General features: G+C 59.2%; 44 protein-coding genes and 1 pseudogene (1 of these 45 only partly in view). 24 read left to right on the forward strand and 21 right to left on the reverse strand.

Features of this window, described 5'->3' with window-relative positions; translation table 11 throughout:
• Positions 1–483, reverse strand: partial view of a TetR/AcrR family transcriptional regulator gene (locus ACNAZS_RS13785; RefSeq protein WP_415790167.1) — the 5' portion only. The gene continues 114 nt to the left of window position 1, outside the view; the window shows 483 of its 597 coding nt (coding positions 1–483); the start codon lies at positions 481–483; its stop codon lies beyond the left edge, outside the window.
• 264 nt (positions 484–747) lie between these two features.
• Here ACNAZS_RS13785 and ACNAZS_RS13790 point away from each other — a divergent pair, with 264 nt between their 5' ends.
• The 6 genes from ACNAZS_RS13790 to ACNAZS_RS13815 all read left to right on the forward strand — a co-directional run bounded on the left by ACNAZS_RS13790 (position 748) and on the right by ACNAZS_RS13815 (position 4,641).
• Positions 748–1,293, forward strand: a complete 546-nt coding sequence (locus tag ACNAZS_RS13790; RefSeq protein WP_415790170.1) for a sigma-70 family RNA polymerase sigma factor — start codon at positions 748–750, stop codon at positions 1,291–1,293.
• Positions 1,290–1,931, forward strand: a complete 642-nt coding sequence (locus ACNAZS_RS13795; RefSeq protein ID WP_415790172.1) for a DUF1109 domain-containing protein — start codon at positions 1,290–1,292, stop codon at positions 1,929–1,931. The genes ACNAZS_RS13790 and ACNAZS_RS13795 overlap by 4 nt, the downstream gene beginning before the upstream one ends.
• 158 nt (positions 1,932–2,089) lie before the next feature.
• On the forward strand, positions 2,090–2,401 hold the full coding sequence (locus ACNAZS_RS13800) for a BufA1 family periplasmic bufferin-type metallophore (protein ID WP_415790174.1): 312 nt from the start codon (positions 2,090–2,092) through the stop codon (positions 2,399–2,401).
• 26 nt (positions 2,402–2,427) lie between these two features.
• Positions 2,428–3,348: an MNIO family bufferin maturase gene (bufB, locus tag ACNAZS_RS13805; protein ID WP_415790176.1), complete on the forward strand. Its 921-nt coding sequence runs from the start codon at positions 2,428–2,430 to the stop codon at positions 3,346–3,348.
• On the forward strand, positions 3,338–4,123 hold the full coding sequence (locus ACNAZS_RS13810) for an HvfC/BufC family peptide modification chaperone (protein WP_415790178.1): 786 nt from the start codon (positions 3,338–3,340) through the stop codon (positions 4,121–4,123). Before bufB ends, ACNAZS_RS13810 begins: the two co-directional genes overlap by 11 nt.
• A gap of 11 nt (positions 4,124–4,134) precedes the next feature.
• Positions 4,135–4,641, forward strand: coding sequence for a DoxX family protein (locus tag ACNAZS_RS13815; protein ID WP_415790180.1), 507 nt, complete (start codon positions 4,135–4,137; stop codon positions 4,639–4,641).
• Here ACNAZS_RS13815 and ACNAZS_RS13820 read toward each other — a convergent pair.
• Complete coding sequence (locus ACNAZS_RS13820) at positions 4,638–4,973, reverse strand: DUF4148 domain-containing protein (protein ID WP_415790182.1); 336 nt, start codon at positions 4,971–4,973, stop codon at positions 4,638–4,640. The genes ACNAZS_RS13815 and ACNAZS_RS13820 overlap by 4 nt on opposite strands.
• 300 nt (positions 4,974–5,273) lie before the next feature.
• On the opposite strand from ACNAZS_RS13820, the gene ACNAZS_RS13825 reads away from it, so the two are divergent.
• The 3 genes from ACNAZS_RS13825 to ACNAZS_RS13835 all read left to right on the forward strand — a co-directional run bounded on the left by ACNAZS_RS13825 (position 5,274) and on the right by ACNAZS_RS13835 (position 9,968).
• Positions 5,274–7,625, forward strand: coding sequence for a penicillin acylase family protein (locus tag ACNAZS_RS13825; protein WP_415790184.1), 2,352 nt, complete (start codon positions 5,274–5,276; stop codon positions 7,623–7,625).
• A 73-nt stretch (positions 7,626–7,698) separates the two neighbouring features.
• Positions 7,699–8,337 (forward strand): UbiX family flavin prenyltransferase, encoded by a 639-nt coding sequence (locus ACNAZS_RS13830; protein WP_415790186.1) that lies wholly within the window; start codon positions 7,699–7,701, stop codon positions 8,335–8,337.
• A 56-nt stretch (positions 8,338–8,393) separates the two neighbouring features.
• Complete coding sequence (locus ACNAZS_RS13835; RefSeq protein ID WP_415790188.1) at positions 8,394–9,968, forward strand: argininosuccinate lyase; 1,575 nt, start codon at positions 8,394–8,396, stop codon at positions 9,966–9,968.
• A 93-nt stretch (positions 9,969–10,061) separates the two neighbouring features.
• Here the strand turns inward: ACNAZS_RS13835 and ACNAZS_RS13840 are convergent, their stop codons facing one another.
• The 3 genes from ACNAZS_RS13840 to ACNAZS_RS13850 all read right to left on the reverse strand — a co-directional run bounded on the left by ACNAZS_RS13840 (position 10,062) and on the right by ACNAZS_RS13850 (position 14,929).
• Positions 10,062–13,133: an efflux RND transporter permease subunit gene (locus ACNAZS_RS13840; RefSeq protein ID WP_415790190.1), complete on the reverse strand. Its 3,072-nt coding sequence runs from the start codon at positions 13,131–13,133 to the stop codon at positions 10,062–10,064.
• Positions 13,130–14,236 carry an efflux RND transporter periplasmic adaptor subunit gene (locus ACNAZS_RS13845; RefSeq protein WP_415790192.1) on the reverse strand — a complete coding sequence of 369 codons (1,107 nt, stop codon included), beginning with the start codon at positions 14,234–14,236 and terminating at the stop codon, positions 13,130–13,132. Before ACNAZS_RS13845 ends, ACNAZS_RS13840 begins: the two co-directional genes overlap by 4 nt.
• Before the next feature lie 75 nt (positions 14,237–14,311).
• Complete coding sequence (locus ACNAZS_RS13850; RefSeq protein ID WP_415790194.1) at positions 14,312–14,929, reverse strand: TetR/AcrR family transcriptional regulator; 618 nt, start codon at positions 14,927–14,929, stop codon at positions 14,312–14,314.
• Positions 14,930–15,017: 88 nt separating this feature from the next.
• Between ACNAZS_RS13850 and ACNAZS_RS13855 the strand changes: the two genes are divergently transcribed.
• Entirely contained in the window at positions 15,018–16,478 is a 1,461-nt protein-coding gene (locus tag ACNAZS_RS13855; protein WP_415790196.1) for an efflux transporter outer membrane subunit, read from the forward strand.
• 281 nt (positions 16,479–16,759) lie between these two features.
• Here the strand turns inward: ACNAZS_RS13855 and ACNAZS_RS13860 are convergent.
• The 7 genes and pseudogenes from ACNAZS_RS13860 to ACNAZS_RS13890 all read right to left on the reverse strand — a co-directional run.
• Positions 16,760–17,805: pseudogene (locus ACNAZS_RS13860) on the reverse strand (YXWGXW repeat-containing protein); the annotation flags it as partial.
• 24 nt (positions 17,806–17,829) lie between these two features.
• Positions 17,830–18,003 carry a hypothetical protein gene (locus ACNAZS_RS13865; RefSeq protein ID WP_415790198.1) on the reverse strand — a complete coding sequence of 58 codons (174 nt, stop codon included), beginning with the start codon at positions 18,001–18,003 and terminating at the stop codon, positions 17,830–17,832.
• A 217-nt stretch (positions 18,004–18,220) separates the two neighbouring features.
• On the reverse strand, positions 18,221–18,904 hold the full coding sequence (locus tag ACNAZS_RS13870; RefSeq protein ID WP_415790200.1) for a DUF2894 domain-containing protein: 684 nt from the start codon (positions 18,902–18,904) through the stop codon (positions 18,221–18,223).
• Positions 18,897–19,586, reverse strand: a complete 690-nt coding sequence (locus tag ACNAZS_RS13875; protein WP_415790202.1) for an OmpA family protein — start codon at positions 19,584–19,586, stop codon at positions 18,897–18,899. Before ACNAZS_RS13875 ends, ACNAZS_RS13870 begins: the two co-directional genes overlap by 8 nt.
• Complete coding sequence (locus ACNAZS_RS13880; RefSeq protein ID WP_415790204.1) at positions 19,583–22,600, reverse strand: DUF802 domain-containing protein; 3,018 nt, start codon at positions 22,598–22,600, stop codon at positions 19,583–19,585. The genes ACNAZS_RS13875 and ACNAZS_RS13880 overlap by 4 nt, the downstream gene beginning before the upstream one ends.
• A gap of 18 nt (positions 22,601–22,618) precedes the next feature.
• Positions 22,619–23,527, reverse strand: coding sequence for a DUF3348 domain-containing protein (locus ACNAZS_RS13885; protein ID WP_415790206.1), 909 nt, complete (start codon positions 23,525–23,527; stop codon positions 22,619–22,621).
• A gap of 139 nt (positions 23,528–23,666) precedes the next feature.
• Entirely contained in the window at positions 23,667–24,560 is an 894-nt protein-coding gene (locus ACNAZS_RS13890; RefSeq protein WP_415790208.1) for a LysR family transcriptional regulator, read from the reverse strand.
• Positions 24,561–24,697: 137 nt separating this feature from the next.
• Here ACNAZS_RS13890 and ACNAZS_RS13895 point away from each other — a divergent pair, with 137 nt between their 5' ends.
• Positions 24,698–25,795, forward strand: coding sequence for a mandelate racemase/muconate lactonizing enzyme family protein (locus ACNAZS_RS13895; RefSeq protein ID WP_415790210.1), 1,098 nt, complete (start codon positions 24,698–24,700; stop codon positions 25,793–25,795).
• 55 nt (positions 25,796–25,850) lie between these two features.
• On the forward strand, positions 25,851–26,843 hold the full coding sequence (locus tag ACNAZS_RS13900; protein ID WP_415790212.1) for a Bug family tripartite tricarboxylate transporter substrate binding protein: 993 nt from the start codon (positions 25,851–25,853) through the stop codon (positions 26,841–26,843).
• 65 nt (positions 26,844–26,908) lie between these two features.
• On the opposite strand, the gene ACNAZS_RS13905 is transcribed toward ACNAZS_RS13900, so the two are convergent.
• From ACNAZS_RS13905 to ACNAZS_RS13915, 3 genes are all read right to left on the reverse strand, one after another.
• Positions 26,909–27,919, reverse strand: coding sequence for a D-2-hydroxyacid dehydrogenase (locus ACNAZS_RS13905; protein WP_415790214.1), 1,011 nt, complete (start codon positions 27,917–27,919; stop codon positions 26,909–26,911).
• Positions 27,877–28,833, reverse strand: a complete 957-nt coding sequence (locus tag ACNAZS_RS13910) for a Bug family tripartite tricarboxylate transporter substrate binding protein (RefSeq protein WP_415790216.1) — start codon at positions 28,831–28,833, stop codon at positions 27,877–27,879. The genes ACNAZS_RS13905 and ACNAZS_RS13910 overlap by 43 nt, the downstream gene beginning before the upstream one ends.
• Before the next feature lie 166 nt (positions 28,834–28,999).
• Positions 29,000–29,788: a class II aldolase/adducin family protein gene (locus tag ACNAZS_RS13915; RefSeq protein ID WP_415790218.1), complete on the reverse strand. Its 789-nt coding sequence runs from the start codon at positions 29,786–29,788 to the stop codon at positions 29,000–29,002.
• A 278-nt stretch (positions 29,789–30,066) separates the two neighbouring features.
• Between ACNAZS_RS13915 and ACNAZS_RS13920 the strand changes: the two genes are divergently transcribed.
• The 3 genes from ACNAZS_RS13920 to lon form a co-directional block, all read left to right on the forward strand.
• Positions 30,067–31,080: an aldo/keto reductase gene (locus ACNAZS_RS13920; protein ID WP_415790220.1), complete on the forward strand. Its 1,014-nt coding sequence runs from the start codon at positions 30,067–30,069 to the stop codon at positions 31,078–31,080.
• Positions 31,081–31,255: 175 nt separating this feature from the next.
• Positions 31,256–31,663 carry an Hsp20/alpha crystallin family protein gene (locus ACNAZS_RS13925; RefSeq protein WP_415790222.1) on the forward strand — a complete coding sequence of 136 codons (408 nt, stop codon included), beginning with the start codon at positions 31,256–31,258 and terminating at the stop codon, positions 31,661–31,663.
• On the forward strand, positions 31,660–33,982 hold a 2,323-nt coding region (lon, locus tag ACNAZS_RS13930), incomplete at its 3' end, for an endopeptidase La (RefSeq protein ID WP_415790224.1). The genes ACNAZS_RS13925 and lon, both read left to right, overlap by 4 nt.
• 83 nt (positions 33,983–34,065) lie before the next feature.
• Here the strand turns inward: lon and sodC are convergent.
• The gene (gene sodC / locus ACNAZS_RS13935; RefSeq protein ID WP_415790226.1) at positions 34,066–34,596 is read right to left on the reverse strand and encodes a superoxide dismutase [Cu-Zn] SodC; all 531 of its coding nucleotides are present in this window, start codon (positions 34,594–34,596) and stop codon (positions 34,066–34,068) included.
• Positions 34,597–34,744: 148 nt separating this feature from the next.
• Positions 34,745–35,203: a GNAT family acetyltransferase gene (locus ACNAZS_RS13940; protein ID WP_415790228.1), complete on the reverse strand. Its 459-nt coding sequence runs from the start codon at positions 35,201–35,203 to the stop codon at positions 34,745–34,747.
• Positions 35,204–35,269: 66 nt separating this feature from the next.
• Between ACNAZS_RS13940 and ACNAZS_RS13945 the strand changes: the two genes are divergently transcribed.
• The 9 genes from ACNAZS_RS13945 (at position 35,270) to ACNAZS_RS13985 (ending at position 46,114) form a co-directional block, all read left to right on the forward strand.
• Positions 35,270–35,932 (forward strand): thiopurine S-methyltransferase, encoded by a 663-nt coding sequence (locus ACNAZS_RS13945; protein WP_415790230.1) that lies wholly within the window; start codon positions 35,270–35,272, stop codon positions 35,930–35,932.
• A gap of 20 nt (positions 35,933–35,952) precedes the next feature.
• Entirely contained in the window at positions 35,953–36,339 is a 387-nt protein-coding gene (locus ACNAZS_RS13950) for a DUF488 domain-containing protein (RefSeq protein WP_415790232.1), read from the forward strand.
• Positions 36,340–36,668: 329 nt separating this feature from the next.
• Positions 36,669–40,427 carry a nitrate reductase subunit alpha gene (locus ACNAZS_RS13955; RefSeq protein ID WP_415790234.1) on the forward strand — a complete coding sequence of 1,253 codons (3,759 nt, stop codon included), beginning with the start codon at positions 36,669–36,671 and terminating at the stop codon, positions 40,425–40,427.
• A gap of 15 nt (positions 40,428–40,442) precedes the next feature.
• Complete coding sequence (narH, locus tag ACNAZS_RS13960) at positions 40,443–41,993, forward strand: nitrate reductase subunit beta (protein WP_415790334.1); 1,551 nt, start codon at positions 40,443–40,445, stop codon at positions 41,991–41,993.
• Positions 41,994–42,029: 36 nt separating this feature from the next.
• Positions 42,030–42,716: a nitrate reductase molybdenum cofactor assembly chaperone gene (gene narJ / locus ACNAZS_RS13965; protein WP_415790236.1), complete on the forward strand. Its 687-nt coding sequence runs from the start codon at positions 42,030–42,032 to the stop codon at positions 42,714–42,716.
• Between the two features lie 10 nt (positions 42,717–42,726).
• The gene (gene narI / locus ACNAZS_RS13970; protein WP_415790238.1) at positions 42,727–43,413 is read left to right on the forward strand and encodes a respiratory nitrate reductase subunit gamma; all 687 of its coding nucleotides are present in this window, start codon (positions 42,727–42,729) and stop codon (positions 43,411–43,413) included.
• 12 nt (positions 43,414–43,425) lie between these two features.
• A complete protein-coding gene (locus tag ACNAZS_RS13975) occupies positions 43,426–44,172 on the forward strand; it encodes a peptidylprolyl isomerase (protein ID WP_415790240.1) in 747 nt (248 codons plus the stop codon).
• Positions 44,173–44,229: 57 nt separating this feature from the next.
• Positions 44,230–45,474, forward strand: coding sequence for an MFS transporter (locus ACNAZS_RS13980; RefSeq protein ID WP_415790242.1), 1,245 nt, complete (start codon positions 44,230–44,232; stop codon positions 45,472–45,474).
• A 70-nt stretch (positions 45,475–45,544) separates the two neighbouring features.
• Positions 45,545–46,114: a TetR/AcrR family transcriptional regulator gene (locus ACNAZS_RS13985; RefSeq protein WP_415790336.1), complete on the forward strand. Its 570-nt coding sequence runs from the start codon at positions 45,545–45,547 to the stop codon at positions 46,112–46,114.
• 6 nt (positions 46,115–46,120) lie between these two features.
• On the opposite strand, the gene ACNAZS_RS13990 is transcribed toward ACNAZS_RS13985, so the two are convergent.
• The 4 genes from ACNAZS_RS13990 to ACNAZS_RS14005 form a co-directional block, all read right to left on the reverse strand.
• Complete coding sequence (locus tag ACNAZS_RS13990) at positions 46,121–46,678, reverse strand: TetR/AcrR family transcriptional regulator (RefSeq protein WP_415790244.1); 558 nt, start codon at positions 46,676–46,678, stop codon at positions 46,121–46,123.
• Positions 46,679–46,801: 123 nt separating this feature from the next.
• Positions 46,802–47,137, reverse strand: a complete 336-nt coding sequence (locus ACNAZS_RS13995) for a DUF4148 domain-containing protein (RefSeq protein WP_415790246.1) — start codon at positions 47,135–47,137, stop codon at positions 46,802–46,804.
• 89 nt (positions 47,138–47,226) lie between these two features.
• Positions 47,227–47,550, reverse strand: coding sequence for a DUF4148 domain-containing protein (locus ACNAZS_RS14000; protein ID WP_415790248.1), 324 nt, complete (start codon positions 47,548–47,550; stop codon positions 47,227–47,229).
• Between the two features lie 95 nt (positions 47,551–47,645).
• A complete protein-coding gene (locus ACNAZS_RS14005) occupies positions 47,646–47,930 on the reverse strand; it encodes a DUF4148 domain-containing protein (RefSeq protein WP_415790338.1) in 285 nt (94 codons plus the stop codon).
• Positions 47,931–47,940 lie beyond the last annotated feature (10 nt).

A 47,940-nucleotide genomic window follows, 5' to 3' on the forward strand; every position in this document is an offset into this window, starting at 1 on the left:
CAACATGCGGGCGAGGTCGGCCGCGGGAACGGCCGTGTTGATCGTGCCGTTGGCCTGGCCGGCCTCGACACAGCGAAGAAAAAAATGCTCCATGTCGCTCAGGACTTGTCTGAGGGCATCCTGAAACTCCGGATCGTGAGGAGCCAGCTCCAGGGCGGAATTCACGATGAAGCAACCCTTGTGCTCCGAATCCGCCAGGGAGAGTTCAACGATTTCGTCGAGAAAGGCGAAAATCGCATCGCGCGGCGCTAATTGTGTTTCATATCGTTTGATGCGATCACAGAAACCGCGTTCGATATAGCGGTCGAGCGCCAGGCGATAAAGCGTGCGTTTGTCGCCAAACGTGTTGTAAAGACTGGCGCCGCTGATGCCCATTGACTCGGCCAGGTCGCGGGTAGAGGTGGCTTCGTAGCCGCGAGACCAAAAGAGCAGAGTGGCTGCGTCAATGGCGGATGCGTCGTCAAACTGTTTTGGGCGGGCCATGGTGTAACCAATCGTCCTGTTTGAACGAATTACCGAGTATAGGTAATCGTCAGTAGATATTGAACAAGCAGCCGGTTTACGGTTGTCCTAGCGTGATTTGAGGGTAAGTCCGTGCTCGGCACAATGGTAATCTATTTTGGATCAAATGATCTAGAATAATGAAGGATTGAATGCTGCTGCGCCAGTATGGAGCGTGTCTGGTCACGCGAACCACGAGCGGCTACATTCAGGCCCATGCCATCCTCTGACGAGATAGGACAATATTTGTACGAAGTAGAAAGCCGTCTGAGCGCTTTGCTGGTCAGCAGCCTTGATGGCGATGCGAAAGCGTACGCTCGCTTTCTGGACGAACTCGCGCGTCATTTGCGTGGCTATCTGCGCAGACGTATTCCTCAGCGGCATGACGACGTGGAGGATATTGTTCAGGAAGTTTTGCTCGCGGTGCATAACGCTCGGCATACCTATCGGCCTGATGAGCCCCTGACCGCCTGGGTGCATGCGATTGCCCGATACAAGCTCATGGATTTCTTTCGCGTGCACGCGCGACGCGACGCATTGAACGATCCTTTGGATGATCATGAAGATCTATTTGCCGTCGCCGTCGACGAGCCGGCGCAAGCCCGCCGCGATATACGTAAACTGCTCGATACGCTCCCAGATAAACAGCGGCTACCCATTGTGCACGTTAAGCTAGAAGGCCTTTCTGTAAAGGAGACGGCCCAGATCACAGGGCTTTCGGAGTCTGCGGTGAAGGTGGGTGTACACCGCGGGCTGAGGGCGCTGGCAGCGAGAATCCGGGGCGAAAAATGAAAACGAACGATTTGATTGGATTGTTGGCGACTGGTGTGGCGCCGGTGGATAGCCGTACGGTGACGCGCCGCTTTGGCGCGGCGTTGCCGCTCGGGATCGTGGGCGCATTGCTGATCATGAGCCTCTTTTTCGGCATCCGACCCGATATTCGCGCGCTGATGGTATCCCCCGTTTTCTGGGCGAAAATTGCTTTTCCATTTTGTATTGCGTTGGCGGCTCTGGCGAGCATCGTTCGCCTGGGTCGGCCCGGCCAGCGCGTGGGCTATGGCTGGCTCGCGATAGGACTGCCGTTTGTGGTGGTAATGGTCGTGGCCGCCGGTGTGCTATGGGAGGTACAGCCTGACGAGCGTGTATCCCTATTGCTGGGCAAGACCTGGAAAATCTGTGCGTTCAATATTCTGCTGTTGTCCGTACCTACCGCCGTGGCCAGTTTCTGGGCTCTGAAAAGTCTTGCGCCGACGCGTCTGCGTCTGGCGGGTGCTGTATGTGGCTTGTTGGGCAGCGCCATGGCGGCGGTGGTGTATTCCCTGCATTGTCCCGAGATGAGCCCGGCATTCTGGAGCGTTTGGTACACCCTCGGCATGTTGCTGCCTGCCGCGATTGGCGCCTGGCTCGGCCCTCGGATTTTGCGTTGGTAATGGTCTGGCGCGATCGCGCGGCAGGTGGATGTTGAGCAGGCGGACGTCGATCAAAAAATAAATAAAAACCCTCACCCCTGTAACCGCAGCGCGCTGGCTAGCGAACTTGTTCTCGTGTGTCGTTCAAACACACCTTACTAACGTAAAGGAGAGATGCAATGTCTGCGAAGTCAACGATCAATTCAGCGGTTTTGATGGGTGCAGTCGCCACGCTGCTGGCGTCTGTGGCAACGGCGAGTCCGTTGAGCAAGGCGGAGGTCGATGCCGCCGTGGCGGCCAAGAAAGAGAAATGTTATGGCGTGGCTTTGAAGGGGCAGAACGACTGCGCAGCCGGCCCTGGAACGACCTGCCAGGGAACGTCCACCATGGACTACCAGGGCAATGCATGGAAATTCGTGAAGGGTGGAACGTGCACCAGCATCGAGGTGCCGGGCGGCGGTCACGGCTCGTTGACGCCGATCAAAGCCTAAGCGTGGCCAGCGACTAGGGAGTTGCCATGAGCACATTACCGAGTCTTGGCGGCAAGCGTGCTCATTGGCCTTCCCGCACGTGCAGGGATTCAACGCGGGCGCTGGTCGGTACGAGTTTCAAGCACGAGCATCTGCCGGCCATCGCAGAGCAGGGCCTGACGCATGGGTTTTTCGAGGTGCATGCCGAGAACTACATGGGCGACGGCGGTCCCGCGCACCGGGCGCTAGAAGGTATTCGGCGCGATTATCCGCTGTCGGTCCATGGCGTCGGGATGTCCATCGGCGCGAGCCAACCGCTGAACGCCCAGCACCTCGAACGCTTTCGTCGTGTGGTGGATCAATATCAACCGATGCTGGTTTCCGAGCATCTGGCGTGGTCGACGCATGAGGGACTTTTTTTTAATGACCTATTGCCGCTGCCCTACACTCGCGAGACATTGACGCATGTCTGTGAGCATATTGATCAGGTACAGGCGGCGATCCACCGTCCGTTGTTGCTGGAAAATCCCGCGACCTATGTCACGTTCGCCTCATCGACGATGAGCGAACCCGATTTCATGAACGAGGTACTGCGGCGGTCCGGATGTGGCTTGCTATTGGATGTCAATAATGTATTCGTGTCAGCCACGAATCATGCGTATTCGGCATCGGCATATCTGGCGCAGCTCGCATGCGAGCATGTCGCAGAGATTCACCTGGCCGGCCATACACGACAGCTTGACGATCGCGAGGAGTTGCTGTTGATCGACAGCCACGATTGCCCTGTTTCTGATGAAGTCTGGCGTTTGTACGAGTCCGTGATTGCACGCACGGGCCCGGTTCCTACCTTGATTGAGTGGGACAGCCAACTGCCCGAATGGCAGGTGTTGCGCGACCAGGCGGAAAAGGCGCGCGGATTGATGCATACGTTGAGCGTGGTGGGGGGGAGTCTTGAGTATGCCTGCTGAAACACTGACTTCCGGCATGCACGAAGCATTCGAAGATCGCTTCGTACCTGGCCTGACCCATCCGTTGATTGACGCGCCGACGGATATCGTGTCGCGCGTCGATGGTGCCGCACAGCGGCGATACAACGTCTATCGCAATAATGTGACCGTCAGTTTGATCGATGCGCTGGTGGCTATTTACCCGGCGATTCAGCGTATTACCGGAGAAACCTTCTTTCGCGCCATGGCACGGTTTTATGTGCGCGCCAGTCCGCCTTCGTCTCCATTGCTGTTTGAGTATGGGCGGGATTTCCCGGAATTTATCGAACGCTACGCGTACGCGCGTGAGATGCCCTGGCTGGCGGATACGGCGCGTGTCGAGCGTGCCTGGCTGGACGCGTATCACGCAGCAGATAGCTCGCCGCTGTCGTTTGATCGCCTGGCCGCGGTTGATGCTGCCGAGTTGGATGGTGTGCGATTCGTCGCGCATCCTGCGACCCGTATCGTGCGATCACGCTATCCGGCAGTGGCGATCTTTGTGATGAACAAGCAAGAGGGGCCCGTTTCGCCGTTATGTTCCAGCGATCAAGAGGATGCATTGATTACGCGTCCCGATGGCGAGGTCATCGTGTCCCGGCTTGCCCCCGGAGGGGCGGCGTTTCTCTCGGCGATGGTGACCGGGCAACCCCTGGCGCACGCCGTTCAGATCGCAGCGAGGGAATACGCCGATTTTGATCTTGCGCAGAATATGGCGGCAATGATCTCAGCCGGGGCGTTCACGGACATTCACTTTTAAGGTTGAACGAGATGCTTCATGTTGCCAGCGATACAGGCCACCCTTATCCGTTGATCGATAAGCCGTTGCACATCATCCGACGTTTTGCCGTGCCATCCTTGGCGCAACTGTTGCTGCGGGGGGCGTTGGCGGTGCCGTTCTGGATGTCGGGTGTCCTGAAGTGGCAGGGGTTCCTTCAGTTAAATGACACGGCGATCTATCTGTTTACCGACGAATTCAAGCTGCATCTGCCGGGAGGGCCATACGCCTATCCAGCGCCAGAGATCATGGCCTTTCTTTCTGGTTGTGCCGAGATTGTGCTGCCGATCTTACTGGTACTGGGGCTTGGCGCACGATTTGCCGGTGTAGGCCTGTTGTTGATGACCTGCGTCATTCAATTAACCGTCCCCGAGGGGTGGCCGGTGCACGTGACGTGGGCGGCCATGGCCTTCGCGATCGTCACATGGGGGCCGGGCAAAATAGCGATAGATCACTGGTTTACGCAACGGCTCCGAAAGGCGGCCACGAGCCCTGATTAACGAACGACAGGGGGGTAGTCCTCTTCACCAAAGGTGTACTGGCCATTCGCTTTGGCTTGCGCGAGTTCGGCGCGAACCTGTTCGCGGCTCTTGCCAGGGGTGCTGGCAGCGACGGCGACGGGGTAGTCCTCTTCACCAAACGTGTATTGGCCGTTGGCTTTGGCTTGAGCCAGATCAGCCGCGACCTGGGCACGCGTCGGGGCGTTGGCATCCGCTTGTCCATAGACGCCTTGGAAGGGGACGTTGTTCGGTTCGATATTGGGCGAGGCGGCATAAGCACCGGCACTCAATAGGCTCAGCGAAACTAGTAGGGTAGTAGTCAGGGTTTTCATGATCAGACCTCCATTTGTCTATTGATCTTGGGAGAATCCGGCGGCGAATCCGTCGAGGTTCGTTTGCTTTCCCGATGGCTGAAGTCTGCGCTGATTGTGAATTGGGATAAACCCTTATTTTTTGAGAACATCATTCCATTTTTTGGGGTAATCAAATAGATCGGTCTGATTTGTTCGGAAAAACGGGCTATCCAGATATGGATAACGGATACGCGTGATGGTTGGCGTGCTCGCGGTGAGTGATGGCAAACTACCCACTTGGCGTCGGCATCACAGGCGCGGGTCTGACACGGAGGGGGCATGCATTCAGCGGGTGTACACGAGGTGGCGGGGCTGGCGGGGCCGGTGGATATCCTCATTGATACGTGGGGTATTTCGCATATTCGCGCCCAGCATGTGCGCGACGCGTTTGTGGCCCAGGGTTTCAATGCCGCTCGCGATCGACTCTGGCAGATAGACCTGTGGCGCAAGCGTGGCCTGGGGTTGCTGTCTGCCGATTTTGGGCCTGGCTATCTCGAGCAGGATCGTGCGGCGCGTTTGTTTTTGTACCGTGGCGATATGCAGGCCGAATGGCAGGCCTACACGCATCCTGAGTCACGCGAGATCGCCCAGGCCTTTGTCGATGGCATTAACGCGTACGTGGACTACGTGTTGCAAGATCCGCAGCGTCTGCCGCCCGAGTTTCATCGACTGAATACACGGCCCCAGCATTGGCAGGCCGATGACGTGGTGCGCATTCGATCGCATTCGTTGATGCGCAATGCGGATTTTGAGCTTAAGCGTGGTCTCGTCATGGCTGCGGCGGATGCACAGACAGATCTATTGCGTCGTTCCATCGAGCCTGCACGTGCACCACAGGTGACGCCGGGGCTGGATTTATCCAGTCTGGACGAGCTTGCGCTGGACGCGCTAAAGCTGGCGTGCGCGCCGGTGACGTTTTCGGCCGAGCGTTTGGCATGCCGGCCCGAGGACGCTTGGCGATGGCGCAAGCCCGACGTGAATGGCGAGGTTTGCCTCGACATGGATGCCGAAGGCTCCAACAACTGGGCGATTGCCCCTACGCACACGGCGACAGGTCGACCGATTTTGGCGAGCGACCCGCACCGGGCGTACTCCATGCCGTCGTTGCGATATCTGGTGCATTTGCAGGCGCCGGGCTTGGATGTGGCCGGCGCGGGCGAGCCCGCCCAACCCGGTATCTGCATCGGCCATAACGGCACGATCGCTTTCGGACTGACGTTGTTGATGATGGACCAGGAGGACTTGGTGGTCGTGACGCTGCATCCGGACGACCCCAGCCGTTATCGCTATGGCGATGGCTGGGAGTCGCTGCGTGTCGAGCGTGAGGTGATCGCCGTCAAAGGGCAGGCAGATGTTGATGTCGAGCTTTGCTATACACGCCATGGCCCGGTGACCTGGATCGATACCGATCGGCATCTGGCGTATGCCCTGCGCACGGTCTGGACGGAGCCCGGCAGCGCGCCGTATTACAACAGCCTGGGGATAATGACGGCGACGGATCTGGCGCAGTATCGCCAGGCGTTAAAAAACTGGTCGGTCCCCGCCGTCAATCATGTTTATGCCGATACCTCGGGCCATATCGCATGGGTCGCGGCAGGCAAATGGCCGCGCCGGCGCCATTGGGACGGACTATTGCCGGTGCCGGGAGATGGCCGATACGAATGGGAAGGTTTCTGGCCGGGTGACGGATTGCCCAGCTTGCAGGATCCACCTTGTGGCTATGTGGCGAGCGCCAACGAGAACAAGCTACCCGCAGGCGAGGATTGGGGCGATCGGCATGTGAGCTACGAGTGGGCGGACCCTTCGCGCGCCGCGCGCATCGATACGGTGTTGTCTGCCAGCACGGCACATACGGTGCAGGGATCGATGGACTTGCAGTGCGATACGTTGTCGCTGCCCGCGCAGCGGCTATGTAAGGTCTTGGCCTCCTTTATGCCGCAACCGTCGTCAGGTCAGGATGAGGCGGACTTGGGATGGCGGTTGTTGCATGCCTGGAGTGGCCATCTGGATCCGGACAGTGCGGCGGCGGCGCTGTGCGAGGTTTGGTGGGCAAAATTTCTGCGGCCTGCGTTGCTGGATCATTTTTCCAACGATCCCGTGGTACGGCCATTGTTGGAGCCCGGCGACGTGACGACGTTGCTTGATCTCATCGATCCGGCGCAATCCAACGCTTTTACCGGGCGTAACGCCTTGATGCGAGACACGCTGGCGCGCGCCTACGCTTTTTGCGTGCGCGAACTGGGGCCGCGCGTGCAGGGGTGGGCATGGGGCGCATTGCATCACGGGTTTTTTGAACATGCTGTGGGACGACTGGATCCGCAGGCCCAGCGGTTGTGGAATGCCGGCCCGTATCCGGTGGGCGGGTCGCCCTATACCGTGATGAATACCTCTTATCGCATGAGCGATTTCCGCGCCACGATCGGTGCGTCAGTGCGATTGGTCATGGATGTCGGGGCCTGGGACGGCAGCGTGGCCATCAACGCGCCAGGCCAGTCGGGGGATCCCGCCAGCCCGCACTATGCGGACATGGCGTCGAGCTGGTGCCGTGGGCGATATGTGCCGCTGCTGTACTCACGCGAGGCCGTCGATGCCGCGGTGCGGCGACGCATAGAACTGGTGCCGGCGGTGTGATCGTTGTTCAGGCAGGCGCCGCAGGCGGCTATGATGGCGCTGACGGTTTGTCGCTATTTTTTAAGGCCAAAGAATGAAGCAGTCCAATTCCCCGCGCCGTCTGATCGTGGGTATTACCGGCGCAACCGGGGTGGTTTACGGTATTCGCGCACTGCAAGTGTTGCGCGAGCTTGGCATCGAGACACATCTGGTGGTGTCGCGGGCCGGAGAAATGACACGTGAATACGAGACCCAACTGAGCCGTCGTGATCTGCATGAGCTGGCGGATGTTGTCTATCCCATTAATGATGTCGGCGCGGCGATCGCCAGCGGGTCGTTTCGTACGATGGGAATGTTGATTGCACCGTGTTCCGTACGTACGCTGGCCGAGGTGGCCACGGGGGTGACGACGTCATTGCTGACGCGCGCCGCGGATGTCGTGCTCAAAGAGCGGCGCACATTAGTGATGATGGTGCGCGAGACACCGTTGCATGCGGGCCATCTGCGCAATATGTTGAGTGCGACCGAGATGGGCGCCATCATTCATCCGCCTGTCCCCGCGTTCTATACGAATCCCAAATCCATTGAGGACATCGTCGATCATTCATTGGGACGCGCGCTAGATTCTTTTGGCCTGGATATGCCCAATGTTCCGCGCTGGGGCGAAACGCCGAATCCGGTCGAGATCGGTGATTTTGGCGACGACAAGGACGATTCAGCAGTGCCGCGTTAATCAGTACACTAATCGCTTGCCCCTCCCCACGGATAACCTGCCCAGAACGAGAACATATGAGACATTATTCCCCTGGTATTTTGAGCGCTGTACTTTGTTTTTCGGTTGTCAGCGCGGGTGCGTGGGCACAGCAGCCGGCTACGGCTAAATCCGCCGCGCCCGCGGGTGCCGCTCCGGCGACAGCTGCCGCCGAACCCGTGCGCGACCCGTTTTTCTGGCTTGGGGAGATGAACAAGGCGACGGCGGTGATCAACACCGAGCAGGGGCTATTGGATCAAGCCCTGGGTGCGCGACTGGCCGCAGGTGTTGCCAAGGTCATCGACGAGGGGAATCAGCCCGGCGCGAAACGGCCCTCTACCGTGATTACGTTTGAGCCGTTATTGATCAAGGCGGCGGGCCAGGACATCACGTTGTTGCACGCCGGCCGCTCGAGCCAGGACATGCATGCTACCTATCGCAGCGCGATATTGCGCGATAATCTGCTGGCGTTGGCCGATCAGCTGCAGGCTACGTCTACGACCCTGGTCAAACAGGCGGCAAAGCATGCCGACACGATTGTGCCCAACTACACCAATGGTGTGGCGGCGCAGCCCAATAGCTACGGTCATTATCTGTTGGGCCACGCGGCTGCGCTGGATCGCGACGCGCAGCGCATTCGTGAAGCCTACGTCCGTATTGACCGGTCTCCCATGGGCACGACGGTGCTCAATGGCACCAGTTGGCCGCTGGATCGCAAACGCATGGCGCAGTACCTGGGGTTCACTGCGCTGGTCGATAATGCCTATGATGCGTCGCAGATCTCGTCGATGGATCAGCCTGTCGAGGTGGGGGCGATTGTCACGAGCATTGCCCTGCATGCCGGCAACTTTATTGAAGACGTGATGACGCAGTATGCGCAGCCACGCCCATGGATTCTGCTGCAAGAGGGTGGCGGCAATACCTATGTTTCCAGCGCGATGCCGCAAAAGCGTAATCCGGGCTTGTTAAATAGCACGCGTAGCGACGCCTCGACGGCCGTGACCCTGGCAATGGGGCCGGTCTGGCAGACGCACAACATTACCCCGGGAATGAGCGACCCCAAGGACACCGAGCAAAATACCGCCATGGTGGACAGCGCTATTACGGTGTTAAAGCGCTGGGACCGCGTCCTGAAGGCGTTGGTTGTCAGTCCGGAGCGCGCACTCGAGGAGTTGAATAGCGATTGGACAGCGTCACAGGAGTTGGCCGACGTCCTCATGCGTCAATACAAGCTGCCGTTTCGCGTGGGGCATCACTTTGCCTCAGAGGTCGTGAGCTATGCCAAGGCCAACAACATCAAGCCGCTGGACTTCCCCTACGATCAGGCGCGACGTATCTATGCCGAAGCCGTAAAGGGCGCGGACTATCCCGCCGAGTTGCCCATGAGTGAGGCCGAGTTTCGGTCGACTCTGGATCCGGTGGCGATCGTCAAGAATCGTCAGACGTCGGGCGGTCCACAGCCCGCCGAAATGCAGCGAATGCTCAAGGAAGCGCAAGCGCGCTTGACGGAGCAGACGACCTGGATCAAAGCGCGTCGCGATCATATCAACGCCTCGTTGGCGGAACTGGATCAGCAATTTGATCAGTTGGCGGCAGGCGCGGCAGCCAAGTGACGTGGCTTGGCGGGACGGTCAGCGCTGACAACTTATGCGCGGATGAGGCCGGCGACATATTGCGGCCTTGTTAAGAGGTATGTGCGGTGGTCGTCATGCCAAACCGGTGGAACCAGGCTTGATCTTGAACCAGATGGCATACATCGCCGGGAGGAAAACCAAGGTCAGAATCGTTCCGCCGAATGTTCCGCCAATTAGGGTATAGGCCAGCGTTCCCCAGAACACGGAATGCGTCAGTGGAATGAATGCCAGAATCGCCGCCAATGCCGTCAACAGTACTGGGCGGGCACGTTGCACCGTAGCCTCAACGACGGCACGAAACGGATCTAGCCCTTCCTTCTCGTTATGGTGAATTTGACCAATCAGAATCAAGGTGTTGCGCATCAAGATGCCGGACAGGGCGATCAAGCCAACGAGTGCATTGATGCCAAACGGCTGTTGGAATATGAGCAGGGTCGGCACTACGCCGATTAAGCCGAGTGGACTCGTGGCAAACACCATGACCATTGCCGAAATCGAACGCACCTGAAAGATGATGATTAGCAGGGTGAGCGCGATCATGATTGGGAATAGCGGCAGCATGGCCGTACTGGCCTTTCCCGATTCTTCGATCGCACCGGCTTGCTCGATCCGATAACCCGGCGGCAGTTGGTCGATGACGGGCTGCAGTTTTTTCAGAATGGCGGCGGAAACATCCGGTGGCTGCAAGCCCTCCGCGATATCGCCCCGTACCGTGATGGTTGGCGTGCGATCCCGACGCCGCAAAATGGGATCTTCCATTCGCACATCGACGATTCCCACCTGAGACAAGGGGATGCGTTGCCCTGCTGATCCCACCAAGGTAAAACCGGCGATCTTTGCTGGATCGAGCCTGATGTCGCTCGCCGCACGACCTACTACCTGTACCGAGCGAATGTCTTCGCGAACTTCTGTAAGCGGCACGCCAGTCAGCAGAAACTGCAACTGCAAAGCCACTGAATTGGAGGTCAAGCCGATCGCTTGAAGTCGATCTTGGTCAAGCGTGAGGTGCAAGGTCGGTACGCGTGATCCCCAATCCGTGTTGACTGTCCGCATCATGGAACTCGCTTGCATGACGGCTTCAGCCTGCGCTGCAATAGCGCGCAGTTTGTTGGGGTCCGGCCCCATGACCCGATAGGCGACTGGGAATGGTGAATATGGACCGAACACGAGTTGCGTGACACGTACCCGGGCTTCAGAAGCCAAACCATCCGCTGCGGCTTGGCGCAGCCGAAGTTTGAGAGCGTCTCGTTCCTCTTGACTACCTGTCAGCACGACGATTTTGGCGAATGAGGGATCGGGTAATTCAGGCGACATGGCCAGATAAAAACGCGGTGCCCCCTGGCCAATGTAGGACGTTACGATTTTTGTTTCTTTTTGCTTTCTCAACCAATCTTCGATCTTTGTCGTCGTGGCACTGGTTTGTTCAATCGACGTTCCATACGGCATTTGCACTTCGACAAGTACCTCGGGTCGGTCGGAACTCGGGAAGAACTGCTTGTTGACCAACCCCATTCCCAGAATAGCCGCCACGAATAGTCCCACAACGGTTCCGGCAACCAGCCATTTACGCGCAATGATGCGAACCAATACCTGACGGAGTCGGTTGTAGTTGCGGGTGTTGTAGATAGCTGCGGGCCCACCTTCCACCTTTTTGATCTTTGGCAACATCTTTACCCCGAGGTAGGGCGTGAACGCCACTGCGACGACCCAAGAGGCAATCAAGGCGATGCCGACGATCCAGAACATGTTGCTGGTGTACTCGCCCGCTGTTGAGTGTGCGAATCCGTTGGGCATGAATCCGATGGCCGTGATCAGCGTGCCGGAAAGCATGGGGGCTGCTGTATGGCTCCAAGCATAGGCCGATGCCGTGACGCGGCTATAGCCTTCCTCCATTTTTACTACCATCATTTCGATGGCGATGATGGCATCGTCTACTAGCAGACCCAATGCCAGAATCAACGAACCAAGGGTGATACGGTCGAAGTTCTTGCCTGTGGCAGCCATGACTACAAAGACGGCGGCCAGTGTTAGGGGTACCGCTGCTGCGACGACGATACCGACGTGCCAGCCCATGCTGATGAAGCAGACCACCATCACGACAAGCAGCGCAACGAAGAATTTGACCATGAACTCGTCGACCGCCGAGCTGATGTTGACGGACTGGTCGCTCACTTTGGTCAGTGTCATGCCCAAGGGCAGGCCGGCGTTAATTTTGCTGGTCTCTACGTCGAGCGCTTGGCCCAAGTCCAGGCCGTTCCAGCCGTCACGCATCACAACCCCTAGCAACAACGCCGGCTCACCGTTATTGCGTACCAGAAAGGTTGCCGGGTCTTCGTGGCCGCGTTCAACCGTCGCTACATCCGAAAGTTTTAGTGTTCGCCCCTGCGCCGTGATCGGGGTTTCACGAATTTTCTCCAGTTTATCGAACGCGCCATCCAGACGAAGGAAGACCTGTGGCCCGTCAGTGTCGATGGAGCCAGCGGGAGTTAGTACGTTCTGGCTGTTGAGGGCGGCAAAAATGTCTTGCGGCGCAACGCCCAGTGTTGCCAGTCGGTCATGGGAAAAAGAAACGAAAATGCGTTCGGACTGCTCGCCAATGATGTTGACCTTCTTCACGCCCGGCACATGCAGCAACTGCTGTCGCAGAGATTCCGCATCACGTACCAGTAGCCGTTGTGGTTCGCCTTTGGCTTTCAGGGCAAAGAGTGCAAACGTAACGTCCGAAAATTCGTCATTGATTATTGGCCCTATGACGCCGTTCGGTAGATTCCTGGATTCGTCCCCCAGCTTTTTGCGAGCTTGATAAAACTGCTCCTGGACCTCTGCAGGCGGCGTACTGTCACGCAAGGAGACAACGGTGAAGGCCAATCCTGGGCGGGTGTAGGTTTCCGTGCGGTCGTACCAGCGTAGTTCCTGCATGCGCTTTTCCAGTGGCTCGGTCACCTGATCCTGCATCTCCTGCGCAGTCGCACCGGGCCACGCGGTAATGACAGTCATTTGTTTGACGGTGAAGGGCGGGTCTTCCGCACGACCTAGCTGGAAGAACGCAAGAAGGCCCGCGATCGAGATCAGAATGATCAGGAAGAGCGTAATGGAACGCTCGCGGACGGCATGCGCAGAGAGATTGAAACGGCCTTCGCTCATGGACGGCCTCCGGTGGCCGAGGCTTCGTGCTGGCTGAGCAATCTCACCTGCTCTCCTTCATGAAGCAGATGAGCACCCAGCGATACAACCTGCTCGCCGAGCTTGAGATTGCCATTCACTCGTGCAGCGTCATCGCTCAATTCCAGAACTTGTATGGATCGCCACGTTACCTTTGCCGGCTGGCCCTGGACGACCCAAACACCTGTTCCATTGCCCGGATCGAACAAGGCGCTGATCGGCACCTGAAGCAGCTGCATGGACGTGATGTTGTCTGGAATCTCGATAGTGACGGTTGCGCCCAATGGTGCGTTGGCGAGCACGTCTTGAAGGACATACCTGGCCTCGTAAGTGCGGGTTGCGCGATCCGCCGCATCAGATAGCTGTCGCAATTCTGCCGATACGGTAGCCTGCTGTTTGCCGTACAGCCTCGCCTGGGCAAGTGACCCCACGGTCGGTCGTAGCGTTTCGGGCAAATGCACGATGGCTTCGCGCTGTCCTGCCCGCGCCAGGCGCATGACGGGCTGCCCAGCACTCACGACTTGCCCCGGCTCGGCCAGTGTCTCCACAACGACGCCGTTCGCATCGGCCGTCAGGATAGCGTAGCTCGACGCATTCCTGGCGACGTCGGCTTGGGCCTCGGTCGCTTTGAGCTGCGCCCGCGCCGCGTCAGCCGCGGCTTTGATTTGATCGTATGTGGACGCCGAAACAGCGCCCTCGGCGACCAGATCGCGATAACGCGCTTCATCGTCGGACGTTTGCTTGGCACGCGCCCGAGCTGCCGCAACTGCCTCTTGCTGCGCTCGCGCCTGCAATTCCAGATCGATCGGGTCCATGCGCATGAGAGGCTGGCCACGCTTGACGGTCTGCCCGGTATCGACGAGACGCTCTAATACTTTGCCGGGTACGCGAAAGCCCAGGTCGACTTGAACCCGGGCAGCCACGACACCCGTGAATGATCGTGACGCGGCAGATGCATCTTGAACCGCATCTACCCTGACCAGGGGGGACTCCGTGCGCGGATCAAAGGCGTTGTTGTCGCCGCATCCGGTTAGGACAAGCGGCAACAGACAGATGACATACGAGACGAGCTGGCGCCGAAGCATGGGAACCCTTCCTGACGAAATAGGGCTCTCATTTTATTCAAGTGACTAAAATAGTCAATAGTCACATTGGCGCAGTCAAGGTGCCAGGCTACGTAATATCAAACTGGAAAGCTGAGGAGTCGCCTCGGAGGCACTGACCAGGTTGTGCTGCAACAACAGCGGATTGATGTATGGACGCATCACCAAGTAGATCGCATTGGCGGCCTCGTCCAGCGGGGTCTTACGCTCGAACTCGCCCAACTCGCGGCCGTCGCGCACGATCTGTAAGACCAGGCTTTTGAGGTGGCTCTCGTAGGCACGAGCAGACGGCCAGGATTCTCTGGCCGAAGTCGCGGCGATGTCGTAGAGCTTGCGGTCATGAAAAAACAGGTCGCTGCCAGCTTCCACCAATACTTTGAACATTCGGCGAAACCGCTCGGACGCGGAGGACACGTCGGCAGTGGCTTGATCGACAGCCACCATGATCGCGCTCAGACGGTTGGCACAAATGACTTCGCCAATCGCCTGTTTGGAGTCGAAGAATTTGTAGATATACGCCTTGGAAAAGCCGATCGCCTTCGCCAGATCGGAGACGGTCGTTTTTTCATAGCCGTAAAGACCGAAATACTCGGTCGCTGCCTCGACGATTTGATCTCGGACATCATGATCCGAAGGCCCCCGAAGTTGGGGCGCGGGAGAAGGTGTCTTAGTCATTGCATCAGCTTACTGCGAGGACAGAAGATTGACAACAAGTGACCATTTGGTATTATGGTCACAGCAAATCGCAACCCCAAGGATCATCATGCCTCCCCGTCGCTTTCTCGTTCTTTTGCTATTGGCCGGCGTGACGGCCGGTTGCGCGGTGGGCCCTGACTATCGCCGACCGGCTGCGCCTCTCCCGAGCCACTACATCGGGCAAGCGTCACCCGGACAAGGCCGCAGCATGTCTGCGGCCGAGTTAGCTGCATGGTGGCAAGGATTCGACGATCCGTTGCTGACGCGATTCGTGTCGTTGGCACTTGAACAGAACCTGGATCTGGCGCAGGCAGCTGCTCGCGTCACCCAGGCACGTGCAGGCCTTGGGGCAGCCAATGCGACCCTATTTCCGTCTGGCGTAGCCAGTGGCTCGGCCGCTCGTGCCCAGCAGTCAGTAGAAGCCCCGTTGGGACAGGTGCTCAATGCGACGCCTGGATATAACAGATGGGGAAATGCCTATGAGATCAATCTGGGTGCAAGCTGGGAAGCCGATGTATTCGGGGGGCTGCGGCGCGGTCAAGAAGCAGCGCAGGCGGACTACCAAGCCTCACAAGCCGGCGCCGTGGCGACACGGCTGTCGGTAGCCGCACAGACGGCGGACATCTACATCACCATCCGGGGCCTGCAGACCCGCCTCGACATTGCCCGGCGGCAGGTTAAAACCCAGCAAGACTTGCTGGAGAAAGTCGGCCTACTCTACGGGAAGGGACTGGCTGCCGAGTATCAAGTGCGACAGACGGAAGGTGCGCTGTCGCAGGTTCAAGCAACTGTTCCCGTTCTCCAGGCTGGCCTCGATGCGGCGATGAACGCATTGGATGTGATGCTGGGTGTTGCACCAGGCACGCATCGAATTGAACTCGAAGCTGCCGCACCGATTCCAGTGATGCCACCGATCACCGATATGGGGTCTCCCGCCGACTTGCTCCAACGTCGCCCTGACCTCATCGTAGCCGAACGCCGGTTAGCGGCGACCAACGCCCGGATCGGCGAGGCGGTCGCAGAGTATTACCCCAAGTTCTCGCTGAGTGGATTGTTGGGAAGCGCTACGACGATTTCCAGCGGCAATCTGTTCACTAGCGGCGCGAGCCAAGCAGTGGGCATCTTGGGATTGCGGTGGCGGCTTTTCGACTTCGGCCGCATCAATGCACAGATCGATCTCGCGAAGGGAAAGGAGGCCGAGGCATTGGCCGCATACCGTCAAGCCGTTCTGCGTGCGACCGAGGATGTGGAGAACGCTTTTTCGGCATTGACGAATCGCGGGGAACAAGCCACGACCTTGACACAAGGAGAGGTATCGTTTTCCCGTGCAAGGGGGGCCTCATTCGCGGCTTATCAACGTGGCGCCGCGAGCCTGATCGACATGCTGTACGCCGACGCGTCTCTTTTGCAGGCTTCGGACGCGAAGGCTCAGGCACAAACTGAATTGGCGCGTGCTGCCGTCGCCGCGTTCAGAGCGCTTGGTGGTGGCTGGCAGCCACCACCATCCGAAACCATGGCGGCCCGTTGATTATCCCTTGAACACGCAACCCGACGCTGCGCGTTCTTTGAGGCGCCATTACGCGTACATCGACGACGAGCAATCAATCCCCACGGCCCCGACCGCCGCGGTCTTCGCCACCCCGGTGGCCACCACGGTCGCCTCCCCGCTGACGTGATTCCTGAGAATGCCGCGCCTGCTGTTGCCGGGCCTGTTGCTGGCGCTGGGCTTGCTGTTGCTGCTGGCGCTGCTCGTGCTGCTGCTGTTGACGAGCTTGCTGCTGGCGCTGCTCGTGCTGCTGCTGTTGACGNGCTTGCTGCTGGCGCTGCTCGTGCTGTTGCTGTTGACGGGCTTGCTGCTGGCGCTGCTCGTGCTGTTGCTGTTGACGGGCTTGCTGCTGGCGCTGCTCGTGCTGCTGCTGTTGACGAGCTTGTTGCTGGCGCTGCTCGTGCTGTTGCTGTTGACGGGCTTGCTGCTGGCGCTGCTCGTGCTGCTGCTGTTGACGGGCTTGCTGCTGGCGCTGCTCGTGCTGCTGCTGTTGACGAGCTTGTTGCTGACGCTGCTCGTGTTGCTTCTCCTGACGAGCTTGTTGCTCGCGTCTGTCCGATCGCTGGTGTTCCTGATTGCGTCGACCGCCGTCACGATGGTTTGCGTCAGAATGTTCTCGCTGATCTGCACGGTCGTTCGGACGGCCGTCATGTGACGGACGGTCGTAGGCGGCGTCTCGGCGACGGTCTTTGTGATCGCGTGCCTCGGCGGCCCGACGATACTCGCGGTCGACCCTCATTTCCCGGTCAGTGGGGCGACGTTGAACACCGTCCCGGCCGCCGTAATAGCTGATGCGGCGGTTGTCGACGTGATGGACGACCTTGCGGTGGTAGACGTGTTTGACACGCCGTGTGTCGATACGGTTGTACTCGCGGTTGTAGTGGAAGTGTCGGTCCTTCCAGTAGCCGCCCGAATATCCCGAGCCGATATAGCCGAACCCATAGTTGATGCCGCCGTAATAGCCGACGTGCTGGCCCCAGTAGCCGGGATACCAACGATAGACGTTATTGACATAGCCCCAGTAGCCGGGGGTCCACAGCGCCCCCATAAAGGGCGGCAGACTCCAGGCGCCGGGCACCCAGTAATAGCCCCCCCGGTTTAGGGCCCAGTAGCCGGGCGTCCAGATATAGTCCGGACCCGGAATCATCGGCTGCTCGTAGATGGGCAGCGGTGGCGGTGGTTCGTTCCAGGCGTTGACGCCAATACTAATAGAAACGTCGGCGGCCGCTGCGGGTAGCGGGGCAAGTAATGCGACGGCCAGTGAGCCCGATATCAACACACTGGCAGATAGGCGTTTGAATGTCTTCATAGCGATCTCCCGTAGGGAAAATCTTTAGCGATAGTGGCGATAACGAGAACCGTGATGTCCCGAGTAATGTCCGCCGTGGTGGTGGCTCGGTTGTGCGTAGCCGTACCCGCCGTGGCCACGGCCGCCGTGACCGTGCGGAACCACAATGCATCCAGCCAAGGTCGTGGCGGTGATAAGCAATATGGCAAGGGTTTTCATGATGTCGCTCCTTCAGCAACGTACGGGTTGCTCCGTACAGACGCGCCTATTTAGGCATACGGCAAGGGGCTACATCGATTTCTGTAATCGTTTAGAAATCGTTTAATCGTGACGAATGCGCATATTCGTGACCATCTGTATAACGACCGTGACAATCGCCCGCGAGCGTGGTCGCACTCTCGATATGAGTGTAAGTGGACGTAAACAACCGATGGACTCAGGCGGGCTTTTTCGGGATTTTTCTTGCGCCGCTGTGGGTCTTTTTTGTGCTTTTCGTGGCTTTTGTGCCCTTCGCCCCTTTGCTTGCACGCTCTTTAGGGGCTGGGCTATTGGCGATTTGTAGCTGTTCTACCCAGCCCAGCGTGTCCAGATAGGACAAAAACTGATGCAGATAGCCCGGCGACACGTCGCGCATCATTGATAACGTACGGTGCACCAGATGATTCGAGTTGAGCGGGCCGGCGTTTTCGTGGACTTGCTCTTCGGATTGCCTGACTTGCCGGTTAGCACTGACGCGAGACCACGTGGCGCGAAATTCGTCCAGCACCGGCAGTTCGGGATAGCGCTCGCGCAGATTATTGACGCGACTTGCGAAGAGGTGATTGGTGCCTGGGGGGACGAGCGTCGCCAAGTGATTCACGAGCGTGCTGAGCGTGTCGTCTTGCCGTGCCTTGCGTGGCGTGGTGGCCGATGCGGCGGCGCTGTCCAGGTGCGTTCGATACTGTTGAAGCAATTCGCTCAGGCGCGCATCGAGAACTTTCCTGGCGTGGCCCTCAAGTTTGACGGCGCGCGTGGCCATGGCCTGAATAAACTGAAAGCGCACGGGATCCAGACGATCGGCACCTTGTTCGCGCCAAGCGTCCAGGGCGGCCTGGATGTCGGAATGAGTGGCATCAGTCACGGGCGGCGGCGGCCTCGTTCGAGGTCTTTGGAATGGGGGCGATTTCTACGCGCCGATTGCTGGCGCGGCCGTCGGGGTCGCCGTTTGATGCGACGGGACGTTGTTCACCAAAGGCCGCGGCAAACAAGATATCGGGCGAGATGCCATTACGGATCAATTCACGGGTGACGGTCAATGCGCGCTGGGCGGAGAGCTCCCAGTTATCGGAAAAATGACGGTTGTTTTCGTGGATCGGTTGATTATCGGTAAAGCCGCTGACCATCAATACTTCGTCGTGCGTTTGCAGATATTCCGTCAAGGGGGTGACCAGGCTTTGCAGTACTTTACGGCCTTCGGGCTGTAGCTGGTCGGAATTCAGGGCGAACAGCACGCTGCCGGCGATGCCGATGCGGCCGTCGATGAGCGTGACCTGTCCGGCGGCCAGAGGTACGGCCAGTGCGTGCTCCAGGGCCTCGCGGCGTTGGGTTTCTTCTTGACGCTGCTGGACTTCGGTTTCCAGTTTAGTGGAGAGCGCCAGTCGCTTTTTGACTTCGGATTCCAACTCGGTGGAGAGCTCGAGCTGCATGGCGATGACGCCTACCAGGATCAGCACAAACGCGCCGAGCAGCACCGTCATCAAGTCGCCAAAAACCGCCCACGCCGGGGCGGAGGGTTCTACACCAGCGTCGATTTCGTCTTTCATGACGCGGCTTCGCTATTGGCGCTGGCCTGTTGGTTGGCAAGCTGTTGCAGGTCTTCGATGATTTGCTTTTGCGACATGACGCTCAGGTCCACCACTTCGCGGGCTTGTGCGACGTAGTAGGCCAGTTGCTCGTCGCTGCGGGCCATCGATTTGTCGAGAGCGGTTTCGATGCGCTCGAGGTGCTCGACCAGCTTGTCGTTGGACTGACTGAAAAGCTGCACGGCCGTGCCGAAGGCTTCGCCCAGGCTGGCGACCTCGACGGCGCTGCCCGTAATGTGAGCTGCGGCGTCGGTCAGTTTGACGCTCTCTGTCTGGGCCGTGTTGGTGAATTGCGACCCCACGCGTTCAAAGAGCTCGGAGGAGTTGGCGATCAACGCGTCGACGGCGTCGCGCTGTTGTGTCGAGGCGTGATTTACAGCATCGAGCAGTGTGCTCAGCGTTTCCATCAGGCGACCGCGTTCTTCGAGCAACTCGTTGTCGCGGGCCATGCCATCGGACAAGCGTTGACGCAATTCGGAGATGACCGAGGCGGCTGCCCTGGGTGCCTCTGCGGCGGTTTGCACCAACTGGGCGACTTCTGCGATTGTGTCGCGCGCTTGGGTCTGGGTGTGGGTGGACAGTTCCTGCGCAGTTTGGGTCAGCGTGTCGCAGATTTCTTGCTGACGGAGGGCGGCCTGTGTGCTGGCCTGTTCCCATTCCTGGCGCAATGTAAGGGCGGTGTTTTCCAGGGAGACATTCAACGAGGACGCGATGTCGTCGAACGAGTTATGTAGCGTCGACGCGGTATTTTCCAGCGTGGTGCTTAGCGTGGTGGTAGTGCCTTGCAGTGAGGCGCTCAACGAGGCCGCCGTGTCTTCCATCGAGGCGTTCAATGAGTTGGCAGTGGTTTCGATCGATGTATTCCACGTGGACGCGATGTGATCGAGCGATGCCTTCCAGTTGTCCAGGCGTTGTTGGTCTTGTGCGATCAGTTGCGCTTGCAGGTCGGCGTGCGACTGACGGAGTTCGGCGATGACGCTGGCCGCGGCCTTGGGTGCCTCGGATACCGTGTGCAGCAACTGAGACACTTCGGTGATGGTGTCGCGGGCTTGCGCCTGGGTCTGCGACGACAATTCTTGTGCGGTTTTCGCCAAGGTGTCGCAGATGGTTTGCTGGCGCTCGGTGGCATGTGTGCTGGCCTGCGCCCATTCCTGGCGCAAGGTTGAGGCGGTGTCCGTCAGCGCGGTACTTAGTGACGATGTGGTGCCTGCTAAGGACGCACTCAAGGAAGACGCCGTGTTCTCCATCGACGTGTGCAGTGTACTGGCGGTGGCTTCCAGGTTGGTATTGAGCGCGCTGGCCGTGGTTTCGAGCGAGGTATTCCAATTCGACGCGATGTGATCGAGCGAGGCTTTCCAGTTGTCCAGGCGCTGTTGGTCTTGTGCGATCAGTTGGGCTTGCAGGTCTGCGTGTGACTGGCGGAGTTCGGCGATGACGCTGGCCGCGGCCTTGGGCGCCTCGGATACCGTGTGCAGCAACTGAGACACTTCGGTGATGGTGTCACGGGCTTGCGCCTGGGTCTGCGACGACAATTCTTGTGCGGTTTTCGCCAAGGTGTCGCAGATGGTCTGCTGGCACTCGGTGGCGTGCGTGCTGGCCTGCGCCCATTCTTGGCGCAGGGTCGACGCGGTGTCTGTCAGCGCGGCACTCAGGGACGATGTGGTGCCTGCCAGTGTGGTGTTCAGGGACGAAGTGGTGCCTTCCAGCGCGGCACTCAAGGACGATATCGTACTTTCCAGCGACGTGTTCAATCCGGTAGCGATGTGATCCAAAGCCCCTTTCCAGGTGTCCAGGCGTTGTTGATCATGCTCGGCGAGCTTGTTTTGCAACGCAGTGTGAGATTGATCGACACTGCGCAGCAGGGACGTGGCGTGTTGTTCCAGACCGGCGGTCGCGGCGATCAGTACACGTTGATTTTCCTCGGTCAGCTTGGCGTTGGTCCGCTCTTGTTGAGCGAGTGCCTGATTCCATATGTCGGCCACTGATGAGGTGGTGGCTTCGAAACGGCCGGACAGGCTTTCCAGTTGTTGGCGTATGGCGATGGCGAGGGTGTCTTGCCAGGCGCTGGTTTCGCGTGCCAGACCGGCCAGCGTGGATTGCACGGCAGGTTGGATGGCGTCGCCTGCTACGCGGGCGCTATCCATCACGCTTTGCTTGAGTGATTGCTCGATGGCGGTGGCCAGTCCGGTATAGGCCATCTCGGTTTTGCCGTAAAAGGCATCCTGGCTGGCGGCCAGGCGTTCGTGCAGCGTCTGGCTTTGCTTTTCCATGGCCGTCATCATGGCTTGTAGCCGTTCGACCAGAACGGGCATGGCCTCGGCCTGTTGCTGCATCAATTTGTACGTCTGCTCGCCCTGGTGGTTTTGCGAGTAAGGGCGCAGTGTGGTCGCGATCAGGACGTCCAGTTGTTGTGCGGCCTCGACGCGCGAGCGGCGGCAGAGCGCCGCCAGCATGCCCAGGGCAGCTGATGTTGCGACCCCTGCGACCGAGGTGCCAAAAGCAAAACCCAGGCCCTGGACGGGCGCTGCCAACGAGGCGCGGATGGCTTGCAGATCGACGGCGCTTTCAAGGGCGGCGCCAGTGCCTCGCAAGGTGGCGACCATGCCGAGGAAGGTGCCGAGCATCCCCAGCAACACCAGCAATCCCACTAAGTAGGGTGTCAGGCCGGGACCGGGCAGGGCGACACGCTGGCCCTCGATGCGCAGGCGCGTCGCGCCGCGCAAGCTGGGATGCAATTGGCTGAGCCAGCTATCCAGGCTGGAGGGGGCAACCGTCAGGCCGGACACGGCGCCTGACAGCGTATTTGTCCCGCGTTGATAGCGTTGCAGTTCAACCGCCCCGATCACATAGACCAGGCCGATCAGGAGGATGATCGCCAGCGCGAGCGGGTTGGTACCCAGGTAACCGGTACCGATCCAGCCTACAACGGCCAGACCGGCCAGGAAAACGACAAGGGAGAGAATGTTTCGGGTCATAGGGTACGGGTGGCACGGTCAACTGGTGCGCAGCGCGGCCAGCAAGCCTTCGATCGGTTGTAAACGGATGTCCAGTTCGGCCAGCAGCACACTACGCATATCTTTGCGAAAGGTGGCGAGCCAGAGGGGAATGACCGGCGCGACCGGTTTGCTGGCGCGAGGGTTCGCGCTAACACGGGTATTGGCCAATGGGACGGCGCGGGTCAGAGTCTGGACGGCGGGAGAGGGGGCAGCGAGCGCCGCCGCCTGTACCTCGCTGGATGGCGAGGCCGGGATAGTTGTTGCCGAGGCCTCGGCAGCCTTGACTGCGCGTTCTTGGGCCTCTTGCTCGGCTTTTTGGGCCGCTTGTTTCATGCGGTTGAAGTGTCTTTCCAGCAACTGCGGCACCGTGGCCAGTAGTTGGCGTTCCTGGATGCTCAACGAGCGCTCGACGATGGCGTCAACCATGGCCAGTCGCGCCCGCTCTGGCGTCTGGGCCGCGAGGATGGCGCGCAAGCTGCCTCGCAACTTGGCGATACTGGCCTCCATCGCTTGCTGGATCGTCTGATACCGTTTCCGGTAAATCGTGTAGTCGACGGGAATCTCTGGCACCGGGCCAGCGGTAACGGTCTTCGCGTCGCGTTGCGAGGGGACGAACACGTCCGCCGTGAACGCTTTTTCGTCCGCGATGGCATAGGCCAGCGCGGCGCGCATGCGTTCGTATTCCTGGAGCTCAGTGCTGTCCAGGGTGTTGGGGTTGGCGGCGACAGCCAATGGGCCTCGTTCCAGCACGGTGGAAAGGGCGATCGCATCCGTCCAGCCTAACCATAGGCTGAGCCGTTCTGAGAGAGGTTGGCGGGATTCAGAAACGTCAGCGTCCGTCAGACGAGCAAGCAGACGGATAAGCGTGGGGCCGCTGACACCTGTGCGCCGGGGTACTTGCACCATACGTGCCAGAGTCAAAATGCGCCAGTTTACAAGGTGTGCGGCGCACGGGCACGTTTTGCAACCGGTTTGCTGGTTTTTAGCCCCTGTCGGACTGAAAAAATCGATAAATTACGCATAATCGTGTCGGATGTATTGGGTTCTAGAGTTGCTGCTGCGCTTGGTCCTGCAGACATTGTTGTAGGTAACGCGCCGCATCGCTGAGCGCCCGATCGTGCGCCCAGACCAGGGCGAGCACAGGGTCGGACAGGGTCAGTAAATGCCGTGCCAACAGCCCTTGCCGCTGCGCGTAGCGCGCACCCAGGGTTTCGACAATCGCAATTCCCAGTCCTTCGCTGGCCAATGCGCAGGCGGTGGACGACTGGGCAACTTCGATGATCGGTTGAAAAACCAACCCTTGTCCTTCGGTGGCCTGCCGGGTGGCGCGGCCGGCGGGCAACGCGGTCGCCAGGACCACAGGCGAGGCGGCCGCCACCATATCGAGCGTCAATGCTGATCGTCCCGCCCAGGTATGGTCGGGACGCATTACGGCGTACAAGCTCAATGGACTGAGGGTTTGGCTGCCGACCCGGGTCAGATCCGCAGGCGATCCGATGATGATGCCCAAATCAATGCGGTGATCCACGGCCATTTCAATAATTTCCAGTGCGGTGCCCGCGCGTACGGTCGTGGTGACCGACGGATGTCGCTGGCGCATGGCGGCCAACGCGGGGGGCAGCAGGCTGGAGGCCGCTATTGCGACGGCGCCGACGGCCAGACGGGACAGCGCGCCCTGGCGGATATCGCCCGCCAAGCGGTCGACGGCTTCGATACCCGCCAGCGCGTTGAGGACTTCGGGGATCAGGGTGCGTCCCTGACTGGTGAGTTGCAGGCGACGGCTTTCGCGACTGAACAGCGCAAAGCCCAGACGAATTTCCATGTCGCGCAACAGGGCGCTCGCGGCAGGCTGGGTCATGTTGGATGCCGCCGCGGCCGCCGTCACGGTGCCGCGCTGGTACATGGCACGCAACAAGGTCAGTTCGCGTCGATTAAACATATGAAATTTGTATGAACTCAGTCTATCTATCTATTTGACCATATGATTGAGAGGTGACCACAATTCAGGCTGTCTTGTTTTCTGTGGCGGTGCGTGTCGCAAGCGATTGACGCATCGTTACGCTGAGTCTGGATGCCATGAGTGCCAATACGATTGTCTCTGTAACCTGCATCCCGATGCGGTTGCCTTTTTTTCACTGGAGTCCTCCCCCCTTGTTTGCGGGTCGTCCGCGCGACAAGCTCGATAGTGCGTTGGTGCGGGTGCAGACCCAGGATGGGATGGTGGCGTGGGGCGAGTCGTATTGCGTGGAGCCGCGTGCGCTGGAGGCGGTTTTCGATACCCTGATTGCGCCGCTGGCTTGCGGCAAAGACGCCGCAGATCAGACCTTATTGCCGGTTATGCAGCGCACGCTGCATAACCTGGGGCGCTCGGGGCCGGTCGTGCATGCCTTGGCAGGGCTGGACATCGCCCTGTGGGATTTACGTGCCAAACGCGAAAAGGTCCCGCTTTATAGTTTGCTGGGCGGCAAGCGTCGCGAGCGGGTGCGTGTCTATGCCTCGTTGCTGCAGTATTACGGTGACGCACAACGTCTGGACGATGTCGTGACGCGCGCGCTGGGCGAGGGATATACCGCAATCAAACTGCACGAACGCACGGCCGCGGCCTTGGGGGCGGCGCGCGTTGCGGCGGGTCCGCAGATCCCCATCATGGTGGATACGAATTGCGCATGGCTACCGGACGAAGCCCCCGACGCCATTGCCGCCATGATGCCGCATGACCCTTATTGGATCGAAGAACCCCTGTGGCCACCCGAGGACGACCAGGCGCTGATGCGATTGAAGCGAGCGTGTGCCGTGCCTTTGGCGGTCGGGGAGAACGCCAGTAGTGTTTATGCTTTGGCGCGTTTGATCGAGCAGCAGGCGGTGCAGTATGTCCAGCCCAGTGTGATCAAGCTGGGCTTGAGCGCGGCGTGGGCCTTGGCGCAGCAATGCCAGGCGACGACCGTATGCTGCGCACCGCAGGTGGCCTTTTTTGGGCCGGGATACTTGGCGAGCCTGCATCTGATCGCGGCCCAGCAGCAAGAGGTCTCGCTGGAGCGCCTGTACGTCGAACTGGCGCACGTACCCTATGGTGAAACGGTGCCGATCGAGGCGGGCTGGGTGAACGTGCCCGATACGCCAGGGCTGGGAGCGGATCCCGAGCCGGCGCTCATGCAGGGCAAGTACCGACAGTAAACGCATATATATAAAGCGGAATACCAATAACCGGATACGCAAAACAGGAGACACGATGAAATCATCACGCAGAACATTTATGGTGGGCGGCGCGGCACTCGGGCTTGGCGTGATCGCCGCCACCAGAGGGCGGCCCGCAGTGGCCGCGGACTATCCGGCTGATGCCGTGCGCATGATCGTTCCTTATCCTCCCGGTGGCGCGACGGATGTGCTGGGGCGCATGGCGGCCCAGACCTATACAGAGGCATTTGGACAATCGTTTGTCGTGGAAAACCGTGGGGGAGGCGGCACGACGATCGGGACGCGCGCGTTGGCGACAGCCAAGCCCGATGGCTACACGATCGGGATGGTGGACTCTACGTTTACGATCAATCCCGGCCTGTTGGGCGATCGTGTGCCTTATGACACCCTGAAAGACTTCTTGCCGATTTCCCTGATGGCGACAGCGACATTTGTCCTGGTGGTGCATCCGTCGGTGCATGCGCAGGATTTGGCGCAATTCATTCGCCTGGCCAAATCCAAACCAGCGAGTTTGTCCTATGGATCGGCGGGGGTGGGCAGCGGCCCGCACCTGGCAGGTGAGCAACTGCGGCAAGAGGCCGCGATCGATATCTTGCATGTCCCGTATCGAGGCGGTGGTACGGTCTTTACCGATTTGCTTGGGGGGCAGATACAGTTTGCGTTTGCCACGGTGCCGAGCATGCGCGCACATATTCAGGCGGGCAAGCTGCGGGCGTTGGCGGTGACCAGCGAGCAACGCTCATCACTATTGCCTGATGTACCGACTTTTAGCGAGCAGGGGCTGCCAGGCGTGAATCTTTCCCCATTGTTCGGTTTGATCGCACCTGCAGGCGTACCTTCTGCGGTGATCGATAAATTGTCGTCGACCGTGAGTACCTCAATCCGGTCGGGCAGCTTGCACAAGGCGTTGCTGGAAAAGGGCTTTAATCCGGTAGGGAGTACGCCGGCCGAGTTCGAGCAGCGTATCCAGGCCGACGTGGCCAAGTGGATCGAGTTAATTCAGCGTGGCGGGATCAAGGTAGAGTGAACGCAGCACGACCTGCTGCGTTCACCGATGTCCCTTCCCTGTGACGTTACTGATTGCCCGTTGCCTCACAGGCTGCCCTGTGCCCACAACTGCAGTTTGTTGGCGAAGATCTGCCGTACCCGAGCCGCGTTGCCGTCCGAAAACCCGGCGCTGTGAGGGGAGGCAATCACATTTTTCAAGCCCCAGATCGGGGAGTCGGCAGGCAGGGGTTCGTGATAGAACACATCGAGAAAAGCCCCGCCCAGTCGGCCGTCTTGTAGTGCGTGAACGAGTGCGGGCTCGTCGATGACATGGCCGCGCGCGACATTGATCACGCAAGCATGCGCCGGCAGGAGCGTCAGCAAGTCCGCACTGATCAACCCCCGTGTAGCGTCAGTCAGAGGGCAAGCCAGGATGAGCCAGGATGCCGTGGGCAATACCTCATGCAACTGGTCATAGCGCACGGTGCGCAAGTCCGGACCTGCGGGCTCCCCGCTGTGCCGGGCGACGGAGACCTCCAGGCCCAATACTTGCAGCAACTGCCCAATACGCTGTCCGATGCCTCCCCAGCCGACGACGACCGCATGTTGTCCCTGCAGGTCGCGCGGGGTCTTGCCTTCGCCCAGCAGGGGTTCCCATGAGTGCTGTTGCTGCGCCTGCAGGATCTGCGGGAGCTTGCGTGCCAGAGCCAGCAGACCCGTCAACGCGGATTGGGCGACGACCGCATCTGACGCACCGTGCGAGGCGGTCACACGCACCCCGCGCTGCTGTTGCTGTTGGTAAAAATCGCGATCGATCCCTGCGGAATGAACGTGCAGCCATTGCAGATTTGGCGCGGCACGCAGCGCCGTATAAAAACGCTCCGTATCGGGCATGATCTCGAACTTGGTCGAACGGCCTGTGACGTCCCGGGAAATAAAAGCGGCCTCGATGTGAGCCGCGATTTCGTCCCCGGGGTGGCACAACTTGATGGCGCGTTCCAGCGTCGGGAGCAAGGGCGCCAGGAGCGGCGCTTCCCGCTCTGAGCATAGGATATGCAGTGGCGCGGTATCGCTCACTGTGCCGCTACGTCCGCTTGCTCGACGATCTTCTTCCATTTTTCGTATTCGACATGAGTGAATTTATCAAAATCTTCTGGTGTGCCGCCCACGGCGATCGCACCTTCGCTCAGCATGTTGTCCTTGAGGCCGGATAGCGCATCATTGACGCCTTTGTTGATTTTTGCGATGACATCCGGCGGGGTGTCCTTGGGCGCGAAGAAACCAAACCATGAGCCCGCGTCAAAGTCTTTAAAGCCCTTTTCCTGGACGGCGGGCAGGTCAGGCAGCGAAGCCAGTCTCTTGTCCGTACTGACTGCCAGGGCACGCAGCTTACCGGCGCGGATTTGCCCCATGACCGAGGGCGCGGTCGCGAACATAAAGTCCAGTCGGCCGGCGATCAGATCGTTGATGGCATCGGCGCCCTTATAGGGAACGTGGGTTGCATTGGCCCCCAGGTGCTGCATCAGCAGATAGCTGGACAGATGCGAGGAGGTGCCGACGCCGGTCGAGCCATAGTTCAGGTCTTTTTTCGATTTGGCGTACTTGATGAAATCATCGAAATTCTTGATCGGCAGCTCTGGCGGTACAACCAGTACGTTGGGAACCGTCGCAATCTGGACGATGGGGGTCAAGTCGGTCAGCGGGTCGTAACTCAGCTTTTTCAGAGAGGGATTCACCGCGATCGGGCCGACCGAGTCGACGATCAGGGTGTACCCGTCAGGTTCCGAGCGCACCACATATTCGGTGCCGATATTGCCGCCCGCGCCAGGGCGGTTTTCTACGATGAACGACTGTTTCAGTGATTGAGCCAGTTTCTCGCTCGTGGCGCGCGTGAGCTTGTCGGTGGTGCCGCCTGCCGTGAATGCCACGATGACTTTGACGGGCCGATCGGGATACTCGGCGTGCGCGGGCAGGGCCGTGCCCAGGGCCAGGATACCGGCGCTCAGCAGGGAAATGCAGCTTTTCTTCATAAGGAGTCTCCTCGTTATTTTCTTTGTATTGCGTGGCGTCTACTGGAGAACCAGCGCCCACCGCTGTCGTACATCAGCCGCATCGGATGATGCGGCTGTGCTTGATGGCAAATCAGACCTTGCGTAAAAAAAACTGCATGCGAGCGCCCGACCCGCGGGGGACCGCTTAGTTGCGATAGCTGTTGTCCATCCGGTCCAGCTTGCGCAACAACGCCGGCCACTCCATGACGCCGTACGGGCGACGCGTGCCAGGCTGGTAGTTATTCCAGGTTTCTTCGAGGACCTCGGGCGAAATGGTCTGTAGGGGTTGTTGCGTCGCTTGGGCCGCCAGTTGTGCCCGGCAGGAGAGTTCCAGGCGATGCATCCAGTTGAAGGCCTCGCCCACGGTGCGGCCCACCGTCAAGGCGCCGTGGTTGCGCAGGATCAGGGCTTCCCCGTTGCCCAAGTCCTCAATCAACGAGGCTTGTTCTTTGGTATCCAGCACCACGCCTTGATAGTCGTGATAACCGATTTTCAGAAAGCGCATGGCGGTTTGCGTGGCCGGTACCAAGCCACAAGCCAGGGACGAGACGGCCATCGAGGCCCAGCTGTGCGTGTGAATGACGCAATCGACCTCATGGCGGGCGGCGTGTACGGCACTGTGGATGACGTAGCCGGCCTTGTTGATACCGTAGTCCAGATCACCAAAGTCGGGTTTGGACAGAATATTGCCGGCCAGGTCGACCTTGATCAGGCAGGATGCGGTGATTTCCTCGTACATCATGCCGTACGGGTTGATCAGAAAGGCGCCGTCTTCGTCGGGCACCCGAGAGGAGATGTGGTTGGCCATCATGTCGGCCATGCCATAGATTTCCACCAGCCGATAACAGGCGGCCAGATCGACACGTGCTTTCCATTCTGCTTCTGAACATTGATCCCGCATGGAAGGGATTTGCAGTACGCCGGTGTGACTCATGGTGATCTCTGGTTTTTCTGTGGCTTGAGGTGATCGCTGGCCGAAGGTAATGGCTTGTCTCGGGAATAAGTTACTACTGTAATGGTGATTGCCGGCTTGCGATATTGAAGATACCTAAAGAGGGCTTCACGGATGGTGAAGTGCGCGGGCGTGCCGTCGCGAATGGCGGCGCGTCCGAGCGCCAGGGCCGAGGCTGGGCAAAATGGGAGGGGCGCGGTACTCTGTATCATCCCGCAGGCTTGTATCAGTTTGCCCAATTTCCACGAAGGAATAGCCTCATGAAATACCGTCGTCTCGGTACCAGCAATTTGCGTGTTTCCCCATTGTGCCTGGGAACCATGATGTTTGGTGAGCAAACCCCGTTTGATGAGGCAGAGCGTATCGTTGCCTCGGCACGCGAGGCCGGGATCAACTTTATCGATACGGCGGACGTCTATAACGGCGGCCGGTCAGAAGAGGTCGTGGGAAAGCTGCTGGGCGGCCAACGCCATGATTGGGTGTTGGCGACCAAACTCGGTAACGCCGTTGCCAAGGCCCCCAACCATTCGCATTACTCCCGTCAGTGGGTGGTGCAAAGTGTGGAGACCAGTTTGGCCCGACTGGCGACGGATTACATCGATATCCTGTACATGCATCGCGATTTTCACGAAGAAAATCTCGAAGAGGCAATTCGTGCCTTGGGGGATTTGATTCGCGCGGGCAAGCTGCGCAGTTTTGGTCTTTCCAATTTCCGCGGCTGGCGGATCGCGGAGGTCGTGCGTTTGTGCCGTGAGTTGAACGTGCCGCAACCGGTGGTGTGCCAGCCGTACTACAACATGTTGAACCGGGGCCCCGAGGTCGAGATTTTGCCGGCTTGCGGCCATTATGGCCTGGGCGTGGTGCCCTACAGCCCCATCGCCCGAGGGGTGTTGACGGGGAAGTATGCGCCCGGACAGGCGCCGGCGGCCGACACCCGTGCAGGCCGCGGCGACAAGCGCATTCTGGATACCGAATTCCGCGAAGAGTCCCTGCGAATCGCCGCCGAGCTGACGGCGTATAGCGAAGGGCGCGGTGTCAAACCCGGTCATTTTGCGACGGCCTGGGTGTTGGCCAACCCGCTGATTTCCTCGGTGATCGCCGGGCCGCGTACGCTGGCGCAAATGCAGGACTACTATGCGGCCGTGGATGTACAGATCACGCCCGAGGAAGAAACCATGGTCAACGGATGGGTAACGCCGGGTCATGCCTCGACGCCGGGGTATAACGATCCTAGTTACCCATTTTATGGTCGGCCAGTGGCCATAGCCGGGTAAACCGCGACATCGCGGCCGGCACAAGCGGGGCCGGTGACGCCTTCGGCCCCGCATCTGGTCCCGTTACACTGATATCAGACGTCCTACATCACGCGGCTAGCTCGCGATTTGCCCCATCGGCTTGAAATACGCCAACTCGCCGCTATATACGTAGCATGGTTATGAGGGCAAGCTCATGAGATCGCGAGATTTTTCATCCTGGATCTGGGGCGATGCACAATCGCTGCTGGAGCACGCCGAGCGCCTGCATCGACAGTTGCTGCGCGCAGGACCCGCGGATGCACCCCACTGGGAACCCCCGGTGGACATTATCGAGACCGCTACCGCTGTTTTGGTTTATGTCGCGCTGCCTGGCGTACCGTCCGAGCGGCTGGTCGTGGCGTTCGATCCTGGCGGTATCACGGTTTCGGGGGTACGCCCCATGCCGTGTGCGGCCAATGCCCGCATTCACCGATTTGAAATTCCCTATGGCCGTTTCCGCCGCCGCATTGCGTTGCCGTTGCACGCGCTTGAGCCGGAATCCTCTACGCTGGCAGACGGCTGCCTGGTGTTGACGCTGACTAAAGTAAGGGAGGCTCCATGAGCGATACCCGTGTTTTGCCCGATGACGCACGCATCATCATTCCGTTGCGCGATGCGGTGTTGTTTCCGGGCGTGTTGTCGCCCGTGACGGTGCGACGGGAATCCTCTGTCGCGGCCGCGCAAGAGGCCGTCAAGACCGAGCGTCCCGTCGGTTTTCTGTTGCAGCGTGATCCGTCTAAAGACGAGGTGGGACCCAATGACCTGTGCTGGGTTGGGACCGAAGGTCCGATCGCCCGCTACATCACCGGGCAAGAGGGCGCCCATCACTTGCTGGTGCAGGGGCAGTCGCGCTTTCGTGTCCTGGAGTTCCTGACGGGTTGGCCGTTCATGGTGGCTCGCGTCGCCGAGGTCGAGGCGAGCGACACGCAGGACAGCCAGATCGAGGCGCGTTTTCTGCAACTGAAAGAGCAGGCGACTGACGCCATCACCCTGTTGCCCAATGTGCCTGACGAGCTCATCGGCGTCGTACGCGGTATCGAGTCGCCCGGCCTGTTGGCCGACATGGTGACGCACATGATCGACATCAAGCCAGAGCAAAAGCAGGACATTCTGGAAACGTTCGACTTGCCGACTCGTCTGGACAAGTCCATCGAACTGTTGGCCGGGCGCGTCGAAGTTCTGCGACTGTCCAAGGAAATCGGTGACCGTACCCGGGCGCAATTTGATGAGCGGCAGCGCGAGACCGTGCTGCGCGAACAATTACGTCAGATCCAGAAAGAACTCGGCGAAGTCGATGACAGCGCCGTCGAGATTGCGCGCCTGAAAGACGCCATCGAAGCGTCGGGCATGCCCGACGAGGTGCTGAGCCATGCCCGCAAAGAATTGGGCCGTTTGCAACGCATGGGCGAGACCAGCGGCGAGTCGGCCATGTTGCGCACCTACGTCGAGTGGCTGACGGAGCTGCCCTGGAAACAGACGCTGCAGCCGCCGATTGATTTGGCAGAAGCCCGCAAAGTGCTGGACGATGATCACTTTGGCCTGGACAAGATCAAGCGCCGTATCCTGGAATATCTGGCGGTGCGCAAGCTCAACCCGCAGGGGCGTAGCCCGATTCTGTGCTTTGCCGGACCACCTGGGGTAGGCAAGACCTCGCTGGGGCAATCCATTGCGCGGGCGACCGGGCGCGCCTTTCAGCGCGTGGCCTTGGGTGGCGTCCATGACGAAGCCGAGATTCGCGGTCACCGGCGCACATATCTGGGCGCATTGCCAGGCAATATCATTCAGGCGATGCGGCGTGCCGGGACGAATAATGTCGTGCTGATGCTCGACGAGATCGACAAGCTCGGCGCCGGCGGTTTTCATGGCGACCCGGGCAGTGCCTTGCTCGAGGTGCTGGATCCCGAGCAAAACCATAAATTCCGCGACAATTACTTAGGCGTGGATTTCGATTTGTCGCACGTGATGTTCATCTGCACGGCCAATATGCTGGACACGATTCCGGGGCCGTTGCGCGACCGGATGGAGATTATTCAACTGCCCGGTTACACGGAAGAAGAAAAAATCCAGATCGCGCGCCGCTATCTGGTCGCGCGTCAATTCGAGGCCAACGGCCTCAAGCCAGAGCAAGCTGAGCTGACCGATGCGGCCTTGTCATCCATCGTGGCCGATTACACCCGCGAGGCGGGCGTACGTCAGCTCGAGCGCGAGGTGGGTGCGGTGTTGCGCCATGCCGCCATGCAGGTGGCCGAAGGCAAGACCGAGCACATCGTCATTGATGCTGCGGACTTGCCCGATATCCTGGGCGCTCATCGTTTCGAAAACGAGGTCGCGCTGCGTACCAGTGTGCCCGGCGTGGCGACTGGGTTGGCCTGGACCCCCGTGGGCGGAGATATCCTCTTTATCGAGGCGAGCAAGACGCCGGGTGGCGGTCGTTTGATTTTGACCGGCCAACTCGGCGATGTGATGAAAGAGTCGGCGCAGACGGCGTTGACGCTGGCCAAAATCTGGAGCGGAGATGCGCTGGAGAAAACCGACGTGCACATACACGTTCCCGCCGGTGCCACGCCCAAGGATGGGCCTAGCGCCGGGGTCGCCATGTTCCTGGCGCTCGCGTCATTGCTGTCTGGGCGTCCGGTGCGTTCGGATGTGGCGATGACGGGTGAGGTCAGCCTGCGCGGTCTGGTGCTGCCGATCGGCGGTCTCAAGGAAAAAACCCTGGCGGCGCTGCGGGCGGGCATCACCACGGTGATGATCCCGCGGCGCAATGAGAAGGATATCGACGATGTCCCTGCCGAGGCGCGACAGAAGCTGAAGTTCCTGCTGCTCGATCGGATCGAAGACGCGATTCGCTATGCGATCGACGGGCAGGAAACCCCGGCGGNGGCCACCCCTGTGGCCGCTGCCCCCGTGGCCCAGGCCTAGTAGAGGGTAGGGGCTGGCAATGCAATCAGGGTGATGCCGCTGTTATTTCGGGATCACCCCGCACGCGATGCGGCCCGCCCCGCCGCCCAGCGGTTTGGGATGATCGCTGTGATTGTCGCCACCCGCATGCACCATCAATGCCCGTCCCTGGACGCCGGATAACTTCAGGCGCGGGGCAAGCACCGGCGTCGTAGCGGTGCCGTCCGCACCGACATACAGCGCTGGCAGGTCGCCACGATGGGCATCGTCATCCCAGGGTGTGCCGTGTTTTTTGGTGCCATCCGGGTCGTAATGGCCACCGGCACCGCCCGCTGGGACTGTCTTGCCGTCCTTTTGGGTGGCATCGCAACTACCGTTTTCATGGACGTGGAATCCGTGCACACCGGGTGGCAGATCCTTCAGGTTGGGTGTCAGCACCAGGCCGTACTTGCTCTCGGCCAGGCTGACCGAGCCGATTTCCTGGCCTGGGCCTTTGTCCGTGGTCAAGTGCACCGGCACCGTGACATCGGCATAGGCGTTTGCAGCCAGGCCAAGCAATCCGGCTAACAACGTGTTTTTCAGATGACGCTTCATAAGTTCCTCCAGCAAAGCACATAGGGCAGCGGCGAACGGCGAACACCCCTGTTGAAACTCGCAAGCAAGTATTTAGGGTACACACGCCAACCAATCCCCGGCAAGAAAATCGCCTGAGAATTTCAAGAAAAATAACGACAAAGCGTGACTAGGGAACGGTTGGCTGCGGTGGTTCAATATCCGGTATCAACCGTTTCCCCAGGCTGACGACCTCATCTTGCTGGAATGCCAGCTTTTTGTAAAACGCCACGACGGCGGCATTGCCGCTGCGCACTAACAGACTGATTTTTGGACAACCCATGGCCAGCAGTCGATGTTCGACTTCCTGCATCAATGCGCCGGCATAACCGCGTCGCTGATATGCCGGTGCCACCGCCAGATAGTTGACCCATCCCCGGTGTCCATCGTAGCCCGCCATGACGGCAGCCACGACATTGCTCCCCACTGTTCCGACCAGAAACATCTCGGGTTGTACCGTCATTTTGCGGGCAATGTCCTTGTAAGGGTCGTTCCAGGGGCGCGTCAGTTGGCAGTCGTGCCACAGTTGTACGACGGCATCAGCATCCGCAGGTTGAAAGGGCCGGATAGAAAACTCGGGGGCATGCATGCGTTGTTCCTTTAAGTTTCTACAATAATAGCCATATCGACAAAACGTAGAGAACGGAGACTTTGGATGGATGCGGATTTTTGGCTGGAACGTTGGCGTGATGGGCGCACGCATTTTCATCAGGCACGCGTGACACCGCTGTTGGCGAAATACTGGCCCACGCTGGAGGTGCCTGCGGGCGGCAAAGTGCTGGTGCCGCTGTGTGGCAAGTCGCTGGATATGGTGTGGCTGGCAGAGCAAGGGCATCAGGTGCTGGGCGTCGAGCTGTCGGCCCTGGCGGTGGAGCAGTTTTTCGCTGAAAACGACCTGCAGCCCGTCGCTCGCGATGCCGACCAGGGGCGTTATTTCATCGCGGGAAACATCGAAATTTTTTGCGGCGATATTTTCGCTTTGGGGGCGGACGTATTGGGGAATTGCGTGGGAGCCTACGATCGTGCCGCGTTAGTGGCGTTGCCCACGGAAATGCGCGAGCGGTATGCCAAGCATGTCTATGGTCAGTTATCCGACGCTTACCGGGGGCTGCTGATCACCCTGGATTATGAGCAAAGCCAGATGGAGGGGCCGCCGTTTTCTGTGCGCGACGACGAGGTGCAGGCGATATACGCGGCCCATTCGGATGCGATATTGATCGACCGGCGGGATATCCTGACAAAAGAACCGAAGTTTATAGAGCGGGGGTTAAAGCAACTGGATACGTTGGTGTTTAGACTGCAGCGACACATCGGCTAGCGTGCCGTATCGGAGAGGCCATGAGCGTTCGCATCGTAAGATTGGGATCACCACGTGCTGACCACGAGGGTCTGCGCATTGGCACGGTGCGGCGTCCGCCGCGCGGCGTGCCCAAGGCCGAATTCGCCAGTCGAAATTATTACGATGTCTGGCTCCCCATCTTGTCGCCTAGCCCCGAGCTAGTGACACAGGCGCTGGCCGTCACTAACGATACCCAATGGCGAGGCGTCGCTCGCAAAATGCAAGCCGAGCTCAATCACGGCGACGCAGCCAAAGTGCTGGATATGCTGGCGGCGTTGTCCGCCACCACGGATTTTTCTGTGGGTTGCTACTGCGAAGACGAAAATCGCTGCCATCGCAGCGTGCTACGCCAATTGCTGGCCGATCGCGGTGCCGTTCTGGCGTGACGCGTTGCCCCTCCCGGGGGCGTATCGAGCCATAGGTTGATTTTTATCAACGATTGAACATCGTTGCGCCCGGATGGGCGCGGGGCAGGCTTTATCGTCATGACTTGCTCGTGGACGAGCCTGTTGGGTGCTGGTGACGATGATTTGTGTCGATTATTGCGAATATTGACGCAATGTGCCGCGTGCAGTAATGTACCCAAGCTTTGCCTGTAAGTTGATCGTCGACAAGGACACCCTCGATGACATCTCTTTCGCGCAATCTTGTCAGGCCGCCTCCGTAGCGCCTAAGCATCTTGTAGCCCTCTACAAATGCCACCAGGAGCCTGACAATGAGTTATTTCCTCGATCGCCTCAAATACTTTACCCGCGCCAAAGAGTCTTTCTCTGATGGGCACGGTAGTGTGGTTCAAGAAGATCGGGGGTGGGAAAAAGCCTATCGCGATCGTTGGCAGCACGACAAGATCGTACGATCAACGCATGGCGTGAATTGCACAGGTTCCTGTTCCTGGAAAATCTACGTCAAGGGTGGGATCGTCACCTGGGAAACCCAGCAGACGGATTATCCCCGCACACGTCCCGGCATGCCGAATCACGAACCCCGCGGCTGTTCGCGTGGCGCGTCGTATTCCTGGTATTTGTATAGCGCCAATCGCGTCAAATATCCGATGCTGCGTGGCCGATTGGCCCGTCTGTGGCGCGAGGCCCGCAAGACGATGACGCCGCTGGCCGCGTGGGAACACATCTGTACGACACCGGGTCTATCGGATGACTACAAGCGCGTGCGCGGTATGGGCGGATTTGTACGGGCGACCTGGAACGAGGTCAATGAGCTGATTGCCGCCGCCAACGTCTACACCATCAAGCGCTATGGGCCCGATCGTGTCATCGGCTTTTCGCCGATTCCCGCGATGTCCATGGTGTCGTTCTCCGCCGGCAGTCGGTATCTGTCGTTGCTGGGCGGCACGATCCTCAGTTTTTACGACTGGTACTGCGACTTGCCGCCCTCTAGCCCGCAAACCTGGGGCGAGCAAACCGACGTTGCCGAGTCCGCGGATTGGTACAACTCGAGCTTTATCGTGATGTGGGGCTCGAATGTGCCACAGACGCGTACGCCGGATGCCCATTTCATGGTCGAGGCACGGTATCGTGGCGCCAAAGTCGTGTCGATTTTCCCTGACTATGCCGAGGGCGCGAAGTTCGGCGACGTGTGGCTGCATCCCAAGCAGGGCACCGATGCCGCCTTGGCGCTGGCGATGGGACATGTGATCCTCAAAGAGTTTCACCTGGAGGGCAAGAGCGACTATTTTCGTGAGTACTGCAGGCAGTATTCGGATATGCCATTCCTGGTGCGCCTGATACGCCAGGGCACACATTACGTACCCGAGCGCATGCTGCGCGCGTCGGACTTCCCCGACGGACTGGGACAAACAAACAACCCCGAATGGAAGACCGTGGCCTGTCGTGACGGGTCCGGCGAATTGGTCGTGCCGGGTGGGTCTATAGGCTTTCGGTGGGGGCAACAAGAAGGCGGCGATCTCGGCAAATGGAATCTGGATGCCAAGGATGCCGATGGCAATCCCCTGACGCTGGGCTTGTCCCTGGTCGGTCAGCATGACGAGGTGGTGCCGGTGGCATTCCCCTATTTTGGTGGCCGCCAACATGATTATTTCCAGGGTACCGACCACGCAGATGTCCTGGAGCGCAACATGGCGGTGCGGCGCATCCAGACCGTGGAGGGTGACGTCCTGGCCGTGACGGTGTATGACCTGTTGATGGCCAACTACGGATTGGATCGTGGTTTGGGCGGCGCCAATGTCGCCACGTCATACGACGATGACGTGCCCTATACCCCCGCCTGGCAGGAACGCATCACTGGCGTCAAGCGCAACGATGTCATTACGGTTGCGCGCCAGTTTGCGGAAAATGCCGACAAGACGCAGGGCAAGTCCTCGGTGATTCTGGGCGCGGGCCTGAATCACTGGTATCACATGGATATGGCTTATCGCGGCATCATTAATCTGGTCGTGATGTGCGGCTGTGTCGGCAAGTCGGGCGGTGGCTGGTGCCACTATGTCGGCCAGGAAAAGCTGCGCCCGCAGACGGGATGGACCACACTGGCCTTTGGCCTGGACTGGTGCCGCCCGCCGCGTCACATGAACGGCACGTCGTTTTTCTATGCCCATACCGATCAATGGCGCTATGAAAAGCTGAAGGTGTCCGAAATTCTTTCGCCGTTGGCCGATAGCGAGGCATTCAAAGGGGAATTGATCGATTTCAACGTGCGCGCCGAACGAATGGGCTGGTTGCCCTCGGCCCCGCAATTGCAGACGAACCCGTTGCAGGTCGTGCGCGACGCGCAGCAGGCGGGTCAGGTGCCGGCGGACTATGTGGTGCAGGCTTTGCGCGATGGCCGTCTCAAGCTGTCGTGCGAAGACCCCGATCATCCCGACAACTACCCGCGCAATATGTTTGTGTGGCGCTCGAATCTGCTGGGTTCGTCAGGCAAGGGGCACGAGTATTTTCTCAAGCATCTGCTCGGTACCGATCATGGCGTCCAGGGCAAAGACCTGGGTGAGACCGGCGAGGACAAACCGCAAGAAGTCGCGTGGCATGACGAGGCGCCCAAAGGCAAGCTCGATCTGCTGGTGACTCTGGATTTCCGCATGTCGACGACGTGCGTGTATTCCGATGTGGTGTTGCCTACGGCCACCTGGTATGAAAAAAATGATCTGAATACGTCGGATATGCATCCGTTTATTCACCCTTTGTCGGCGGCCGTGGACCCTGTATGGGAATCGCGTAGCGATTGGGAAATCTACAAAGGAATTGCCAAGGCGTTCTCCGATATTGCACAGACTGAGCTGCCCGCAGCGCAGGACCTGGTGCTGACACCCTTGCAACACGATAGCCCGTCGGAATTGGGCAACGCTTTTGGCGTGCGCGATTGGAAGCAGGGGCAAGTCGAGATGATCCCCGGCAAGACGATGCCCGCGATAGCCGTAGTCGAGCGCAACTATCCGGATTTGTACAAGCAGTACACCTCGTTGGGACCGCTGACGCGCAAACTTGGCGTGGGAGGCAAAGGGATCAATTGGGCGGCGGGCGAGGAATGCGACCTGCTGGGTCAGTTGAACTATCAGGTGACCGAGGAAGGGATCAGCCAGGGCTTGCCGCGCCTGGACACAGATATCGATGCCGCCGAAACCATTCTGACGCTGGCGCCCGAGACCAATGGCGAAGTGGCCGTCAAGGCATGGAACGCATTGTCCAAGATCACGGGGCGTGACCATGCACACCTTGCGCTGCCTCGCGAACACGAGAAAATCCGCTATCGCGATTTGCAGGCACAGCCTCGCAAGATCATCTCATCGCCGACGTGGTCGGGTGTGGAGTCGGATCACGTGAGCTACACCGCGGGCTATACCAACGTGCACGAGTTGATCCCCTGGCGCACGTTGTCGGGCCGCCAGCAGCTCTATCAGGATCACCTCTGGATGCGCGCCTTTGGCGAGGCGTTGTGTGTGTATCGCCCGCCTGTGGATACCAAATCCATCGGGGCCATGAGGGATGGCCGCCACGATAACGGGAATCCCGAGATCGTCCTGAACTTTATTACCCCTCATCAAAAATGGGGGATCCACTCCACGTATACCGACAATCTGATCATGTTGACCTTGTCGCGTGGCGGGCCGATTTTGTGGATTTCGGAGAAAGACGCCGTCAAGGCCGGCCTGGTGGATAACGACTGGATCGAGGCCTATAACGAAAATGGCGCACTCGTGGCCCGCGTAGTGGTGAGTCAGCGGGTGCCCGAAGGCCTGACGATGATGTACCACGCGCAGGAAAAAATCGTGAACATGCCGGGTTCCGAGATCACCGGTGCTCGCGGCGGTATTCACAACTCGGTGACGCGCATCGTGCTCAAGCCCACGCACATGATCGGTGGCTATGCCCAACTGTCCTACGGATTGAATTACTACGGGACGGTAGGCTCGAACCGGGATGAATTTGTGGTTGTACGCAAGATGCGCAAGATCGATTGGCTCGAAGGGCAGCGCGCCGCGCAGCCCGCACCCTCACAAGCCTGAGCACCGGAGACGATGATGAAAGTACGCGCGCAAATTGCAATGGTGCTGAACCTGGACAAATGCATCGGCTGTCATACCTGTTCGGTGACCTGTAAGAACGTCTGGACGTCACGCAGCGGCATGGAATATGCCTGGTTCAACAACGTTGAGACCAAGCCCGGCATCGGCTACCCCAAGGATTGGGAAAACCAGAAACGCTGGAATGGGGGATGGAAACGTACCGCATCGGGCAAGATCGAGCCGCGTCAGGGGGGGAAGTTGCGTCTGCTGGCCAATATCTTTGCCAACCCCAATTTGCCCGAGATCGATGACTACTACGAGCCCTTTACGTTCGACTACGACCATCTGCAGAGCGCGCCAGAGTTACAGGCGGCGCCCACGGCGCGCCCGCGTTCGCTGATCACCGGCAAGCGCATGGAAAAAATCGAATGGGGCCCCAACTGGGAGGAAATCCTGGGAGGAGAGTTTGCCAAACGATCGCAGGACTACAACTTCGAGGACATCCAGAAGGACATCTACGGTCAGTTTGAAAACACCTTCATGATGTACTTGCCGCGACTGTGCGAACACTGCCTGAATCCCAGTTGTGTGGCGAGCTGTCCCTCGGGATCCATTTACAAGCGCGAAGAAGACGGCATCGTGTTGGTGGACCAGGACAAGTGCCGCGGGTGGCGGATGTGCGTATCCGGCTGTCCGTATAAAAAGATCTACTACAACTGGCAAAGCGGCAAGGCCGAGAAATGCATTTTTTGCTATCCGCGTATTGAGGCGGGGCAGCCGACGGTATGCTCGGAAACCTGTGTCGGCCGCATCCGCTATCTGGGTGTATTGCTCTATGACGCCGATCGTATTGAACAAGCCGCTTCCGTCCAGGACGAAAAGGACTTGTATGAGGCGCAACTGGATCTGTTCCTGGACCCCGAAGACCCTGCGGTGATTGCGCAGGCGTTGGCCGATGGCGTGCCGCAGGGTTGGCTGGACGCGGCGCGTCAGTCCCCGACGTACAAGATGGCTGTGCAATGGCGTATCGCTTTTCCCTTGCATCCGGAATATCGCACGCTACCCATGGTGTGGTACGTGCCGCCCCTATCGCCGATCCAGGCAGCGGCCAATAGCGGCCACATCGGGGCCTTTGGCGAGATTCCTGATGTGAAGTCGCTGCGGATTCCCTTGCGTTATCTGGCCAATTTGTTGACCGCCGGCGACGAGGCGCCCGTCGCGCTGGCTCTCGAGCGTTTGTTGGCGATGCGCGCGTTCATGCGGGCACGTACCGTCGATGGCGAGGAGCGTCCGGACATTCTGCAGCAAGTCGGCCTGAGCACCAGCCAGATTGAGGAGATGTACCGCTATCTGGCGATTGCGAACTACGAAGACCGATTCGTCATTCCCACTTCGCATCGCGAGTATGCCGAAGATGCGTTTGATACGAAGGGCAGTTGTGGGTTTTCGTTTGGCAATGGCTGCTCTGGCGGTGCATCTGAAGGCAGCTTATTCGGGAGTAAGCCACGCGGCGATGCACAGCAGGTGGTGTTTATGGAAATACAGCGCAACAAGGTATCGGGATAAGGAAGGACGATGCGTACTCAGTCTATGGAAACCCCTATGCCCCCGGCGAGAGACGTGTCCGTCTACAGCGTGTTGTCGGCCTTGTTGACCTATCCCGACGAAGCACTGTTGCAGGCCATGCCCGAGTTGCAGTCCTGTCTGAGCGCCTCGCATCAGGTGCAATTGGCACCTCTGTTCGCCGTGCTGAGCGAGGCTGATGATCTGATCAGTGTGCAGGAGCAGTATGTGGCGACGTTTGATCGGCGCCCCGTGCATTCCTTGCATTTGTTTGAGCACATTCACGGCGAGTCGCGAGATCGCGGGCAGGCAATGGTGGATTTGCGCGAAGAGTATTTCCGTCACGGATTGGTGCTGGATACGTCCGAGCTGCCGGACTATGTGCCATTGTTCCTGGAGTTCCTGGGCCAGATTCCACCAGACAGCGCCGCAGCACTATTAGGCGACGCGATTCATGTGCTGGCGCGCATTGGCGACAAGCTGTCGGAGTCCGGCAACCCGTACGCCACGGTGTTTGCGGTGCTGCGTGAGTTGACGCCGATCGCGCCGCAGCCTTTGCCAGAGCCACCCGAGGGCGATATGGAGGAATCCATGGTGACCTTTGGACCGCAAGCGGATGGGACGGAGCCCGCGTTGCGTGCCCGCACACAAACGTCGCAGCCCATTCATTTTTACGAAACGGATCCCCGGCATATGCCGGCCGCGTCCGGTTCCACTTCGTCGTAAGGAGATCCGCATGTCTGCCTATGTGCACGATTTCTTTTTCGGGGTGTATCCCTACATTGCGCTGGCCATTTTTTTGTTCGGCAGTCTGGCGCGTTTCGAGCGCGAGCAATACACCTGGAAGAGCGACTCTAGCCAGTTGCTCAAGCGTGGGGCGTTACGGTGGGGCAGCAATCTTTTCCATATCGGGATTCTTTCGCTGTTCTTTACGCATTTGTTTGGCTTATTAACGCCTCCGGCGGTCTATCACGCGATGGGCGTGTCGACCGAATTCAAGCAGTTGTTGGCCGTGGTGGTGGGTGCGATTCTGGGGGTGGTCTGTCTGGCGGGGCTGTTGATTTTGATCTACCGCCGCATCTCCGAGCCGCGCTTGCACGCAACGTCGCGCTTTTCAGATTGGCTGACGTTGTTCTGGATACTGATGGTGCTTTCGCTCGGGCTGTTGTCGATATTCACGTCGGCGCAGCACAAGGATGGTTCCTTGATGCTGGTGCTCGGCGAATGGGCGCAACGCATCGTGACTTTTCGTTCGGGTGCCGCAGAAGTGATGGCCGGTGTGCCCTGGGTCTATCAATGGCATATGGTGCTGGGAATGACTTTGTTCCTGATTTTTCCGTTCACCCGGTTGGTCCACGTGTGGAGCGGTTTTGCCTCGGTGGGTTATCTCGGCCGGGCCTGGCAATTAGTGCGTTCACGCTGAGAGGATGCGGACATGATTGTGGTGAACGGTGTTTCCATTGACGACACGCAGGTGCAGGCCGAAATGGCGCGACATCAGAGCGAGAGCGACCCTCAGCAAAGCGCTGGCCACGAGTTGGTGTTGCGCGAGTTGTTGTTGCAACGGGCCCGTGAGCTTGGGGTCGCGCAGCACGACGATGATGCGTCGATACAGGCCGTATTGGCGGCAGAGGTGCAAACGCCTACCGCAGACGAGGCCAGTTGCCGTCGATACTACGAGCAGCATCCCGATCGGTTTTTGAGTGGCGCGTTGGTCGAGGTGTGGCACATTTTGTTCCAGCTTACGCCACGCGTCGATCCACCGCGTTTGCGTGCCCGAGCGGGCGAAGTCTTGCAAGAAGTGCACCAGGCGCCCGCACAAGCTTTTGCGGACTATGCACGCCAATACTCCAATTGTCTTTCGGCACAAGAGGGCGGTCGCTTAGGCGACATTGGCCGTGGCGAGACGCTGCCGGAGTTTGAGGAAACTGTGTTTGCCATGCCCGCGCATACCTTGCTGAACAAATTGGTGCAGACCCGCCACGGCTTTCATATTGTGCGCACGGGCCGCAAGGCAGAGGGCTCGCTGATGACCTTTGACGCGGTGCACGCGCGCATCGCATCCTGGCTGAGCCAGACGTCCGAACGTCGCGCGACGCATCAGTATCTGCAATGGCTGGTCGGGCAGGCCCGCATCGAAGGCGTGGATATTTCGGGCGCGGATTCCCCATTGTTGCAGTGAGTGCCTCTGAGTCCGTGTTGATGTGAATCCGTTTGTCTATCGATCAGGAAGACCACAATGAGCACCCATCCTCGTGCCTATTCGGTGTTGTACAGCAGCACATTTGCGTTCATGGTGTGTTTTGTCGTGTGGATGATGTTCGGCGTGCTGGGCATCCGCATCCGGGAAGAACTCGGGCTCAATGCCTTCCAGTTCGGACTGCTGACGTCTACGCCGGTGCTGACGGGCGCCATTTTCCGACTGCCGTTGGGAATATGGACGGACCGCTTTGGGGGCCGCATCGTCATGACCGTGCTGTTGGTGGGGTGTGCGGTGCCGGTGTATCTGGTCAGCTATGCGCAGGTCTTGTGGCAGTTCTTGTTGATCGGCTTGTGCCTGGGATTGGTGGGTGCCTCGTTTGCGGTGGGTACGCCTTATGTCTCGCGCTTTTTCTCCGCAGAGCGCAAGGGCTTTGCCATGGGATTTTTTGGTGCGGGCACGGTCGGCGCGGCCGTCAATTTGTTTGTGACACCGGTATTGCTCGAGGCCTACGGATGGCGCATGGTGCCCAAGATCTACGCCGTTGCCTTGCTGGTGACCGCCGCCATCTTCTGGTTTGCCTCGGCCCCGGATCCCGGTGCGGGCAAGACAGGCGGCAAGCTGGCGGATCAGTTCAAGGTACTGAAAAATCCCAAGGTGTGGCGTTATTGCCAATACTATTCCATCACATTCGGGGGCTTTACGGCGCTATCGCTATGGATTCCCCAGTATTTCCAGGCCGAATACGGTTTGGCGCTAGTCGCCGCATCGGCGCTGGCCGCCGGGTTTTCCTTGCCGGGCGCGGTGTTGCGTGCGGTAGGCGGGGGTCTGGCAGATCGCGTTGGTGCTCACAAGATGACGTGGTGGTGTTTGTGGGTGGCATGGATATGCTTGTTTGTGCTGTCCTATCCCGACACGACGTTGACGGTCAAGACGCTGGATGGGGCCTCGTCGTTCCATCTTTATCTGCCGGTATGGCTGTTTACGCTTGTTCTGTTCGTGCTTGGCGCGATGTTTGCTTTTGGCATGGCATCTACGTTCAAGTACGTGGCTGATGATTTTCCTGAAAACATGGGTGTCGTGACGGGGATTGTCGGTTTGGCAGGGGGGCTGGGCGGATTCTTGCTGCCTTTGATGTTTGGCGCGCTGGCAGACCTGCTGCAGATTCGGTCCAGCTGCTTCATGCTGCTTTATGGCGTGGTGTGGGTGTCGTTGATCGTGATGTACTTCTCCGAGGTCAAAAAAGTACAGATTTCCGGAGAGCTGGCGGCCACGAAAGGTTAGCCAGGGCTAACCAGGGGTAGGGAATCCTACTAACTTGACCCCCGATCTACTGGTAGGTAACAATGGCGAGATGAATACCGCCACCACCCGCGAACAACTTTTAGAACACGCTGAGCTCCTGATGAGGCAGCGCGGCTGTAACGGCTTTAGCTATCGGGATCTGGCCGAACGGGTGGGCGTGAAAACCGCCAGTATTCATTATTACTTTCCCGCCAAAGACGATCTGTTGACCGAGGTCATGGACAAGTACACGGTCCACGTTCGCGCCGTCCTGCAGGGCATTGACCCATCCCTGCCCGCCAACGAAAAACTGGCGACCTATGCGTCGTTGTTTCGGAATGCTCCGACCGACAAAATTTGCCTCGGCGGCATGCTGGCCTCGAATGTCGCCTCGTTGTCGGATCGCGCGCGCGAATCGGTACTCGCCTTTTTTCGTTTGCACGAAAAATGGCTGTCCCACGTGGTTGCCGAGGGGATGAAAGACGGCACGCTAACGTTTTCTGGTGATCCCGAAGCCGATGGCCGCTGGCTGTTTGCCATGCTTCAGGGGGCAATCATCAGCGCGCGCCTGTTTCAGGATCCACAACGTCTGTGCGACGTCGTGGCGGCAGTGCAGTGCAGGGCACGCGCAACGCACTGAGCGTGTCTAGGCCGCGATGGCGGGAAACAGCTCGGCGACGCGCTCGCTCTCATTAAACAGACGTGCCCCCATCAGGCTGCCTTGCAGCGCGGAGTACAACGCACGTGCCGAGGCATGTAGATCACCAGGCACACGCAGGCTACCCTCGCGAGCGCCTTGTTCCAGCAGCTTGACGAGCCAGGCCTCATTGGCGGCATAAAAGTCCCGTAGCGCTCGCCGGGCACAGCCGGGCAACGAACCGAGCTCCGCCGAGAGCGCGGTACCCAGGCAGATACGTTCGGTCCCACAGAAGGCACGACGGTGCACGTCGACATAAGCACGCAGTTTGTCATCGGCCCTCAGGCCAGGATCGATACGTTGTATCGCTTCGTTCCAGTTCGTCTGGTATCGCTGGATGACTGCCAACAGCAAATCTTCTTTTTGCGGGAAATAGTAATGAATGCTGGATGTCTTGATGCCGATCAGAGCGGCCAAATCTCGGTAGCTAAAACCGTTGTAGCCGCCTGTCTGAATCAGGTTTTGAGCATGCTGCACAATTTTTTCGCGGGTAGTTTCTGTATTCATGATCGGGGCTATCGGTGGGGTTTCAGGGTGAAAGGACTGAAAGGGAGGGTGAACTCCTAAACGAGTGAAAGAAAGGCGGGCCGCCCTGGGTGGCGGCTCCGCAGGTTCGAACATGTGGTGACCTTAGATGTGTGAGGATGAAGTCACGTCATAGCTGGCTTGGTAGTCCAATTCGCCGAATGCATCCGATCCGTTGTCACGGGCGGCCTGAGCCTCGGCCCGAACTTCAGCGCGGGTGCGGGCGGGGCTCGCAGCGTAAGCGGCGGGCTGCTCCAGTTCACCGAAGGTCACTTGGCCGGCGGCCTTTGCGGCTTGTAATTCAGCCTGGACCTGAGCGCGGGTGACCGAGCTGGCTGCCGTGTTGACGGGCGGGTAATCCAGTTCGCCCGAAGGTTCGCCGGCATACGCGGCACCCATCATGGTCATCGACAACATCACAGCGGATACGAAGGTTTTCATGGTGCTTCTCCAAAGCGTTAAGTTTGATATTCAGCTATCTATGTATAGATAGGTTTCAAGTGAAATAAAAAGAGTTCAGGAAAAGAAACTTAGGCGCCGGTGTTGGGATAGCCGCGGCCGTCAAACGCGACAGAACCGTTGGGGCTTTGGTTGGCTTCTACGGCCTCGGCGTGAACCTGAGCGCGGGTCACCGTGCTGGAGGCGGTTTGCGTAGCAGGTTCGTCGATGTCGCCGAAGGTGACTTGACCGGCAGCTTTCGCAGCTTGCAGTTCAGCGATGACTTGAGCGCGCGTCAGGCTGCTGGTTTGGACGACTTCGGGCGGATAGTCCAATTCGCCGGAGGGTTCTTGTGCATAAGCAGCGGTGCCAACCAGGGAGGCGGAGATCAGGACGAGGGAAGCGAGGGTTTTCATGGTGAGTTCTCTTTAATNAAGTNAAAGTANGTTTGTTAAANTATCTANGTNTAGATAGATTTCGAGTGAAATAAAAAGAGGGTTAGGAAAGACGCTCAGGCGCCAGTGTTGGGATAGCCGCGGCCGTCAAACGCGACAGAACCGTTGGGGCTTTGGTTGGCTTCTACGGCTTCGGCGTGAACCTGAGCGCGGGTCACCGTGCTGGAGGCGGTTTGTGTGGCGGGCTCATCGATGTCGCCGAAGGTGACTTGGCCGGCGGCTTTCGCAGCTTGCAGTTCGGCGATGACTTGAGCGCGCGTCAGGCTGCTGGTTTGGACGACTTCGGGCGGATAGTCCAATTCGCCGGAGGGTTCTTGTGCATAAGCAGCGGTGCCAACCAGGGAGGCGNNG

Origin of the sequence: Bordetella tumulicola (assembly GCF_965138755.1) — a bacterium.
Lineage (GTDB): Bacteria > Pseudomonadota > Gammaproteobacteria > Burkholderiales > Burkholderiaceae_B > Bordetella_A > Bordetella_A tumulicola.

Excerpts from the sequence above, each read along its gene's own strand:
- ACNAZS_RS13885 (WP_415790206.1), bottom strand. The coding sequence starts at position 23,527 with ATGGTGCAAGTACCCCGGCGCACAGGTGTCAGCGGCCCCACGCTTATC.
- ACNAZS_RS13835 (WP_415790188.1), top strand. The coding sequence starts at position 8,394 with ATGAGACATTATTCCCCTGGTATTTTGAGCGCTGTACTTTGTTTTTCG.
- ACNAZS_RS13830 (WP_415790186.1), top strand. The coding sequence starts at position 7,699 with ATGAAGCAGTCCAATTCCCCGCGCCGTCTGATCGTGGGTATTACCGGC.
- ACNAZS_RS13950 (WP_415790232.1), top strand. The coding sequence starts at position 35,953 with ATGAGCGTTCGCATCGTAAGATTGGGATCACCACGTGCTGACCACGAG.
- ACNAZS_RS13900 (WP_415790212.1), top strand. The coding sequence starts at position 25,851 with ATGAAATCATCACGCAGAACATTTATGGTGGGCGGCGCGGCACTCGGG.
- ACNAZS_RS13795 (WP_415790172.1), top strand. The coding sequence starts at position 1,290 with ATGAAAACGAACGATTTGATTGGATTGTTGGCGACTGGTGTGGCGCCG.
- ACNAZS_RS13995 (WP_415790246.1), bottom strand. The coding sequence starts at position 47,137 with ATGAAAACCTTCGTATCCGCTGTGATGTTGTCGATGACCATGATGGGT.
- ACNAZS_RS13945 (WP_415790230.1), top strand. The coding sequence starts at position 35,270 with ATGGATGCGGATTTTTGGCTGGAACGTTGGCGTGATGGGCGCACGCAT.
- ACNAZS_RS13855 (WP_415790196.1), top strand. The coding sequence starts at position 15,018 with ATGCCTCCCCGTCGCTTTCTCGTTCTTTTGCTATTGGCCGGCGTGACG.
- ACNAZS_RS13865 (WP_415790198.1), bottom strand. The coding sequence starts at position 18,003 with ATGAAAACCCTTGCCATATTGCTTATCACCGCCACGACCTTGGCTGGA.
- ACNAZS_RS13810 (WP_415790178.1), top strand. The coding sequence starts at position 3,338 with ATGCCTGCTGAAACACTGACTTCCGGCATGCACGAAGCATTCGAAGAT.
- ACNAZS_RS13800 (WP_415790174.1), top strand. The coding sequence starts at position 2,090 with ATGTCTGCGAAGTCAACGATCAATTCAGCGGTTTTGATGGGTGCAGTC.
- ACNAZS_RS13845 (WP_415790192.1), bottom strand. The coding sequence starts at position 14,236 with ATGCTTCGGCGCCAGCTCGTCTCGTATGTCATCTGTCTGTTGCCGCTT.
- ACNAZS_RS13875 (WP_415790202.1), bottom strand. The coding sequence starts at position 19,586 with ATGAAAGACGAAATCGACGCTGGTGTAGAACCCTCCGCCCCGGCGTGG.
- narJ (WP_415790236.1), top strand. The coding sequence starts at position 42,030 with ATGCCCCCGGCGAGAGACGTGTCCGTCTACAGCGTGTTGTCGGCCTTG.
- ACNAZS_RS13990 (WP_415790244.1), bottom strand. The coding sequence starts at position 46,678 with ATGAATACAGAAACTACCCGCGAAAAAATTGTGCAGCATGCTCAAAAC.
- ACNAZS_RS13840 (WP_415790190.1), bottom strand. The coding sequence starts at position 13,133 with ATGAGCGAAGGCCGTTTCAATCTCTCTGCGCATGCCGTCCGCGAGCGT.
- ACNAZS_RS13985 (WP_415790336.1), top strand. The coding sequence starts at position 45,545 with ATGAATACCGCCACCACCCGCGAACAACTTTTAGAACACGCTGAGCTC.
- ACNAZS_RS13915 (WP_415790218.1), bottom strand. The coding sequence starts at position 29,788 with ATGAGTCACACCGGCGTACTGCAAATCCCTTCCATGCGGGATCAATGT.
- ACNAZS_RS13975 (WP_415790240.1), top strand. The coding sequence starts at position 43,426 with ATGATTGTGGTGAACGGTGTTTCCATTGACGACACGCAGGTGCAGGCC.
- ACNAZS_RS13825 (WP_415790184.1), top strand. The coding sequence starts at position 5,274 with ATGCATTCAGCGGGTGTACACGAGGTGGCGGGGCTGGCGGGGCCGGTG.
- ACNAZS_RS13910 (WP_415790216.1), bottom strand. The coding sequence starts at position 28,833 with ATGAAGAAAAGCTGCATTTCCCTGCTGAGCGCCGGTATCCTGGCCCTG.
- ACNAZS_RS13815 (WP_415790180.1), top strand. The coding sequence starts at position 4,135 with ATGCTTCATGTTGCCAGCGATACAGGCCACCCTTATCCGTTGATCGAT.
- ACNAZS_RS13940 (WP_415790228.1), bottom strand. The coding sequence starts at position 35,203 with ATGCATGCCCCCGAGTTTTCTATCCGGCCCTTTCAACCTGCGGATGCT.
- ACNAZS_RS13905 (WP_415790214.1), bottom strand. The coding sequence starts at position 27,919 with ATGGAAGAAGATCGTCGAGCAAGCGGACGTAGCGGCACAGTGAGCGAT.
- ACNAZS_RS13880 (WP_415790204.1), bottom strand. The coding sequence starts at position 22,600 with ATGACCCGAAACATTCTCTCCCTTGTCGTTTTCCTGGCCGGTCTGGCC.
- ACNAZS_RS13920 (WP_415790220.1), top strand. The coding sequence starts at position 30,067 with ATGAAATACCGTCGTCTCGGTACCAGCAATTTGCGTGTTTCCCCATTG.
- narH (WP_415790334.1), top strand. The coding sequence starts at position 40,443 with ATGAAAGTACGCGCGCAAATTGCAATGGTGCTGAACCTGGACAAATGC.
- ACNAZS_RS13955 (WP_415790234.1), top strand. The coding sequence starts at position 36,669 with ATGAGTTATTTCCTCGATCGCCTCAAATACTTTACCCGCGCCAAAGAG.
- ACNAZS_RS13980 (WP_415790242.1), top strand. The coding sequence starts at position 44,230 with ATGAGCACCCATCCTCGTGCCTATTCGGTGTTGTACAGCAGCACATTT.
- ACNAZS_RS14000 (WP_415790248.1), bottom strand. The coding sequence starts at position 47,550 with ATGAAAACCCTCGCTTCCCTCGTCCTGATCTCCGCCTCCCTGGTTGGC.
- ACNAZS_RS13820 (WP_415790182.1), bottom strand. The coding sequence starts at position 4,973 with ATGAAAACCCTGACTACTACCCTACTAGTTTCGCTGAGCCTATTGAGT.
- ACNAZS_RS13925 (WP_415790222.1), top strand. The coding sequence starts at position 31,256 with ATGAGATCGCGAGATTTTTCATCCTGGATCTGGGGCGATGCACAATCG.
- bufB (WP_415790176.1), top strand. The coding sequence starts at position 2,428 with ATGAGCACATTACCGAGTCTTGGCGGCAAGCGTGCTCATTGGCCTTCC.
- sodC (WP_415790226.1), bottom strand. The coding sequence starts at position 34,596 with ATGAAGCGTCATCTGAAAAACACGTTGTTAGCCGGATTGCTTGGCCTG.
- ACNAZS_RS13850 (WP_415790194.1), bottom strand. The coding sequence starts at position 14,929 with ATGACTAAGACACCTTCTCCCGCGCCCCAACTTCGGGGGCCTTCGGAT.
- ACNAZS_RS13890 (WP_415790208.1), bottom strand. The coding sequence starts at position 24,560 with ATGTTTAATCGACGCGAACTGACCTTGTTGCGTGCCATGTACCAGCGC.
- narI (WP_415790238.1), top strand. The coding sequence starts at position 42,727 with ATGTCTGCCTATGTGCACGATTTCTTTTTCGGGGTGTATCCCTACATT.
- ACNAZS_RS13895 (WP_415790210.1), top strand. The coding sequence starts at position 24,698 with ATGAGTGCCAATACGATTGTCTCTGTAACCTGCATCCCGATGCGGTTG.